Genomic DNA, 57,671 nt, shown 5'->3' on the forward strand with positions numbered 1-57,671 from the left:
CGCCGTTTTCCTATGATAATGGCTTCCGCAAGAAATGGGGGGTGTTTCATTACCTGGATTGGAATGTAAACACACGTTTCTCTGTAGGCTTTTTTGAATCAGTGATCTGGCAAAATGGTGATGATTTCGGAAAAAGAGGCTTTGATGTAAGTTACATCACACCAATAATCTTTCTGCGCACGGTTGAGGGATACAACGGATCGCCGGACAATGCCTTACTCGGATTTAATGGCAAGTATAAAATTGCAAAGAATCTAACCACTTATGGCCAGTTTATGCTTGATGAATTTACTGCTAAAGAGTTTTTTGGCGGAAAAGGCTATTGGGCCAATAAGTTTGGAGCTCAGTTGGGTGTGAGGGGCTTTAACGCCTTTAAGTTAAAGAACCTTAATTTTCTTGCGGAGTTTAATACGGCAAGGCCGTTTACCTATTCTCAGCGTTCGAGCTTGTTGAACTATGGCCACTATAATCAGCCGCTTGCGCATCCTTTTGGTGCGAATTTTAGAGAGTTTTTAAGTATCTGGGATTATTCTTTTAAACGCTGGCAGTTGAGAATCCAAGGTAATATAGCAACTTATGGTTTGGATAATAGCGAAAAAAGTTCAGGGAAAGATATTTTCAAGTCATATAACGATAGGACTGGCAACTATGGAAACACCACAGGCCAAGGTCTGAAAACATATTTCAGCTATCTTGATAGTCGCTTTTCTTACTTAATTAACTCAAAAACCAATCTGCGCATTGAAGCAGGGACTATTTACAGAAAGGAAAGTAATGTCCTTTCTGTCGACAAAACAACCTGGGTTACTTTTGGTCTGAGAAGTTCTTTTAGGAATATCTATTCGGATTTTTAAGTTTAAGCCATTAGCGAGTTGTACATTTGCCGTTCAGTTCGAAGTTTGTCGATTTTTTCAATATATTGATTGACCAATCAAGTTTTTGTGGTCGGAGTTACAAGTAAAGAATTGATGCCGAATATTAAACTGTCAGTAAGCCTGGTTATATATAATAGCAATCCTGTCCAGACTAGAAAGGCCATTGAAAGTGTTTTAAAGATAAAGACTTCAACCAAGTTTGACATAGTTGATAATTCGCCTCAGTCGCACTTTAATGTAAAAAAGGAACAAAGTCAGGTAACCTACCATAAGTCTCCAAATAATCCAGGATTCGGCACAAGCCATAACAAAATATTCAAGAAAATCTTTGGAAAATCCGAGTATCATCTTATTGTAAACCCGGACGTCTACTTTGAAGAAGGCGTAATTGAAGATATTTTAGGCTATATGGATGCGAACCCCGAAGTGGGAGTTGTGATGCCAAAAGTGTTATATCCCGACAGACGGCATCAATATCTAGCTAAGCTTTTACCCACTCCGTTTGATTTTGTTGTAAGACGTTTTATGCCTGTTGCTAAGGTTCAATCGTTTTTAAACAAAAATTTTGAATTAAGGGGTTGGAATATGAATAAAGCTCTCGATGTGCCGTTTTTATCTGGTTGCTGCCTGGTTTTCAGAACCAGTGTGTTACGGGAGGTTGAGGGATTTGACGAAAACATTTTTATGTATACAGAGGATATTGATATTTGCAGACGTATAATCGATGCTGGATATCGTTCAGTATTCTATCCTAAAGTATTTGTTTATCATGATCATGTCAGAAAGTCTTTTCGGGACTTTTCTGTTTTCCTTGTATACTTGAAATCGGGAATTTACTACTTCAACAAGTGGGGATGGCTTTTCGACGCACGGAGACATACTCTCAATAAAGAAACGCTTAAGCAGTTGAGCTCTGAGAGATAAGTTGGTGAAGGTAGCTAGCGAATGCTGTAATTCGAGATGATTATGATATCAGATTCGGATTTCTAATATGTTTTTAGGATATTTGGGTGAGGCTGATTTGTTTGATGATTTATATCCTGGCTCCTTATTCCTTAAAGCTTAATACTACATCCCGTAATCGTATTTTGTCCTTCTATCGTGCGTTCAAAAAGCGCGGGCTTAGTGTTGCCATTATTTCTCCCCCACTTCATGTCAATATTGATGAGTGGTATAGTCAAAAAGGCGAAGACAACTTGGGTCTTGATGTCGTTTATATGCCAGATGCCAAAACAGGCCTGCTGCGATTTTTAGCATCTAAATGCAATAGAAGATTCAAAGCATATTTTTTCGTATTAAAGAGCTTATTAAATCCCATACTAACGAGTAAGAGGTTTAATAAAAGCGGTAAAAAAGATGTTGCTCTTGAGAAACTAGCTTTATCTCCGCAAGATGTGATTATCAGTTCTCATCCTTCTCCATTTTCTTTAAATATAGCTAATCGTTTGGTGAATGATTATGGATGCAAGTTGATTGTTGACTACAGGGACCCCTGGACCTATGGTTATAACTCGGTGGATGTTCCGCAATTTGCCAGTGTCGTGAAAAAGAAGATGGAAAGGAAATTTGAGAATTCACTGTTGGAAAAGGCAAGCGCCGTAACAGTTATATCTGAGAAATTAAGAGCATATTTCCCGGAGGCTATCAGGCAAAAAACATATGTTGTAAAAAACGGCTCAAACGCTTTCCATATAGATCCTGATAAAATTCAAGATGGTTGTGATATGTTAAGGTTTGTTTACCTTGGCAGAATTTATAATCAACAGCTTCAAAATGACTCATTTTTCAAAGTGATACGGCAGTTTATTTTCGACAACAATGTAAATAGCCAAGAATTTGAGATGCTTTTTGTTGGAGCTAATAATAAAAAGTTAATAGAGGTTATTAGGAAAAATGGTTTGGAAGCTTATGTTAAAGTCTTGCCAACTGTAAAAATCGAATCGGCGATTGAAATAGGCTATACTGCTTCCGCATTTTTGCATTTAAGGTATGGCGATGCCAATGCGATCTACACATCTAAGCATGCTGATTATCTTGCGCTTCAGAAACCTATACTCTTGCCGGTTTCCGATGGCGGAGCTTTGGCAAGTAGTACTAAAAATAGTGGCGGTTTTGTATGTGATTCGATATCAGACTTCCGTCCGGTTCTTCAGGAGCTGTGGGGCAAGTATAAAGGGGGGAAAAGCTTTAAAATTGCCAGATCTAAAGCGTTTTTATTTGCTATCAGCAGAGAGGCGGAGGCTGAAAAAGTGGTTCAGATAGTGGGAGGCCTCGCTCGGCAAGATTCTGCAGTCCGGCAAGCCGGCGTTTTTACCAGCTTGCCCGTATTTGTATAGTTAACAGGTGTCCTCAGGTTGTTGTGTGTCTCAGCTCTTTGCCCTTTTTTTAAATTTGAAATATTCATAAAGTTACCGACTTTTGGCGCTTCGCTTTTCGAAGGATAGGTTTTCCAGGGTCGTTCGTAAATGACCCTGCAGTATGTTGGTTTATAAGAGATGTTTGCAATAAAATTTATCAGTTTTGATGAGGCGACGGGCTATGGGATATCATCGAAATCTCTAATATCTGCATTGATTTCGTCTGGAGTTGATGTTACCACCATTAAAATTACCGCGGGCAATCCGCGCAGCGGAGGACTCATTGGCGACCAGGATAGAGGTGATGGAAGGCATTATGACGCCGTAATAGTCCATACTGTACCAGAGTATTACCCCTTTTGGTATCAGAACGAAAAACGGAATAATCCGGATATTCGGGTATGGGGTTATACAGCCTGGGAAACTGATAAGATTCCAGAACATTGGCCAGAGCTTCTAAATTTAATGGATGGTATTTTTGTGCCTTGCAATTGGAACAAAGCAGTGTTTGAAAAATGTGGTGTTACTTCAAGAGTAGAAGTCCTTCCTCATGTATCGGAGTTTCATGGCGAAACAACTGGTGAAAAGGCCAGAACTACACCTTCGATCCTCAGACCTTTTAAAGATTCGTTTCTTTTTTATACTATATGTGTGTGGAACGAAAGGAAAAACGTTGAAACTTTAATAAAAGCCTTTGCTGAAGAGTTTTCCGACTCTGAAAAAGTATCCCTCGTTATTAAAACCGGTGAAAGGGATTGGTCGAAGTTAAAAAGAAACTGGAGAAAGTTTTTCCGATGGGATTTTGGAGAATCGTCGAGGGCGTTCTCCAAACTCAATGTTAAGAATAGAAGAAATTTGATCCATATAGCTAAGAACGTTTCTGCTGAAGATATCTCTTTTCTTCATAAAAGAGGGGATTGTTTCGTTTCTTTTACCCGCGGCGAGGGTTGGGGAATGGGCGCTTATGAAGCTGCATGGTGTGCTAAGCCCGTGATCATTACAGGGTTCGGCGGTTTTTTGGATTTTTTACCAAAAGCATACTCATACCACTTAAACTATGAAATGACTTCGGTGTCTACAGAGTTCGGCAAAAAATCCTATGATACTAGTCAACAATGGGCGGAGGTGAATATTGCTCACGCAAAGAAGACTATGCGAAGGGTTTTTGAAAATCAGCAAGAAGCCCTAGAAAAGGGATTTAAGCTGCAGAAGCATGTCAGGGAAGAATTCGCGTCAGCCGCAATCGCTGAAAAGTGTATAAGCATTCTAAATGGAAAGAAAGGATAGAATATTTCATTTTGTTTTCGGGTTAAAGGAGCAGACAGAACCGTTTCATCTGTCACACTATTTATGCCTTGCCTCCTGTATCGCCGTTAATAATCCTGATATCGTATATTTTCATTACCAGAATTTACCATATGGATATTGGTGGGATAAGATAAGGGATAGATTAACACTAAATAGAGTTCAACCACAAAGTTTTCTTGATTCTTATGTTTATTCCGACAAAAGCATTGAGAAGTTTAAGTACGCGCACCTGTCAGACATTATTCGACTGGAGGTTTTACTTGAATACGGAGGTATTTATGCAGATATTGATACTCTATTTGTATCGCCTATTCCCGATGAGTATTATAATAAGAAATTTATTCTTGGTCGGGAACGTGTCGACATGACTCAGCAAGCTGCCGTAGAAGCCGGCGGCTCCCTCTGCAATGCCTGGATAGCGTCCGAACAAGGGTCTGAATTCGCCCGGCTATGGCTGGATAGTATGGTAAAAGAATTTAATGGAACCTGGAGTGCGCATTCAACTTTTTTACCGTTTAAGTTAAGCGAGCAATATCCTCAGCTGATCCATGTCGAGCCGGAACGTTCATTTTATCATTTTGACTGGACAGCTGAAGGTATCAAAAGAATTTTTATTGATCCGCTTCAAGACATCAACGGCGTTTATAGTATTCACCTTTGGAGTCATTTGTGGTGGGACCCAGGGCGTAAGGACTTTACAAAGTTTTGTAATAAGGATCTTACTGTTAATTATTTAAGGTACTCACAAAGTACTTATGCAAGGCTTGCCCTCAGGTTCTTGCCGGAAGATACCCAGTTCAGCTCCCTGAAATATCTTTCAGAAAAAATCAAACGTTTTTTTGTGATTTAGAAATTTATGTCCGTATTAAATGCTATAAATTCTTTAAAGGATAAAATCAGGGTTTTAAATGATCTCTTGCCAGCTGATTTATCTTCAAAATGGCGCTTGTCTGTAGTTTTCAGTCTTTTGCTTCCAGTTGTCGACCTGGTTTTCGCCTATTGGATGTACGTGCTTATTATGGTGCTTCAACAGGAAAGTGTTTCAATTGGTTTCTACAAGTTAGATGGCAATGATTTGGCTTTATGTGCTTTGATTCTTGTGATCATAACCCTGGCCCGGCAAGCTGTTGATCTGCTTTCTATAACGTACTCCCGGAAACTGACTCAGACAATATATCGAAGGTTATCTGAGAAACTGATCAGGAAATATCTCTCTATGCCATGGATCGAATTCCTGAATGACAACCGTTCTTCAAAAATTAAGCACAGTACGATCACCGCTCTGGATGCGGCCTATTCTTATCAGGTAGTACTAAATATTCTTGGATCCTTGTCGACGGTTATTTTACTGGGAGCTGCTACTTTTCTAAAAATGCCTGGACTAGCCTTAGCAGTGCTGCTCTCTATTGCAATAATGCTAGTTTTCACCCGTCATTTTATTGCCAGCAAAATAGAGAGTGGCGCTACGGATCATGAATCATACCAAAAAGAGTATCATCAGAAATTGCACGAGGTATTTGATCTTCCGAGAGAGATCAATCTTTTCGGGGTAAATCAATATTTTCTGGAGGCAATTGATGTCCGGCTCCGGAAGTTGAGTAAAATTAAATCTGACTTGTCTATCTATCCGCATGTCCCTCGAATTTTGGTGGAGCTGATCTTGACGGCCACTCTGGCCGGGGGCCTCTTAACTATATCCTCGAATAATTTGCAATCGTCAAAAGAATTGATAGCAAGCTTTGCCACGGCCGCTCTATTGGCTCGTAGAATATTTCCATCTATATCTCAATTATTAGCTTCTTATAGTGATTTGTATGGCAGTACCCATAATGCTGCAATAATTCAAAAAGAGTTGAGCGCTGGTGTAAAAAGCCGACCGTATTTAGAGAGGTCTGAACTGGGGAACAATGCTTTAATTAGGCTCAAAGATGTAAGTTATCATTACAATGGTAGTGCACCACTTTTTAATAATATAAACCTGGAAATTTCAAAAGGTGACCGGATTGCTACTTTTGGGCCAACTGGTAAGGGGAAGAGTACTTTGATGATGATTGCCGCCGGGATACTTAAACCTGTTCATGGCGGTGTTAGTGTAAGTTCTTCTCTCGGTTCTCAGGTATCAATGGCCTATGTGGCGCAAGATATTAAGCTTCTTGATGGTACTATACTGGATAACATTGTATTTGGGCACAGGGATGTGGATGAAAAAAAGATTTGGGATGTTTTAAGGATGGTTTTTTTATATGACCACGTTAAACAAATGCCTTTAGGACTTCATTCTCCTGTCGGAGATAATGGTGCAAAATTTTCGGGCGGGCAAAGACAGCGTATCGGAATTGCACGAGCGTTGTATTTTCAACCTGATGTCCTTTTCCTGGATGAAGCAACTTCTGCAATTGATGAGCACACCGAATCTATGGTTATGGAAAATATTAGCCGGGTTATGGTTGAGGGGGCTTTAATGTTTATAACCCACAGAAAGTCAAACGCTGAAAAGTTTGCCAATAAATTTTGTTATTTATAAGATGAAAGTTCTATTCGATCCTGAGATATTTACATACGGCAGATGCGGAATGGTGAGATATTATGGCAGGTTAATAGAAGAATTAACCATGCGGGGCGTGAAGGTTGAGCTTCCTTTGATGATTTCTGGCAATGATGTTATCTCTGGAAGGATTCAGGCAGCAGCCAAACTGGAGAAGATCCCTTTTCTCGGACGAAGAATTACTCCTCGTTTACAAGCTTTATCCAAAAAATACTATTGGAAGAAAATTGCCCAAGGCGATTACGATATGGTGGTCACTACATCTCCGGTGTTTGAAGATACTTTCTTGAACTATTTGCCTCCGGGAAAACGTTTTTTGATGGTAGTACATGATACCATGCGATGTGTTTTGGGTCCTGAAGGGTTGTTTGATACTAGTAGTGATAGTGCAGATAAGCTGGCATACCTGTCTCGGCGCGCATCTAAAGTAATTTGTATTTCGAAAAAGGTGCAGAATGATATCATAGAACTAGCAGACGTTGATAGAACGGTTACACGTGTAATATACACAGGTAATCTGCTGGACATTAATAGGATAAGTCCTCCCGCCGGATGGTTGCCTGATTCTTATTTGTTGTTTGTGGGACTTCGTGCGGGGCGTAAAAATTTTAGATTTTTTCTTCAGTCAATTGCTGCGCTACTCAATGAAGAAGGCCGTTATCTGGTTTGTACAGGTAAATGCACGCGCTGGGAAGCGGATCTTTTAGATAGCCTAAGTGTAAAGGATAAGGTGATATTTCTTGATGCATCAGATGCTGTGTTAGTTCACCTGTATAAGCATGCCGCTTGTTTGATTTATCCATCACTGTATGAGGGCTACGGCCTGCCTGCCCTGGAAGCAATGTCGTTAGGATGTCCGGTTATTACGTCTGAGTATGGCGGGCTTAAAGAAATTGGAGGAGAAGCGGTTATTTATATAGACCCCTACAGTAAAGAGTCTATGTTGAAGGCGGTAAAAGATGTTTTACAAAGCGAAGCGAAACGAGGCTTGCTAAGGGAAAGAGGATTAAGAAGAGCTAATGGTTTCACCACAGAATCTATGGTCAGCCAGTTCATCATTGAAATGGAAGAGTTATGCGAAAAATAAGTCGATTGAGATCACAAAGGGGGATTGCATTATGGAGACTTGCTGTTAAAAAGGATAGGTTTATAATTCCCGAAAAAATTGGAGGCGCCAGATTACAATTATGAGCAAAGTCTTATTTATCACACCGGTGCATCCTGATGCCAACGGAAGTGGAAGACAAAAGAGAGCTCATTTATGGCTGTCCAATCTTCAGATGGCGGGCCATGAGGTGCACATACTTCATGTACAATGGGATCTCGCTGAAGGTATGACAAGCGTATCAGAAAGGAAACATGTGCTGAACGTCAGGTTTACTTTTACTGAAAAGTTAAATCAGGTCCTGCAATTTTTTACAGCTTTTTTTACTTCCGAAATGGCTGGTATTTCACGGTTTTTTTGGACACCTCTGGCGACTTCACAAAAGGCCCATTTAAAAAGTGTTTATCAAAATAATGATTTTGATAAAATAATATGTTTCAGATTATACTTATCTGAATATGCTGTCTACTTAAAATCTTTAACCGGATGCCCTTTGATGGAGTTAGACATGGATGATATTGAATCCAGTACCTGGAACAGTATTTCCCGGTTGCTCTGGAAAGATAAAGTCTTTAAACGAGCTGTCATTCATAAGCTCACTTCTTTTCATAGCCTTCTTAACGAAAGGAGGGCATTGAAGTTATTTGATTCTGTGTATGTTTGTTCGACAGATGATAAGGGAAGATTAGATAAAGGTTCAGGAAATGCGGAAGTAAAGGTTTTGCCGAACAAGATCCACGGTAATCCGCCCGAAATTCCTATACTCGGGAAACCGTCTCGATTGCTTTTTATAGGATCCTTCGGTTATTATCCTAATGAGGAGGCAATTTTATGGTTTACTAAGAACGTTTTTCCTGAATTAAGAAGACTTAACCCTTCGATCACGCTGAATATCGCAGGTTTTGGTTGCCCTGAAAGATTAGTCAAGTACTTTTCGAGTTTAGAGGGTGTGTTTTTCTTCGAAGGCGTTTCTATAATAGACGAAATGTATGAACAATCTAATATCGTAATATCTCCCCTGCATGCGGGTGGGGGCACCAAGCTAAAAGTGTTGGAAGCTATGTGGTTTGGCTTGCCAGTAGTTGGAACTAAAGAATCTGTAAGAGGGTTAGCTGTTACAGCAAACGACCACTACCTCGCAGCGGACACAAAGGAAGAATTCATTGAACAGTGTTTATTACTATTACAAGATGAACAGATCTACAAACACCTATCCATTGAGGCAAGGAAGTTAGTGGCTGAGAAGTATTGTTATTAGGAAGGGGCATCGGAGTATAACAGGTGCCCCTTCAATAAATTAATCGTCTACCTCCAGCTCTTATACCTGTTTATCAAGCCATTCGTAGAAGCATCATGCGTACGCACCTCTTCCTCACTCTGCAGCTCCGGTAGGATCTTTCCAGCCAGTTGCTTGCCTAACTCAACACCCCACTGATCAAAGCTGAAAACATTCCAGATCACACCCTGCACAAATATCTTATGCTCATACATCGCGATAAGCGCTCCTAAAGTCTCAGGGGTAACCTGTTTCACCATGATAGAATTAGTCGGGCGATTTCCTTCAAACACTTTGAATGGTGCCAGTTTCTCAATCTCTGCTTCTGATTTACCGGAAGCTTTCAACTCAGCCACCACCTCTTCATAAGTTTTGCCGTTCATCAGGGCTTCGGTCTGGGCGAAGAAGTTCGACAACAAAAGCGTATGGTGGTTCCCAATCTTGTTATGTGATTGTGCCGGGGCAATAAAGTCGCATGGGATCAGTTTTGTACCCTGGTGAATTAGCTGGTAGAAGGCGTGTTGTCCGTTAGTTCCAGGCTCGCCCCAAATGATTGGGCCGGTTTGATATTCGATAGCATCTCCGTTACGGTCAACACATTTACCGTTGCTTTCCATATCGCCTTGCTGGAAATAAGCTGCAAAGCGATGAAGGTATTGGTCGTAAGGTAGGATGGCATGGCTTTCTGCTTCGAAAAAGTTATTGTACCAGATACCTAACAAAGCTAAAATTACAGGGATGTTCTGCTCGAACTCGCTTTCACGGAAGTGTTTATCCATAGAATGTGCTCCGCCTAATAATGCTTTGAAGTTATCGAACCCGATGCCTAGTGCAATCGAGGTTCCGATGGCGCTCCAAAGGGAATAACGGCCGCCTACCCAGTCCCAGAACTCGAACATGTTTTGAGTGTCGATCCCAAAGGAAGAAACTGCCTGCGAATTGGTCGAAAGTGCAGCAAAGTGCTTAGCAACGTCACCATCGCTAGCGCCTGAGCTTAAAAACCAGTCTCTTGCGCTGTGTGCATTAGCCATAGTTTCCTGGGTGGTGAAGGTTTTGGAAGCGATCAGGAAAAGTGTAGTTTCCGGATCAACTTTTTTCAGGGTTTCCGCAATATGTGTTCCGTCAACATTGGATACAAAATGAAGGCTAAGATGGGTTTTGTAAGGCTTTAAAGCCTCGGTAACCATCACCGGACCAAGATCCGAGCCGCCAATACCGATGTTTACCACATCGGTAATTGCTTTTCCGGTATAGCCTTTCCATTCGCCTGAAAGAATGGAGTTGGTGAATTTCTCTATTTTTTCAAGAACAGCATTGATATCAGGCATCACATCAGCACCATCCACCAAAACGGGAATATTGCCCTGGTTACGCAAAGCGACATGCAAAACGGAGCGGCCTTCGGTTTCATTGATCTTCTCGCCAGAAAACATCGCCTCTATGGCTTCTTTTAAGCCAGTTTCTTTTGCTAACTGGATTAATAGAGCTATTGTTTTATCGTTGATGCGGTTTTTGGAATAGTCTACGAGGATATCTTTAAATTCAATCGAGAACTTTTCGAAACGTTGCGGATCCTCAGCAAAAAGATCACGCAGGTGCTTGTCGCTTATCTCTACTAAATGATCTGATAAATATTGATAAGATTGTGTTTGAGTAAAGTTTATTGTAGGGAGCATGGTATTATTTTTTAGCGAATATAAAATTCCTTGCTGGAAGACCGATAGGTTTGTTATAATTTGTCACCTTTCCTGATCGCACAGCCGCTCAAATGTTTGCCGTTAAGCTCTGCCTGTGCTGAATAAAAGTAGTTTCGGTCTGACATGCCGTCATTGCAGTTTTCTTTGGTAATCACAAGTTTTAAAGATTCACCTTTGTCATTTTTCACTGCGTAGCTTGTCTTACTACCTGCTACAACCGGTTTAGCATAGGGAAAAGTATAAGATTTTTCGGTAGCTACGTCTTTAAAAGCAATGATGTTTTCGTTGGGAATGATCTCTGCATTCCAGAAGGGCTCATTGCCGAGTGCAATGAATTGAAAATCATAACATTCGGTCATGAAGGATTTTTGTTTAACTTCCCTGATTCTCGTAACAACTATAGTGTTTTGGAACTCCGATGCATAGCCCTGTTCTGTTTTTCCTTTAAGAAAACCCCTGACTTCTGCATAAGCACTTTCGTATGGATACCATAGATTGCTTCTGGATTTGTGATAGGCATTCAGGAGCTGACCACTTTGATCCTCCACCCAATAGGTCTGACCGGTACTGCAGTCCCGGAAGGTGTTTACCTCATTTCCGTTGATGTAAAAGCCGGAGAATTCTCTTTCGGGGATACTGGACTTGCTGGAATCGACCAGCACGTAAGTGGAATCTGCTGGGAGGTTTTGTGCTGCTACCGGTCCATCAGGCGATTGGTTTTTAGTTGCGGAGGTGCATCCGGCACAAAGTAAAAATATTAAAAGGTATCTCGTCATCGGTTTTTTTAAACAAGGTGATTAGCTCTTGGTTTTAGCAGCAGGGACTTTTAAGTTTAGTCTGGGTTCCACGTGGAAGAAAAAATAATGCTATTTTTGCCGCTATGACCAAAGAACAATTGCAGGATTTAAGGGACAGAGTAACGTCCCTGAGGAGGCATCTTTGACGTCGAACGGAAGCTCGATGAATTACGCCTTGAACAAGAATTTACTACAACGCCCGGCTTTTGGGATAAACCCAAAGAGGCAGAAAAAGTGCTTCATGCCATAAAAACCAAAAAGGTCTGGACCGACGGTTATGCTGATGTTAGTGCGGCTGTGGAAGACGCGGCTGTGATGTTTGAGTTTTATCAGTCGGGTGATGCCAGTGCTGAAGATCTCAAAGAACAATATACTGCTGCTTTAAGCAAGCTTGAAGAATTGGAATTCAAGAATATGCTGAGTTCTGAGGAAGACCAGTTAAATGCGGTGATGCAGATCACCGCAGGTGCAGGCGGTACTGAAAGCTGCGACTGGGCACAGATGCTGATGCGGATGTACATCATGTGGGGGGAGAAGAATGGCTATAAGGTAACGGAGCAGGATTTCCAGGAAGGTGATGTGGCCGGGATTAAGTCGGTTACCATTCAGTTTGAAGGGGAGTTTGCCTATGGGTACCTGAAAGGGGAAAACGGGGTGCATCGCCTGGTGCGTATTTCACCGTTTGATGCTAATGCTAAACGTCATACTTCTTTTGCATCGGTATATGTTTATCCGCTGGTAGATGATACGATTGAAATTGAGGTTAACCCTGCGGATATTGAGTTTGAAACATTCCGCTCGGGAGGAGCAGGGGGGCAGAATGTGAACAAGGTTGAAACAGCTGTCCGTTTGTATCACAAGCCTTCGGGAATTATTATCAAAAACCAGGAGTCGCGCTCACAGTTGCAGAACAAGGAGAATGCGATTCGCTTGCTGAAATCTCAGTTATATGAGATTGAAATGCGGAAGAAAAGGGAGACTACCGCTGCTATTGAGGGATCTAAGAAAAAGATTGAGTGGGGCTCGCAGATCAGGAATTATGTTTTACATCCATATAAGTTGGTGAAAGATCTGAGGACTAACTATGAGACTTCAAATGCACAGGGGGTGTTGGATGGGGATTTGAATGATTTTCTGAAGGCGTATTTGATGGAGTTTTAATTTATTATAATAAATTATTTTCCTAGATGGGGATTTGAATGATTTTTTGAAGGCTTATTTGATGGAGTTTTAGGATTTGGCACACGCGGCACGCGTGCGTCAGCAGGAGCTTTTGTTAGATCGTCATGCCGAATTTATTTCGGCACCTCTTGAGTTTATTTTAGATCAAGAGGTCCTGAAACAAGTTCAGGATGACGAAGAATAGAAATAGCTTGTTTGGGAATTCAAGCACCTTTCTAATTCAAATCATTGATTTGGTTTGGGATTTTCCATCACCTCAAGTAATTCTTCAATTTCCCTCACTTTATCCTCATAGCCAAGTTTGGTATAGGCTGCTATCAGGTTCCTTAAGATCCGGCGGATGATGTTTTCATTACTGCAGGGCTCGTAAAAAGATCTGTCTGGCTTAAGGTTTAGCTGTTTTAGGAACGAATCGACATCTCTCCTTCCAAAGATAAAACCTTTGTTAAATGCATTGATATAAAACAAAACGCTTTCTTCCTGGGAGAAATCTTTGGTTTCATCCACAAACCCAAGTATGAAATGCTGGGGAAGGTTTACTCCGTAAACCGGAATATCCAGTTTCTGAGCGATCACTGAATAGATCACCGCCAGGGAGATCTGGTTGCCTTTTTTGCTTTCTAGAACCTGGCTGATGTAAGAGTTTTGTGGGTCCTGGTGATTGGTGGTATTCCCTGAAAATCCATGAATTCCATAAAGCACGTGGTTGATCAGTTTTACTTTTTCAACTGCGCTCATGTCGTACATCATCTGAGTCCATATTTCCCGCTTGATATCCTCGATCTGATTCACAATCTTTTGCGGATCCATGTCGGGATATTGGTATTTATTGATGATGATGACGCCTTGTAACAGATCAAAAGCACCTCCGTGGTACCAAAGCTCCAGTTCGCGTTTTACATCGAGATATTGTATCTTGTGTACAAGGTCTTCGATACGCTGTTGCAGTACTGCATCAAACGACTGTTCCCAGGCGGATTCTAAATACTCAACAACCTCACTGCCATATGATAGCAACTTATCCTCTACATGATCCGCAATCTCCTGATCCGGATCGTCCAGTAGTTTGATTAAGGATTCTATTTCTTTCTGATTAAGCATTTATACTAAAATAGTAAATTTCTATAAAATTTAGGACAAGCCTGATATCCTTTACCTAATTTTGACGCTTTATGATTAACGTACAACTGCTTAATTCTTACATTAAACATTGGTTAACTGCTAAAACCCGTCACGGGACTCATTCTCCTTTCGTTTATAAGTTAGTAGATGAAGTGATCTACGATTACTCACCCAGGGATGACTTCCACGAAATTGAGCAATTAAGAAAGCATCTTCTTTCTGATGAAAGATACATTACCATCACAGACCTTGGAGCTGGTTCACACGTCAATAATAATAAAAGGAAGCAGGTAAAACAACTGGCAAAGAATGCCTTAAAGCCTTCTAGACTTGCACAGCTGATATACAGGTTATCTAACGACCTGAATCCGCAAAATATTATCGAGCTTGGGACCTGCCTGGGCTTAACTACGTCTTATCTTGCCAGATCTGCTCCGAAGGGAAAGATCATCAGTATTGAGGGATGTCCTCAAACGGCCGCTATAGCAAGGGAGAACCTGAATAAGTTGAGGGTTTCAAATAGTACTATACTTACGGGGGATTTTGATACGGTGTTACCTGAAGTCTTGTCTGGTATCAATGAACTCGATTTTGTTTTTATTGACGGTAATCATCGTAAACAGGCAACCCTCGATTATTTTAACCTGTGTCTTCCTAAAGTTCATGAGGGCTCTTTATTGATTTTCGATGATATTTACTGGAGTAAGGGAATGCAGGAGGCCTGGGATGAGATTAAGGCGCATCCTCAAGTGACTGTGACGGTTGATCTGTTTTGGATTGGGTTGGTTTATTTTAGAGGAGGGCAGGTTAAAGAGGATTTTAAGATAAAGTTTTAGATAGTTGATAGGGTGAATCGATAGAGACCCTTAGGAACTCTATCGGCAGAATAGGGGCTTGATGGAGAGAAGTTTAGTCAAGAGGTCCTGAAACAAGTTCAGGATGACGAAGAAACAGAGCTTGCTGGATTTATAAACACCTTCCCTTAAAACGCTTCCGAGAGCGATAGATAAAAGCCTTGCTGACGTTTCTCGTTTGAACGTTTTTCTCCAAAGGCATAGTCGAGTCGGACACTTAGACCTCTTATTGGCGCTACGAAATATCTTAATCCAGCTCCGTAACTTGGCTTTAAGTTGTTTAAGCTAAATAGGCCGTTTTCGTATACTGACCCAAGTCCGGCGAAACCGGCTATGCCGAATCTGGGGATGAGGCGGTAGCGCAGTTCGGCCTGTGTAGCCAGCAGGTTGCGGTCGCGGTAGCGGCCGGTATAATATCCGCGCATCACCTGGTCGTTGCCCAATTGCGGTAGCAGATAGAAGGGGGCGTTGGATCCCTGTAACGACTGGTAGTTCAATTGAACGCCCAGGACGGTTTTAGAATTTAAGCTGTTGAACGTTCTAAAGTCCAGCTTAAATAAGCTACCAGTAAAGTTTTCTCCGCCGAAAATATCCGGAGCAAAAGAGTAATTGAATCTTATGTACGTGCCTCTAGTTGTATAGGTATTGGTGTTCCGGCTGTCGATTATTTGAGTGAGCCCGATAAATGCCGCGCGGCCACCATCTTTATCCCTGATAAATCTGCCTGTTTCATAGATGCCTCCCGGCTCTTTATCAGTGTATTTATAGTCTTCATAACTGGCAGTCGCACCAAGGTAAATACCTCTTTTCAGCAACTTCTCAACCTCGGCACTGAATCTGAAAAGTTTTTGGGTAATAATCTCTTTATCCGCTTCCCGGGTTTTATCTCCAACACCGTAGAAGTTGAAAGGAAAGTTTTTATAGCGAAGTTCTCCCGAATAATGATATCGGTTGCCTGCCGACCAGACATCCGGTTTTATGCTGAAATTGCTTTGTTTTTTGGTGGTGAACGCCGCTACAGCGGAAATGTTCGAGCTTCGTGTAAGGGTGTCTTTAGTATTTGTGTAAAATGAGGAGAGCGAAGCCAGGCCAAATTGCCAGCCTGTTTCCTGGGCATAGCCCACCGCGGGTAGCACCATGAAGGAGCCTTTTTTTGTACTATCGCCCTGGCTCGAAAGCAATTTTTCGGTGAGCCTCCTCTGCCCGGATGCAGAATTAAGCAAGTAAAGAGAAATTATAAACAGGATGCAAAACTTCTTCATCGGATGCGAAGATAAGGATTCGGAAGCTTTGATTTGAGAAAGACATTAATAGGCGATATTGTCCATTTAAAAAATGCTATTTTTGCCAAAATTTTAACGATATGAACAGAGGTCCGATTTCACAGTTTATAGAACATAATTATCGCCATTTCAATGCCGCTGCTCTTCTTGATGCTGCAAAAGGATATGAAACTCATCTTGAAGAAGGTGGTAAAATGATGATCACGCTTGCCGGTGCTATGAGTACTGCAGAGCTTGGCATCTCTTTGGCTGAAATGATTCGCCAGGGGAAAGTCGATATTATTTCGTGTACAGGGGCTAACCTCGAAGAGGATGTGATGAACCTTGTGGCTCACTCTCACTACAAGCGTGTTCCTAACTACCGTGATTTAAGTCCGCAGGAAGAATGGGATCTTCTGGAAAACGGCTACAACCGGGTAACCGATACCTGTATTCCCGAAGAAGAGGCCTTCCGCCGGATCCAGAAACATATTTACAAGATATGGAAAGACGCAGAAGAAAAAGGTGAGCGCTATTTTCCGCATGAGTTTATGTACAAATTGCTTCTTAGTGGAGTAATGAAAGAAAACTACGAAATACCTGTCGAGAACAGCTGGATGATCGCTGCGGCGGAACGTAATCTGCCTATAATTGTGCCGGGATGGGAAGACAGTACCATGGGTAATATTTTTGCATCCTACGTGATAAAAGGCGAGTTAAAAGCAAGTACCATGAAAAGCGGTATCGAATATATGGCCTGGTTGGCCGACTGGTACCGCGCTAATTCGGATGGCAAAGGGATAGGTTTCTTCCAAATCGGCGGCGGTATTGCCGGAGATTTTCCTATTTGTGTAGTGCCTATGCTTTATCAGGATCTGGAAATGCATGAAATCCCGTTCTGGAGCTATTTCTGCCAGATATCCGACTCAACTACTTCTTACGGTTCGTATTCCGGAGCAGTGCCTAATGAGAAAATTACCTGGGGAAAGCTTGATATAACTACTCCTAAATTTATAGTTGAATCAGACGCAACCATTGTTGCTCCCCTGATTTTCGCATGGGTGTTGAAACAATAATAAATGTTCTAACATCTGCAAAAGCTTTTTAAAGAAGCTGCAAGATCATTAAAACAAAAAACGCTTTAGTAGTATCACTGGGGCGTTTTTTCAATTATTTAGAATGGTTATAAATTGATATTACAGGTCATCATAGTGTCATCCATAGCTGAATTAATTATACTTTTGTCATCCGAAAATGTGACTTAAAACACATTTTCGGTTTACATTCAATTTTTTTATCGTAAAATATAAATATGAGAAGCATCTCATTGGTTTTTAGAAGAATTGCAAAATCTTTACTATTTGTTTCAGCCTTAAGTTTCGGGGTCAATGCTAACGCTCAGGATGCAGCAGCACCGGCAGGCGATGCAGCAGCAGGAGCAGCCATTTTTAAGCAAAAATGTACATCCTGCCACGCAATCAGTCGTCAGGTTGTTGGTCCTGCATTGAAGGGTATCAATGAAAAGTACGACGAGGCATGGTTGATCAAATGGATTAAGAATTCGCAGGCGTTAGTTGCCGCTGGAGATCCGGCAGCAGTAAAAGTTTTTAACGAATATAATAAAACTGTAATGACTCCATTCCCGGAGTTGTCAGATGACGATGTTCGTAATATCCTTGCTTATGTGGCGAAGGAAGAGTCTGCACCAGCAGCTGCCCCAGGTGCTGCAGGAGCAACAGGCGAGGAGGGTGGCACTGCTGCTAAGGGCGACGAGGTAAGCAATTTCATGCTTGGCGGATTAATCCTGGTAGTGATCATCGCTCTACTGGTTATTCTGGTACTTAACAGGGTTGTTAAGACCTTAGATCGTATAATCCTGCAAAAACAGGGTTTACTGGTTGAAGGTGAGGATCAGGAAGAGAGCGCTGCTGTTCGTTTCAGAAGGCTTGCTAAAAATAAAAAGTTTGTATTCTTCGTGATCATCCTTTTGGTAGCCTTGTTTGGCTCTTTGGGATGGAAGGCCATGTGGAACACAGGTGTTCATCAGGGATATCAGCCTGAGCAGCCTATCAAATACTCTCACCAGTTACACGCTGGTACTCTTAAGATCGATTGCCAATACTGCCACTTCAATGCATACAAGTCAAAGAATGCGGCTATCCCTTCGTTGAACGTGTGTATGAACTGCCATAGCTACGTTACTGCAAGTGATAAATATAACGGTGAAACTTCACCTGAAATTGCAAAGATCTATAAGGCTTTGGATTACGATCCGGCTACTAAGCAATACGGTGATAATCCAAAACCTATTCAGTGGGTTCGTATTCACAACCTGCCTGACCTGGCCTACTTCAACCACTCTCAGCACGTAACTGTTGCGGGTATTGCATGCCAGGAATGTCACGGACCTATCCAAACAATGCCTGAAGTATATCAATACTCTCCTCTTACTATGAAATGGTGTATCAATTGCCACCGTACAAGAGAAGTGAACTCTAAGGGCAATGCTTATTATGACAAAGTACTTGCAGTGCACGATCAGTTGAAGAAAGGTGAAAAAGTTACGCCAGCGGTTTTAGGCGGACTTGAGTGCGGTAAATGTCATTATTAATAAATTAAAGAACTTACGAATACAGTTTATATAGCTTAAATGGAAAGCAATAAAAAATACTGGAAAGGTATAGAAGAGCTGCAAAAAACTCCTGAGTTTGTAGAAAGTAATAAAGGCGAATTCTCAGAGTCATTACCAATTGAGGAAGTGTTGAGCGAGGCTGGCTTAAAAACAGTTACTCCGCGACGCGACTTCTTGAAAGCGCTTGGTTTTGGTGTTGGTGCAGTATCTTTAGCAGCCTGCCAAACAGCTCCGGTACAAAAATCAATTCCTTATCTTGTTAAACCTGAAGAGGTTACTCCTGGTGTAGCAAACTACTATGCATCAAGTTATAACGGATATGGCGTTCTTGTAAAGACAAGAGAAGGCCGTCCGATTAAAATTGAAGGTAATCCTGCCTGTTTATTAAGCGGCGGTCGCTTAGACGCTGTTGGTCAGGCTTCAATTCTTGATCTTTACGATGTATCTAAATTAAAGAAGCCAGTTCTCAATGGTGATGAAAATGCAACATGGGAAAAGGTTGATGCTTTTGTGCGTGGCGAATTAGCTAAGGCACAAGCATCAGGCAAAAAAATAAGAATAGTTTCATCAACAATAAACAGCCCCTCTGCAAAAGGGGTGATCGCTGAATTTATTGCTAAGTATCCTAACGCTAAACATGTTCAGGTTGATGCGGTATCTTACAGCGGCATCATCCAGGCAAATCAGGCTAGTTTCGGTTCTGCGGTTGTGCCACACTATCAGTTTGATAAAGCTGATGTGATTGTAAGTTTCGGCGCTGATTTCCTTGGTACCTGGATCTCTCCTTTAGAGTTCAACCGTCAGTACGTGACTAAAAGGAACATGGCATCTTTAAAAGACAAAAAGATGTCACGTCATATCCAGGTTGAATCAGGAATGAGCTTAACAGGTACTAATGCGGATGCCCGGATTGCTGTTAAGCCTTCAGAAGAGAATCTGGCATTGTTAAATCTTTATGCCGCTCTTGGTGGAAGCGTTCCTGCGCAGAAATTAAGCAGTCCTGCTGCAGAGAAAGGTATCGCTATTGCTGCAAAGGAATTGGCGGCTGCTAAAGGCAGAGCGCTTGTAGTAAGTGGATCGAACGATGTAGCGGTTCAAACTGTAGTTAATGCTATCAACTCCCTTTTAGGAAGTTATGGAACTACTATCGATCTTACTAATCCATCTTATCAATACACTGGAAACGATGCTGACTTTGTTGCATTCGTTAAGGAGTTAAGTGCAGGTGAAGTGGATGCGGTGTTCTTCCTTAATTCAAACCCTGTTTATAGCGTTGCAAATTCTCAGCAATTTGCAGAAGCATTGAACAAAGCTAAATTAAGGGTATCGTTCTCTGATCGTGCTGACGAAACAGCATCTCTATGTAATGTAATTGCTCCGGTTCCTAACTATCTTGAAACCTGGAACGATTCAAATCCAATTGGTGGTTACTATACCATAGTACAACCTACCATCAATCCGGTATATAACACTCGCCAGGCTGAGCAAAGCTTATTGGTATGGTCTGACAATCCGGTTAAGAATTACTATCAGTACCTTAAGAATAACTGGGAGAAAAATATTCTTCCTCAGGCAGGCTTAACCTGGAAGGCTTTGTTACAAAAAGGTGTGGTGTCCTCTACAGCTGTAGCTGCTGCGGGATCTGCAAGTTTTGCAGGTAATGCTGCCGGGGCTGCGCAAACTATTGTAAACGCAAGCAAGGCTCTTGTGAAGGAGGGTAAAGGTGCGGTTCAATTGAGCTTATATGAGTCTGTTGCTATCCGCGACGGTAAATATGCAAACAACGCCTGGTTACAGGAATTGCCTGATCCGGTTTCTAAAGTAACATGGGACAACTATGTTGCCATTAACCCTAAATACGCTGAAGAGTTAGGAATATCTGAATTCGACAATGTACTGGTAAAATCAGGCGACAGACAGATTGAGTTACCGGCTCTTTATCAGCCAGGACAAGCAAAAGGAACAATATCCATTGCTTTAGGTTACGGACGGTTAAAAGTAGGAAATGCTGGTAATGAAGTCGGTAAGAATGCTTATCCTTTTGTAACTCTTGTCAACGGAACATTCCAGAGAGTTACTTCAGCTACTATTGAAAGAGGTAGCGGTAAATATGAGCTTGCTCAAACTCAGACACACCATTCATTTGAAGGCAGGAATATCATTCGGGAAACAACCTTCAAGGAATATGTGAACGATCATCATGCAGGTTCTGGAAAACACGGTGGGCATAAAGATTACGATCTATGGCCAGAGCATAAGCAAATAGGACATAGCTGGGTAATGGCTATCGACCTTAACGCTTGTACCGGTTGTGGCGCTTGTGTGGTTGCCTGTAATGTAGAGAACAACATCCCGGTTGTTGGTCGTGATGAAGTTCGTCGTCGCCGTGAAATGCACTGGTTACGTATCGACCGTTATTACAGCATACAGGAAGGTGGAAAATCCGTAACTGAAGAGAAAGAGATCGAGGACCTGGAAGGCGATTTTGAAAACGTAACCGTGGTAAATCAGCCGATGCTTTGTCAGCATTGCGATCACGCTCCTTGCGAAACGGTTTGTCCGGTTATCGCAACCATGCACTCGTCTGATGGCTTGAACCATATGGCTTACAACCGTTGCGTTGGTACACGTTACTGCGCTAACAACTGTCCATATAAAGTTCGTCGCTTCAACTGGTTCAACTATTGGAACGATTCCCGTTTCGATAATTATATGAATAACGAGTTTACACAATTAGTACTTAATCCTGATGTTACTACACGTTTCCGTGGAGTTATGGAAAAATGTACTATGTGTCTGCAACGTATTCAAGCTGGAAGGCTGCAGGCTAAGATTGAAAAACGCCCGTTACGCGATTTGGAAATCCAAACTGCTTGTCAGCAAACCTGCCCTACTAATGCAATTATATTTGGTGATGCTAATGATCCTGATTCAGCAGTTCGTAAAGCTTTAGGTAATGAGCGCACGTACTATGTATTAGAGGAGATTAATACCAAACCAGGTGTTGGTTATCAAACAAAAGTTAGAAATTCAGTAGAAGCTTAATTAAATCAAAGTAAGATTTATAAAGATTATGGCAGGTCATAACGAATCAATATTAAGGGAACCACTAATCACCGGTGAGAATATAACCTATTCAAAGATCACCGAAGATATCCTGGTTCCTGTAGAAAATAAACCCAACAAAGCCTGGTGGATCGGCTTTAGTGTTGCAGTATTCTTTGCGCTGGTTTGGGTTGTATCTATCAGCTACACATTTTATGTAGGTTTAGGTACCTGGGGTTTAAATAAAACAGTAGGATGGGCCTGGGATATTACAGGTTTCGTATGGTGGGTAGGTATCGGTCACGCCGGAACCCTGATCTCGGCGGTATTATTACTTTTCCGTCAGAACTGGCGTAACTCCATTAACCGTTCAGCAGAGGCGATGACCATCTTCGCGGTAATTTGTGCGGCGACTTATATCATCGCTCACATGGGCCGTCCATGGCTGGCGTATATGGTGTTCCCGCTTCCAAACCAGTTTGGTTCACTTTGGGTGAACTTTAACTCTCCGCTTATCTGGGACGTATTCGCAATTTCGACCTATTTCTCTGTATCTTTAGTATTCTGGTATACTGGTTTATTACCGGATATCGCTACTATCCGCGACAGGGCTACAGGTCTTCGCCGCCGGATATATTCCATTTTATCTTTCGGATGGGCGGGATCAGTTAAAAACTGGCAGCGCTTTGAGTCTGTATCACTTATCCTGGCTGGTGTTTCCACTCCACTGGTACTTTCGGTACACACTATCGTATCCTTCGACTTTGCAACGTCTTTAGAGCCGGGATGGCACACTACTATCTTCCCTCCATATTTCGTTGCAGGTGCGATCTTCTCAGGTTTTGCCATGGTGCAAACACTGTTACTGATTGCCCGGAAGGTGATGAATTTTGAAAACTACATCACGATGTTCCACATCGAATCGATGAACAAGATCATCATCGTTACCGGATCTATCGTGGGTGTGGCTTATTTAACAGAGCTTTTCATTGCCTGGTATTCGGGGGTTGAATACGAACAATATGCTTTCTTAAACCGTGTAAGCGGTCCTTACTGGTGGGCATACTGGAGTATGATGACCTGTAACGTGATCTCTCCGCAGTTATTCTGGTTTAAAAAGATCCGTACCAGCATTTGGGCTTCCTGGTTACTATCTATCGTAGTGAATATAGGTATGTGGTTTGAACGTTTCGTGATCATCGTAACCTCATTACACCGTGATTATTTGCCATCAAGCTGGGTAATGTTCTATCCGTCATTGATAGATGTTACTTTATTCGTTGGCTCGATCGGTGTATTCTTTACCTTGTTCCTGTTGTTCCTGCGTGTGCTTCCTGCTATTGCTATGGCAGAGGTGAAATTGATCTTAAAAACTTCGAGTGATCAGGTTAAGCAGAAACAGATCCGCGATGGTAAGATCAAGCCTGAGCAGGCAGAGCTTTATCAGGAGTCTTTAGAAAAATTTGATAGTGTAGATTACCTAAAAGTTTAACAATGAGCAACACAAAATATATTTTAGGTCATTTTGAAGATCCTGATGTCATGATGCATGGGATTGAAAAGTTACAGGAAAATAATATCAAGATTTATGATGTTTATACTCCAATGCCAATACACGGTATAGAGGATAAATTGGGGATAAAGCGTTCCCGTTTACCGATAGCGGCATTCTGCTTCGGTACTACAGGGCTTTTGCTGGGATTCTCTATGATTTATTATATGCTGGTTTACGACTGGCCGATGAATATAGGTGGTAAACCACCCTTTGCTATGCCAGACTTTGTTCCGGTGTGCTTTGAGCTTACCATTCTATTTGCTTCGTACGGAATGATGTTTACATTTTTTTATGCAAACCACTTTTTTCCGGGCCGGGCGCCGCGGGTGATGGATCTTCGGGCTACTAACGACCGTTTTGTGATAGCTATAGATGCTAAGACAAATCCGTATCCCGACAAAATTAATAGTTTATTAAATGAAGCAGGTGCTATTGAAATATTGCACAACGAAAGGAAATATGTTAGTTATGAATAAGCTCAGGATATTAGGTGTTGCCTTTGTAGCAGTTGCGGCGTCGGCTGTTATTTCTTCCTGCGGGGGTAAGCAAACTCCGGGTTTAGAGTTTGCACGTAACATGTACGATCCGATCGCGCCTAATTACGATACTCCTAATAAAAACTTTGCGAACGGCCAGACGGCACAGCTTCCTCCGGCTAATACCACGCCTATAGGATATGACAAGCATGAAGAGTATCCAAACACCATTGAAGGATATCTTGCGGCTAGTGCGGGAATGAAGAATCCATTAGTACGCGATATTTCAAATCTTGAACAGGGGAAGACATTGTATCTGCATATGTGCGGTCACTGCCATGGTCCTCAGGGTAAAGGAGACGGAGAGATTGTTAAGCAGGAAAAATTCCCTCCGCCGCCATCATACTCAACTGGTAATTCGTCCAGGGGAGGAGCCATGAAGGATCTTACTGATGGGAAAATTTTCCATACAATTACTTACGGTTTGAACCTGATGGGGCCTCACCGCAGTCAGCTTTCTCCTGATGAAAGATGGAAAATAGTAATGTACGTTCATGAATTGCAAAAAATTCAATAGTTAATTGTATTAGCCAAATGGGAACTCACAATCATACACATAATTTTAACCAACAATTTGAATTTACAGGTAAAGCAAAAACCTGGAGTTTAATTGCTATCATCATTGGCGTTGTTGCAATTGCTTACGGATTTTTATTCGATCACTCAGAGCATCATGCGGAACGTACATTTGCTAACCTGTTATTAATGGGTTACTATTTTACCTGCGTTTGTGCAGCCGGTGCGTTCTTTTTAGCGCTTCAGTTTGTTGCTCAGGCGGGATGGTCTGCAGGACTTCTACGTATTCCTCAGGCTTTTGCCAGGGTTTTACCAATCGCCTCAGTAGTTTTGATCGTCATTATTATTGCTGGTTTGTATTCACATAATCTGTATCATCACTGGAACCAGGAAGGGATTGCGCAGGAAGGTCATCCAAATTATGACTATCTTATTGCTCAAAAAGCGTCATTCCTTAATGCGCCTTTCTTTATCGGACGTCAGATCATCTTTTTAGGTGTATACAGTATTTTCGCCTTATTACTTGCGAAATATTCTTACAACGAAGATACTGTTGGAGGACTAAGCAACTACCACAAAAGCTTTAAGATCTCTGCGATCTTTTTAGTGATCTTCGGTTTTACCACTCCGATCTGGTCGTTTGATACGATCATGTCTTTAGAGGCACACTGGTTCTCAACCATGTTTGGCTGGTATAACTTTGCTGCAATGTGGGTAAGTGGTCTATGCGCCATTACTTTAACTGTAATTCTTTTAAAGAAAGCCGGTTATTTAAGCTGGGTTAATTCTAACCACCTGCATGATCTTGGTAAGTTTATCTTCGCTTTCTCTATTTTCTGGACCTATGTCTGGTTTGCACAGTTCCTTTTGATCTGGTATGCTAACATGCCCGAGGAAACCGTTTATTTCTATTTAAGATGGGAGCCTGAATACAAACCATGGTTCTGGCTGAATATCATTATGAACTTTTTGGCCCCTGTGCTGATCTTGATGACCAGGGATTCAAAGCGCCAGATGAGTGTGATGACTTTCGTTTGTATCTTCTTATTATGTGGTCATTGGCTTGATTACTATATGATGGTTATGCCTGGTACCGTTGAATCACACCGGACTTTTGGAATAACGGAAATAGGAATTGCCTTAGGATTCGCTGGATTATTTACATTCCTGATGTTAAGTAAGCTTGCTCAAAAGCCTTTGGTTGCCAAAAATCACCCTTTCTTAGACGAAAGCTTACATCACCATATATAGTGGAAAAAAAAGAAAGATTTACTAATTACATATTTGTAGATAAAAACATGGGGTTTAACAAATTTTTGAAGATCAGGATTCTCTTATCACTGCTGGTAATTTGTATGATGGCAGTAAGTTTCCCTGTATCTGCTCAGCAAGATCCGGCAGTTACTAATGCTCAGGCAGATGTTGCCGCTACAGATACTGCACAGAGCGCTGCTGCTTCATCGGGTTCGATAGGAGAAACAACTTCATCCGTAACTGTTTCAACCGACGTTCCGGCCGAGGATCCAAGCACTCTGGCTGCGGCTGATGAAACCGTTGACCGCTCAGCGGTTTATAAATCGGCTTATTATTATTTATTGCTGTTTGTACTACTTTGTATATTCATTGGTATCATTGGTAAGGTACTTAAGGTTTATGAACTAAGCCGCGAAGTGCAGGGAAAAAAGGGTGGAATTAACTGGAACTATGTTCAGGCGGTTTTATTCATGGTGTTCCTTGTAGTTGGCTTGTACGGTTCTTACTGGTCATATGATTATTGGGGATATGTTGTAACTACTGAGTCTGCATCTGAACATGGAGAACGTATTGATATGATGATGTATATCACCATTGCTATCACTACTGTCGTTTTTGTTTTAACGCAGATCCTGTTATTCGGGTTCGCCTTTAAATATTCTGGTTCTGATAAACGCAAAGCTTACTACTATCCTCATAATAATGCTATTGAGAGATTATGGACAATCATTCCGGCCTTGGTTCTTACTGCGCTGGTAGTGTTCGGATTCTTTACCTGGAGAAGCATTACCAATCCACCGGAGGACGAAAGAAACAATGCGCTTAGTTTGGAAGTGACAGGTGAGCAGTTTAAATGGAATGTACGTTACGCTGGTGCTGACAATAAATTGGGTGTACGTAATTATAAACTTACAACTCCAACCAACTCATTAGGTATTGATTTTACAGATCAAAAGAGCTGGGATGATAAATTAGGCTCTGAAGTAGTATTACCTGTTGGAAGGCCTGTGAGAGTTACCATTAACTCTAAAGATATCCTTCACAGTTTTTATATGCCTCAGTTCAGGGTTCAGATGAACGCTGTTCCGGGTATGGCTACTTACTTCCAGTTTACTCCGAAAGTGACCACAGCAGAGATGCGTGAGCGCCTGGCTGAGCCTAACTTCAATTATACGTTGTTATGCGCTAAAATTTGCGGTACGGGACACTATAACATGCAATATACTGTTAAGGTGGTTAGTGAGAAAGAATACGAAGAGTGGATTGCAAAACAATCATTATTCTTCAATGACGATATGAAAAAAGAGTTACAGTCAGCTGATGCACAAAAAGCGCCTGTAAACAATAATTTAGCTATTAACAATTAGAATTACAGATAGAGCGATATGTCAAGCACAGCTATTCATCATACTTTAGAGCATTCTGGGCATGGTCATGATGACCACGGACATCATCATGAGACGTTTCTGACAAAATACGTTTTTAGTCAGGATCATAAAATGATTGCCAAGCAGTTCCTTATCACCGGTATTATAATGGGTGTTATCGGAATGATGCTTTCCATTATTTTCCGTATACAATTAGGTTGGCCTGATCAGAGCTTCCCTTTATTAGAAACATTTCTAGGTAAATGGGCTGAAGGTGGTCGTATTAAACCTGATTTCTATCTGGCTTTAGTAACTATTCACGGTACCATCATGGTATTCTTCGTGCTAACTGCCGGACTAAGCGGTACTTTCAGTAACCTTTTAATTCCGTTGCAGCTGGGAGCACGTGATATGGCTTCGCCTTTCCTTAACATGTTATCATACTGGTTCTTTTTAACCGCTTGTGTGATCATGATGGCCTCTTTCTTTGTTCAGAGTGGTCCGGCGAGTGCGGGATGGACCATCTATCCTCCGCTTTCTGCTGTTCCTCAGGCAATACCCGGTTCGGGTACAGGTATGACCTTATGGTTGATCAGTATGGTGTTTTTCATTGCCTCTTCATTGATGGGAGCTTTGAACTATATCAGTACTATATTGAATATGCGTACTAAAGGAATGGATATGTGGAAGATGCCTTTAACTATCTGGGCATTGTTCTTAACGGCCATCTTAGGGGTGCTTTCTTTCCCTGTTCTCGTTGCCGGTGTGGTATTATTGATATTTGACCGTAGCTTTGGAACAAGTTTTTATCTGTCTGATCTTGTAATACAAGGACAGATCATGCCACAGCAAGGTGGTAGCCCAATCTTGTTTCAGCACTTGTTCTGGTTCCTTGGACACCCTGAGGTATATATCGTGATCATGCCTGCGATGGGTATTGCGTCAGAAGTAATGGCTACCAATTCACGTAAGCCGATCTTCGGATACCATGCGATGGTTTACTCCCTAATTGGTATTACTGTCCTTTCCTTCATTGTTTGGGGACACCACATGTTTGTTACTGGCATGAATCCGTTCTTAGGAGGGGTGTTTATGATCACTACCCTGATCATTGCGGTGCCTTCTGCGGTGAAGTCATTTAACTGGCTTGCTACAATCTGGCGTGGTAATATCCGCTTCACTCCGGCAATGATGTTTGCTATCGGATTGGTGTCATTCTTTATTTCAGGTGGTTTGACCGGTATTTTCCTTGGTAACGCTGCATTGGATATTAACCTTCACGATACTTATTTTGTGGTAGCTCACTTCCACCTGGTAATGGGTTCTGCTGCGATCTGTGGAATGCTTTGCGGTGTGTATCACTGGTTCCCTAAGATGTTCGGCAGATTGATGGACGAGAAATTAGGTTATCTGCATTTCTGGTTGACTTTCATCGGTGCGTATCTTGTATTCTTCCCGATGCACTTCATGGGTCTTGATGGTGTTCCTCGCCGTTACTATGCTTTCACCGAATTTGAATTCATGAAAGAATGGTTAACTGTAAATACATTTGTTTCATGGGCTGCTATTATTGCTGCTCTGGGGCAGGTTGCTTTCCTTTGGAATTTCTTCAATTCTATTTTTAACGGGAAAAAAGCAACTCAGAATCCATGGGAGTCTAATACACTGGAATGGACTACTCCTGTAGAGCGTTTACATGGTAACTGGCCGGGCGAAATTCCAACGGTTTACCGTTGGCCTTATGATTACAGTAAGCCAGGCCACGAAACTGACTTTATTCCTCAAACTACTCCTTTCTCTGAAACGATGAGTTCTAATTTGCCACATGACTTTGAGGGCAATCCGGAAGCTGAACGTATTCAGTTAGAGTGGAACAGGAAAAACGAAGCCGAGAAGGTTTAAGATATAATGAAAATGGGGTATCTGCTCATAAGTTTCTGACTTATAGATACCCCAATTTTATACAGCGATATGTATAGATCAAGCGAGAGGAGATTTTTATTAATCAATTATTTGACGATAATTGCTCTTTTTGTTTTGATCCTGGCGGGAGGAGTAGTGCGAAGTACCGGTTCAGGAATGGGTTGTCCGGATTGGCCGAAATGTTTTGACCGCTTGGTGCCTCCAACTCATGTTTCGGAGCTGCCTGCTGATTACAAGGATAAGTACGTAGCACAGAGGGTTAAAAAGAATCAGCGCTTTGCGAAATCACTGGACTTTTTTGGTTTTTCCGATCTTGCCGATCGCCTGAGACACGACAAAAGCGTACTCGAACCAGAGTCGTTCAACGCTTCTAAGACCTGGACGGAATATATTAACAGGTTAATAGGTGCTCTTACAGGTTTGTTTCTTTTAGCCTGTGCGTTTTTATCGGTTACCTACCTGAAGTCGAAGAAGAGGATATTTTTCCTAAGCTTACTTAACCTGTTTCTTGTTGGCTTTCAAGCCTGGCTGGGTTCGATCGTTGTATCATCCAACCTGGTTGCATGGATAGTAACCGTTCATATGTTGCTTGCTCTTGGTATCCTGGCTATAAGTATTTATACCTACTTCTATGCACGAGTATTGAGAGACAGACAGCTGCTTGCTAATAAAGCACCTGGTAATATAAAACCACTTAGTGTTGCTGCACTGGTTCTTACCACCATTCAGATAGCACTTGGTACGGAGGTAAGGGAAATGATCGACGAGATCTCATCGTCTATGAATCACCTGAACCGCTCCGAATGGGTATCGAATGTTGGCTTGGGCTATCTGTTACATAGTAATTTGTCTGTTATAATTTTTATCATTGCCATAATTTTGCTGATAATGATGAGGCGGAAATACCTCGGAAACAGTTATCAGTTTAAATTTATTGTTTATGTGTTCTTCCTGATGTTGGCGCAATTAGTAACCGGCCTTACCTTGGCTTACCTGGCTTTGCCGCCGGTTGCACAGGCAGTGCATATCTTGCTGGCAAGCCTTATATTTGGCGCCCAGGTGTATTTATTGTTATTATTAAAGCAAAATAAATTGTACAAGTCCAGATCATTTTAACCAGGTGTCAGAGGGGAATTTTATATCGGATTTTAAAAAGCTTATTAAGCTTAGGCTCACCTTTCTGGTGGTTTTTTCAGCTTCTGTTTCCTTCTTAATAGGCAGCAAAGAACAAGGCGCTATCAATTGGATCAATTGGCTGATATTGACATTGGGTGGCTTTTTAGTGACCGGTGCTGCCAATGGTTTTAATGAGATTATTGAAAAAGACCTTGACAAGCTGATGAAGCGAACCAGCGACCGCCCCATCCCGGCCGGAAGGATGACTACCGGGCAAGCTTTGGTGCTTAGCCTATTTATGGGGATTGCAGGTACACTTATATTGGTGAGGCTTAATTTTCTGACCGGTGTATTATCTGTATTCTCCATTTTTCTGTATGCATTTTTATACACGCCTGCAAAGAGAAAATCTCCAATAGCAGTGTTTATAGGCGCCTTTCCTGGTGCTCTGCCTCCTTTGATCGGTTATTTTGCTGCCTTCGACAACCCAAAGATCTCCTGGATCCCGGTAATTTTATTCCTGATCCAGTTTGTATGGCAGTTCCCTCACTTTTGGGCCATTGCATGGGTGCTTGACGATGATTATAAAAAAGCAGGATTCAGGTTGTTACCAACCACGCATAGGGACAGGATCAGTGCTTTGTTTACCTGGGTATCTACCATAGTATTAATTCCGGTAAGTTTATTGCCTACTATCATGGGATTTGGGGGATGGATCATTGGAGCTGTTTCATTGGTGCTTGGTCTGGTATTTTGCTGGTTTGGATATAACCTTTATAACAAGCTCGACATTGCTTCCGCACAAAAAGTAATGTTCGGCTCATTTTTTTATCTTCCGGTTGTGCAGTTGGTGTTGTTGTTTGATTTTATTGGATAGTTTATGATGGCTGTTATGTTAGAAAATTCAGTGGAACAGGATAGGTTGAATTTAAAACCTAAAAAGTTTTTAATGTGGTTGTTTGTGATCACATCGTTTATGCTCTTCGCCGCTTTAACAAGTGGTTTCATAGTTTATACTGCCGGAGATCCGTCTCGTGGCATCAAAATGATCTTGCCTAAGCTGTTTATGTATAGCACTTGTGCCATAATACTGAGCAGTGTGACGATGCATTTGGCTTACAAGTCAGCTAAAGCGCTAAAGTTTACGGCGCAGAAAATGTACCTTGCTTTGACCATACTCTTGGGCGTGCTCTTTTTTGTTCTTCAAATACAGGCATGGAAGGGATTTGTAGCAGACGGTGTTTTTTTTATAAACCCTAATGCTTCGCAATCGTTTATCTATGTGATAACCGGTACACATTTACTGCACATTTTCGCCGGTATCATTGTTTTAATCACTGCCCTTGGGGGTATTATGAAAAATATTCCACAGGTAAGGAATTTGTTCAGGATGGAGATGGCTTCTATTTTCTGGCATTTTCTGGATATACTATGGATTTATTTATATGTTTTCTTACTTTTGAACCAATAACTAAATATTAATGAGTACTACTACTGTATCGCAATTAGACGAAGTTAAAACCGGTCCCTGGGATGGTGGAACGTCGCCGGTAAATGTAGAATATGGGAAACTGATGATGTGGTTTTTCCTGTTATCGGATGCGTTTACTTTCTCTGCATTTTTGATTTATTACGGGGCACAACGTTTCAGCAAACTAAGCTGGCCCGACCCTGATGAAGTTTTCCAGTCAATTCCCGGAATAACTGACCATGGTGCGCCACTTGTGTTTGTGGGTATCATGACTTTCATTCTTATCATGAGTTCGGTAACTATGGTACTTGCTGTAGAAGCTGGTCACCGTAATTCAAAAAAAGAAGTAGTAGGCTGGATGATAGCTACTATTGTAGGTGGTTTTATGTTCCTGGGCTGCCAGGCATTGGAGTGGTCTCACCTTCATCATGAAGGCTTCTGGTTTGCCAGCATTCCTGAAACTTATAAAGGTATTGATCAAGTAGGCGCCTTACAGTTTGCCAATTTGTTCTTTACTATCACTGGATTCCACGGATTTCACGTTTTCACTGGTGTGTTGATCAACATTATTATTTTGTTTATGACATTAGCTAATGTGTTTGAAAAACGCGGAACATATCTTATGGTTGAAAAAGTAGGTCTTTACTGGCACTTTGTAGATCTTGTTTGGGTATTTGTGTTTACCTTCTTTTATCTGGTTTAATTTTTAAGGATTTATTATGGCTCACGAGCATTCACATACAACAGAACATGGGCATGGAGAACATGCTACTATGTCGAAAGGAAAAATCTGGCAGGTGTTTTTTTACCTGCTTGGTATTACCGTAATAGAGTTTATTATAGCATTGGTTCTTATTCCGAAAGGATTTATGAGTCAGGGAATAGGGAACTTTGTTTATATAGTGCTTACTTTGGTTAAGGCATTTTATATCATTGCCTATTTTATGCACTTGAAATTTGAGAAATATGCTTTAATTACAAGTCTTACTATTTCCCTGATCTTTATCGTTTACTTCATCGTGTTGTTGCTGACTGAAGGTTCCTACCTGAATGAGCACATGACTCATTTGAAGTAAAATGAAGAAAAGATCTCCAATAAAGAAAATATTAATCCTGGTAACCGTACTTGCGGTACCAGGATTTTTATATTATTTGCTAACCGAAAAAGGGAAGAACAGGTATCGTCCACTTGATATCTTCGGTCCGAAGCAGGTTGCAGCCACCTTTCACACCAAACGTGGTGTGAAAATCCCCGATACTATTTATCACCATGTACGGGATTTCAAATTAGTAGATCAGAATGGGGACAGTGTGGGCCTGCCGGCAGACACCACGCAGATAACTGTTGTTAATTTTTTCTTCAGCAGGTGTAGAACCGTTTGCCCGCAAATGAACAATGAATTGGCGCGGGTGGTTGATGCGTATAAAAAAAACCCGTTGGTTAAGTTCTATTCAATATCGGTTGATCCAGGATACGACTCGCCGCAAGTGTTAAAAAATTATGCGAACGGCTATAAAGCTGCTGCAGAAAAATGGAGCTTTTTGACAGGGGAGAAAGATCTGATATTTAATTTGGCAAAAAAAGATTTTTTAGTTGATGCTGTGGCGGATTCAAGGACAGAAGGTAACATAGTTCACAGTCCGTTGTTTATCCTGCTTGACCCTAAGAAAAGGATCAGGGGGTATTACGATTCGACTAATAAAGAGCAGGTGGATAAGCTTATTGATGAGATCAAAGTGCAGATAGTCGAAGAATTGAGATTGGTGACTGCCATTTAAATATTTAATAATAATATGAATGATATAGTAGTAAGGCGCCTGATCACAGGTCTGTCTGTATTTGTATTCCTCGTTGTATTGATTCTGCAGAGTAAAGTCATCACTATATTTCCTGCCGGGACGGAAGTGCCCTCATGGGTGTTTTTCCTTCCCAGGCTAAATGCGATTATCAATGGTACTTGCAGTATTTTGCTGGTTATTTCTCTTTACCAGATCAGGAATAAAAATATCCAGACGCACAAGGTGCTAAACCTTACTACATTTGTGTTGTCATCACTTTTCCTGGTTTCGTATATTATATTTCATGCCACTGGTATTAAGACTACTTATGGTGGTGAGGGAATGATCAGATATGTTTATTATTTTATCCTGATCACTCATATTATTCTGGCCGCGGTTGTTCTACCCCTGGTACTGTTAAGTTTTTACAGCGGTTTGATGATGAATGTAGAACGGCATCGTAAACTGGTACGCTGGAGTTTTCCGGTATGGCTGTATGTAACTGTAACCGGTGTTATTGTTTACATAATGATTTCCCCCTTTTATACGTTCTAAGTACAGATTGATTAATAGAAAGAAATGAAAGCGTTAAAAGTGTCTCTCCTGGTGTTGGTTTTTCTTGGAATGCTTGTATTTAGTCAGGATGTTTCGGCCCAGTGTTCAATGTGTACCATGAATGCCGAGAGCTCTGTTCAAAATGGAAATACCCAGGGAAACGGCTTAAATGATGGTATTCTTTATCTGTTAGCTGCTCCCTATCTGGCGGTGGCTGCCATTGGCTACCTTTGGTATAAAAAATACAGGAAAAAGAATGTGATTCTGGATATTAAGGATGAAAAGATCAATCTGAATTAGTGGTAAGTTTTAAGTACTAAGTTATTTAACACTAACATGGCCCGAACACCGAAGCTGAAGGCTTTAATAAATTCTAAATGCCCCCGTTGCCGCAGAGGCGATATATTTTTTAGCCCGGTATATTCTTACCGGCAAAAAATGAATGAGCTTTGTCCCAGCTGTGGCTTCAAGTTTGAAATTGAGCCAGGGTACTTTTATGCGGCGATGTATGTGAGTTATGCCCTCAGCGTGGGTGAAACCATCATTGCAGGGATGCTTACCTTTTGGCTAAGTGGTAAAAGTGAGTCGCCCTTGTTGTATTTAGGTGTTATATTTGGTTTGGTGCTTGTTCTTTCTCCCTTCAATTACAGATATTCGCGGGTAATATTACTTCATAAGTTAACCCCCAGGATAAAATATAACCCAGATCTTGATAAAGAATGATTAAATCAGCGACATTCAAATTTTTGAAAGAGGTATCTGAAAATAATGACCGCGATTGGTTTAAGCTCCACAAAAATGAGTATGATAATGCGCTGCAGAATGTATTGGATTTTACAGCTGCATTAATTACAGCCTTGTCAAAAACAGATCCAACGGTACCGGCAAATCTTGATCCCAAAGCTTGTGTAATGCGTATTTACCGAGATGTACGCTTTAGTAAAGATAAAGTCCCATACAAAACAAATTTTGGTATAGCTATCTCGGCAAACGGAAAGAATTTCAAAGGCCCCGGCTATTATATTCATCTGCAGCCAGGTGCCTCTTTCATCGCAGCGGGTTCCTGGTTCCCCGAAAAGGAAGAATTAAAATGCATACGTCAGGAAATTGATTACAATGCCAGCGACTGGCATGAGATCATTGATGATACTGATTTTAAAAAATTGTTCGGAGATCTGCATCAGGAAGGTAAGTTGCAAACTGCACCTAAGGGCTACGATGCTGACAATCCTGAGATTGAGTATCTGAAACTAAAAAGCTTCACGGTAGGAAAAAAACTAACAGATAAAGAGCTGACCGCTTCAGGTTCCGTCGAGTCAGTAGCCTCGTTATTTGAAAAATTATACCCTTTTATCATTTTTTTACGAAGTGCGATTTCTTAATATTGTAACATGATGAGATTTTTCTTTCTTGCTTTTGCCGTTCTGAGCTTAAGCTCCTGTGTTGTTTTATCAACTAAAAAATATCAAACTCTGGTTGGAGAACGTGATTCTTTAGCTAACGGTCTTAACTCTGCTAATATTCGTATTGAGAGTTTAAATGAAGAAATTAACCGTCTGAAGGCAGATACAGCTAAATTAAACAGCCGCATAGCAGAACTGGAAGGCAAGGTGTCAGGACTGGATGCTAATTACGCCTCTCTAAGGGCAAACAGTTCCTCCGAAATAAAAAAGCTTTCTGCCGACCTGCAAAGGCGCGAGGCACGTTTGAAAGAGGTGGAAGATATTCTCCGTAAACGTGACGCTGCTACGAACGCTCTTCGTGATAAACTGCAAAAAGCTTTGCTGGGGTTCCAGGAGAGTGGCTTAACTGTTGAGATCAAGAATGGTAAAGTATATGTTTCGCTAACGGATAAACTCTTGTTTAGCACTGGTAGCATAGTGATTGATGATAAGGGAAAGCTTGCGCTTACAGAATTAGCTAAAGTGTTAAAGACACAGCCTGAAATTAACATAGCTGTTGAAGGGCATACCGACAATCAGCGTGTGGCTAACCTGGGTCAGATCAAAGATAACTGGGATCTAAGTGTGCTTCGTGCCACGTCTGTGGTTCGTTACCTCACAGATACGGAGAAGATTGATAATAACAGGCTTACTGCGACAGGAAAAGGGCAATATCAACCTATTGCTACAGGTAATACACCTGAAGATAGAAGTCGAAACCGCCGTATAGAAATTGTTCTTTCTCCTAAACTCGATGAACTTTACGAATTGATTAAATAAAGTATGCTGACATAGGGTTGTCAGAACACCATGATAGTTTTGTTCAAATTTGAAGATAACTATCATGGTGTTTGTATTTAAAACCAACGTTAAGGAAGAGCAGGTGGATAAAGTGAATAGCCTCTTGTCACCTGTGAAATCAATAGAGGAATGGAATTTCGATCTAAGCGATTGCGACAGGATATTACGTGTAGTTGCTGACAAACTTCCTCCCGAACTTGTTGTTTATCTCTTGCAGGGATCAGGGTTGTATTGTACTGAATTGGAGGATTAGGAATCCAGTTTAAGAAAAAAGGGCCGGAATAATCCGACCCTACATCTACCTATGAAAAACTGCCTCTTGGGAAGGCTTAATTTCTATGTCAAACCTCATGCCATGCGGTTTTTGGCTTTAATTTTCGGATTCTCAGCTTTGAGGTGTAGAGTTGTTTTCGCATATGGGAAATTTATTCTACAGTTTCAGCGCCCCGGATCTTAATTGATTCCTATTGGGGATATCCTGTATTTTGATCGAAGCTTCCTTTTCCCTTCATGTTTTCTATCTCAGATGTCGGTATCGGCCAGCGTACGTGATAATCCTGGATTGAAGTCCTTGCCTGAATTGCATTGACAGCGGGGTCGCCCGCATGGGCTTTAATCTGATCCAACAGTTTCCCCAGGCGCTTCAACGTATACCATCTTTGTCCTTCAAAGGCCAGCTCACGGGCATCCTCATCTAAAAGTAGCTGCTCGGTAACGGGGCCGGTGAAAGTACCAAGGCCGGCTCTTTTACGGACTTCACTCATATATTTAACGGCAAGGGGATCTAAAGGTCCTCCCAGATGCATATGAGCCTCTGCTCCGATCAGATAAGTTTCTGCCAGCCGGTATATGATCACATCTTTAAAGCTTTGAGCCTCGGTAGGGGAAGTCCTTGTCCATTCATCCGCATATTTCAGACATGCAGGATAAAGTTGGTCGAAGTAGATCGACATGTTAGTGGTAGTAACTTTTTGTCCCAGAGTCTTACCTGCCGGCAATTTTGCCGGGTCATCATAAACCCAAAATAGTTTATAAAATGTATTCAAACGTTGGTCATTGTTCTCATACAAGCTTAAAAGGTAAGGATTTGGATAGGTCCTGCCCCATGCAGATCCTCCATTTGCATAGTTTACCAGGATGCCTGACTGTTTAAAGTAGTTGGGAATAAAATACATGTGAAGCCTGTGGCCTGTAGGGTTTCCGTTCGAAACCGGTGAGCCTCCAGAAGCTCTGTCCCACTGGCTGACAAAAATTGCTTCTTCATGGTTTAAGTTCGCCCCGTTGAAAATATCAGGCAAAGCAATTAAGCGATATGGACCGTTGTTGATGATCTCATCGGTCTGCAGGGCTGCTTCTTTATAATCTTTACGCCACAATGCTACCTGAGCCTTGATGTGCCTCGCAACACCTTCAGTAAATCGACCAGGATTTTTTGCTGTATAATCGAGTTTATCAATAGTATAGTCGAGATCACTATAAATGAGGTTATACACATCCTCAGGATTGGCGGGATTATATTCCCGCTCCAGGTTGTCTACGGTAGTAGGTTCTGTGTTTAGAATGATCCGGTCGAAGGTGCGGAGCAGATAAAAATAAGATCTGGCTCTGAAACCCTTAGCTTCGGCGATTGCCTGTTCTACTTCTGCATTGCCTTCGCCCATGGCGTCGCCTGATTTAATTATTTTATTTGCACGTTCTATTATCGAATAGTAGTGCGTCCAGAAAGGCCTCACCTGAGCAGTACCTCCATGAAGAGTATTGTCATATCTGGCAAAACCAATGCCGCTTCCGGCGCGCGTTACTGTAATATCTTCCGCCCGGATAAAGCTGGTCCAGATTGTAGATTCAGCATCTTTCCTGTAGATCTCCCGATCGAGGCTATAGAGGGCAATGACAGCCGTACTTAGGCCTTCTGGTGAGGAAAAAACTGCATCTGCAGTGATTTTATCTTTACTTGCCTCGTCAAGCACATCTTTGTTACATGCTACCGAAAGCAGTACTAGTAACATAACGGATAATATTTTTATTTTTTTCATAACTGATCGGTTATAATGAAAGGTTTAATCCAAAGAGAAACATACGGGGTTCAGGGTAGCCACTCGCTTCGACCTCGGGGCTATAAGACGCGAAGTCGGTTTTATTGAACAGATTGCTTCCGGTAACATACGCTCTTGCCCGACTGATTCCCGCCTTCTGCAATAAAGAGGCCGGCAGGGTGTACCCTATTGTAGCTCTTCTGAATTGGATATACGAATTGTTCTGATACCCTAGAGACGAGAAATACAAGATCTGCGAGCTATAGCGAGGCCTTGGAAATTCGTTCGAGGGGTTTTCCGGAGTCCAGTAGTTCACTTTCATCCCATTAGTTTTTCCGCTCAGAGAGCCCCCACTATTGAAATTATATAAGTAAGGATTCCTGCGTGTTGATCCCTGAACAGTATAGAAATCCAGCGCCATATCAAAAGCTCTATATTTTAGCGTTGTGCCTAAAGAGCCGTACCATTTCGGATTACGATAAATGATCTGCTGGTCATCGGCATCGATCTTATTGTCGCTATTAATATCTTTTACACGTATATCTCCCGGTTTGGCACCGGGCATATGCGAAGCCTGAATGTCATCGGAACTTTGCCAGATGCCATCGAAAATATAATCGCGATAGACACTGATAGGTTCTCCGATGATCCAGTTATTTATAAGATCATTTACTGGGTTTCCCTCAGTGTCTACATCACCACTAATCTTCACTATTTTGTTCTTATTAGCTGAAAATGTAAAATCCAGGCCCCAGCTTAGGTCTTTTGTCCTTAATGGAATGGTGTTCAGCATAAGCTCAAGCCCTTTGTTGTTTACTTTTCCCAAATTATCCAGCATTGAAGTGTAACCTAAAGAAGAATTGATCGACTTCCTGATAAGCAGGTCTTTTGTGTCAGTGTCGTATAGATCAAGTGCCCCCGATATCCTGCCCTTGAACAGGTCAAAGTCAAGTCCAACCGTTAATGATGTAGTAGCTTCCCATTTTAAATTCGGATTAGAAAGGTTTCCATCTGGTAAGTATCCTGTTAGAAAAGTGTCGCCGAATAAAAATGGATAAGCATTTACTTCTCCTAATGTAGTATAGGGCGCTACAGCCTGATTTCCAACCTGTCCGTAATTAACCCGCAGTTTAAGCTGGTTTATCCAGGCCAGTGATTTCATAAACTCTTCCTGTTCGATTTTCCAGGCAAAAGATGCGGAAGGAAAAATGCCGTATTTATTGTTATCACCAAATACGGTTGAGCCGTCGATACGGGATGTTAGTGTAAACAGATACTTATCCATCAACGTATAACGTAATCGTCCCATATAGGAGAGGAGGCTTCTTTCAGTAATGTTTCTGGAAGGCGTTCCAAGCACCTGAGCCGAAGGTAAGCCATTGTAGCTTAAGAGATCGGAAGGAAGCTGTGAACCCGAAAGGGAGGTTGTTTTATAACTCTCTTTAAAAATACTCTGCATAAATGTGGCGTCGAACCTGTTCTTCGAATTAAACTCCTTGTCGTACGAAAAGATATTTTCAACCAGGTAGTCACTATAGTCGCCAGTGGACAAGGAGGCCGCATTCCCTGAATTGCTGCCCTTTGAATAAGCTTTGTTACGATAGGTGCCGCCCTCGTGGTTACGAATGTTTACGGCGGTGTTTATGCGGTATTTAAATCCTTTGAACAGATCAAAGTTAGCAAAGGCATTTAGAAGTAACCGGTTGGACCTTGTTTCGTTCAAGGTTTGGTTATTCAAAAACTTAGGGTTGGTAGTCGCATTATCACCAATTACATAAAGTTGTAAATTCCCATTTGCATCATAGGGCTCTGCTAAGGGAGGAGTAAGAAGGTACTCCTCAAGAGTTCCATCTTCCTGGTTAAGCTTGTTACGGGTGTAGGAGAGATTTGCACCGACACTGACTTTTTTACTTACTGTTTGATCAACGTTGATCCTGGCTGTTCCGCGTGTAAATCCTGAATTCTCCACCATTCCTTTTTGATCAAAATAGCCAAGGGATGCCGATAACCTTGTTTTTTCATTGCCCCCGCGAATACTCACATCATGTTTATGCGACCATGCGTCTCTGATCATAAATTTCTGCCAATCTATCGAAGTGTTGTTTTTTAAGGCGTTCAGCATGATATCTCCCGAACTGCTGAATACCGACTCATCACTTTCGTAAACACCATTATTTTCGGTACGAAAAGCTTCGCGTCTTAAGTCGGCCCATTCGGCGCCGTTGTACAGGGAGAAGTTCTTTTTTAACTGCTGTACGCCGGAATATCCATTATAGTCTACAGTGACTTTGCCGCTAGTTCCTCTTTTGGTAGTAATTAAAATAACGCCATTTGCGGCCCTGGCACCATATATTGCCTGGGAGGAGGCGTCCTTTAAAATCTCCAGGGAGGCGATATCGGCAGCGTTGATATCATTTATGTTCGTCACAGGAACATTATCTACCACGTAAAGGGGGCCGTTTTCTGCCCCAAGTGAGCGACGCCCCCTAATCAGGATATTAGATGTACCACCGGGACGTGAACTTTCTTTTGTGATTTGTACGCCAGAGGCTTTGCCCCGAAGCATCTCAGAAATACTGATTGTCGGGATGGCGTTCAGAGCATCAGCTTTAATGGAAACAATAGAGCCTGAAACATCGCTTTTCCGTTGGGTACCGTATCCAACAACAACAACTTCTTCGAGATTAGAGGTTTGCTGATCCAGGCTAATATTCAGTACGTTGCTTTCAGCCGAAGATACCGGTACTTCCTTTACTGAAAATCCGATATAAGTAAACACTAATATATCAGTGTCGGATGCACTGATCCGATAATTGCCTTCAGCATCAGTACTAGTGCTTTGATTGGTGCCTTTTTTACTGATACTTACTCCGGGTAAAGATTCAAGGTTGTTAGCGGCTGTTACTTTTCCGGTAATGATACGGTCCTGGGCCAAAGACGGTACCTGCCTGAACATACATAAAATCAATACGGCAAGCCATGCCCTGATCATGTAATTTAACTTCATAATGAATTGTTTAATTAAGTTTATAAGTATTTGGTCGGTTGGTTAATTCATATTATCATGCCAAGAAGAAAGACTACTGTTATGCACAAAAGCGCTGTTACAAGTATTAACCCTATTCTATTCCTGTCCATAATTGTTCGTTGATAACCTGCGGTAAAGTTAAGATCACCAAAGCGTGAACCAGGGTTCAAATCTTACAGATATGCGCTATAAATCTATCGCTAGAATTTGTGTAATTGTAGTACAATGGGGAAAAAAGAGCGACTGATTTGCGTAGTCTTTCTGAATTATCTGTATAGGTAGTCAGGGTGATTTTTGTTCTAACTTGCCGCCTGAATTATACAACCAATCAACGCATAAGCAGCGTTACTATTTTCAAACATCACAAAATGAATCGAGTGAAAGGGCCCTATTTAATTTATTTTATCCTGTTACTTCAACTAACTCTTATCCGGACAAAGGGCGCAGCCCAGGGACGTATTGTTCAAACGATTAATTCAAACTGGGAATTCCAGCGAGGCGATATCCGGTTTGATACTGTCAAGCCGTTAGATGCAAACAGGCAAGCGGTGAATTTACCGCATAGCTGGAATAAAGAAGATGTAAACGATGAAATTCCAGGCTATTACCGTGGTATTGGCTGGTATTCAAAAAAGATCTTCATCCCTGAAGAGTGGAAAACAAAAGAGCTCTACCTGCAATTTAAAGCAGTTAATCAATTTGCGGAAGTATATGTCAATGGTAAAAAGGCCGGAAGCCATACCGGGGGGTATACTGCATTTAATGTGAATATTACGCCATTCTTAGATTTTGGTCCAGAAGCACAAAATGAGATCTCCATAAAAGCCGACAATAGTCATGATGAAAATATTCCTCCATTGTCTGCTGATTTCACTTTCTTCGGAGGGATCTACCGGGATGTTCAGCTTAGCGCTTTGAACAAGATTCATTTTAACATGATGGATCATGCGTCGTCGGGTGTTTTCATACACACCCCTATGGTCTCAGCTGAAAAGGCGCAGGTAAGGATCAGGGGTACTATGACAAACGCAACAGGTAAAATTCAAAAGCTTTTAATAATAAATACCATAAGGGACCAGCAGGGTACCCTACTCAGTGAAAAGAAGACGACACTGAGGGCTGCAGCCTTTAGCCGCTTTGAACATCACTTTTCCGATATTGTTAATCCAAAGCTATGGTCGCCAGAACACCCAAACCTTTATACTGTCACATCGGTGATCCAGGATATAAGTTCTGGCGAGATACTCGACCAGATAATTCAACCTCTGGCCTTTCGCTGGTTCAAATTTGATCCGGATAAAGGGTTCTTTTTAAATGGCCGGCCACTTAAGCTAGTGGGCGCGAGCAGACACCAGGACTTTAAGAATATGGCCAATGCGGTTCCAGCTGGTGTTCAGGTACGTGATGTTGAGTTATTGAAAGAGATGGGGGGTAACTTTCTCCGTATTGCTCACTATCCACAGGATGAGGCTGTACTTAATGCATGCGACCGCCTGGGGATATTGACATCAGTAGAAATTCCGATTGTAAATACCATTACGGAGAGTGAAGAGTTCAGGCGAAACTGCCTGGAAATGCAGACGGAAATGATTCGTCAAAACTTCAATCACCCCTCTGTTATTATCTGGGCCTACATGAATGAAGTGCTGCTTAGACCAAGATTTTTGAATGATTCTTTAAGAAAAGAGACTTATTTCAAAAGCGTTGCGGCCCTGGCCCGTGAGATCGAGAAGCTCACAAGGTCAGAAGATCCGCAGCGCTATACCATGATTCCAAATCACGGGAACTTCAATCTTTACCACCGTGTCGGCCTTACCACTATACCAATGCTGGTAGGCTGGAATCTTTACCAGGGCTGGTACAGCGGGAAACTGACAGAGTTTTCTCGTTTTCTGGATATGCATCACAAAGTGTTGCCGGATAAGCCTCTCCTGGTAACCGAATATGGGTCTGATGCGGATATAAGGATACACTCCGACTCTCCCGAGCGCTTCGATAAAAGCGTGGAATATACCCGTTTATATCACGAAGCTTATCTTAAAGCAATGTTGGAGCGACCGTTTGTTGCCGCCGCCATTGCGTGGAACCTTTCTGATTTCAATTCCGAGGAACGAAGAGAGACTGATCCACATATAAACAATAAGGGCTTGTTAACTATCGGCCGAAAGCCCAAGGATGCCTATTACTTTTACCAGGCGAATTTACTAGATCGACCTTTTATAAAGATTGGCTCATCTGATAAACCTGTTAGGAGCGGCATAGCAGGCCGGGAAAATACCCTGACCCAGGATTTTATCGTATACAGTAATCAGCCTTTTGTAGCATTACGGGTTAATGGAGTGAATGCCGGGGAGAAGCAGGTAAAAGGAGGAATGGTGCAGTACCGTATTGAATGTAAGCAAGGGTTGAATAGCCTGGAAGCTTACGCCCCCGCGGAAGGGAGGGTATATCGTGATCAGTATGTTTTTAACGCCTCGCTTGTTCCGCAGAATCTCAAGAGTCATGAGATCCCTTTTCAGGAAATCAATATAAGCCTTGGAGATAAACGCAAATTCTATGATGAACAGACACAGCAGGTATGGCTGCCTGAGCAAGAATATCGGTCAGGTTCCTGGGGGTATAAGGGAGGGCGTATTTATAAGATGCCAGATACGTCAAGGCAATCTTTTGGGTCTACTAAAGATATATTGGGGACAGATATTGATCCGGTTTACCAGACTCAGCGAGTGGGAATCAAAGAATTTACTCTCGATGTACCTGACGGAAGTTATGAGGTGACTTTGCATTTAGCAGAGCTTCACTCCGGAAAACAACAGGAAGCATTAGCTTATAACCTGGGTAAAGAGCCGGCCGGTAAGGAGCTCTTTGAAAGGCGTAGTTTCGACGTACAATTGAATGGTACTACCGTATTATCGACATTAGGGAATAACAATTATCTTCTTCCTGAGCAGGCTTGTGCATTTAAAATCCAAGCCATTGTTAACAAAAATGAAGGAATACATTTAAATTTTATTCCCCGGCAGGGAGAGGCCATATTAAATGGGATTCAAGTGAAACGAAAACTTTAACCATAAAATAGACATAGGATGAGAAGAAAGTTAATTGTAAACATCATGATGCTTGTTGTTTGCTCGGGGGGGCTTTGGCCTGCAATTGGCTGCAAGAAAGCAGAATCAGCAAAAACAGACGAACCTCAGAAAGCGGACACAAAACCAGTTACTTATTACGTTGACGGCGATAACGGGGATGACAATAATCCCGGGACAGGAAAGAACACTGCCTGGAGATCGCTCAATAAAATAAATGCTATGCAGTTTAATCCAGGCGATTCTATTTTACTTCAATCTGGTGATTCCTGGGAGGGCAAGTTAGTGTTGAAGGGTTCAGGTGTAGATGGCAAGCCGATAGTTCTTTCGACTTATGGTACAGGGAATAAACCTCACATTAGAGGGGAGGGTAAAGTAGATCATGTCATTTTGTTGGAAAATGTAGATCACTGGAATATTAACGATTTAGAAATTAGTAATCATGCAACCCAGGTTGGGAATCGCACGGCTATAATGATTCGATCTTTAAATGGTTCGAAAAAGCATTTTCATATTACCAATGTGTATATCCACGATGTTATGGGGGATTATTCTTTTGAAACGAAAGGGAAAAATACAGGAGGGATAGGTATAATTGGCGGCCCTTCTACCCGTTTTGATGATATCTTAATTGAAAACTGCGAAATAGGTCCGGTAAACCGGGTAGGTATATTCACTAACCTTACCGACGCAAAGAACGCTACGAGAGGCAATCGTCCAATTACAAATCTGGTTATCCGTAAAAATAAGATTCATCATTGTTCCGGAGATGGAGCTATTATAAGATATGCTTATAAACCCGTCATTTCTCACAATGTCGCATATGATAATCACAACGCTGACGAGAATTTGGTTAAACATGGAGTAGCATTATGGTGCAGAAGTACAGACGAAGCACTATTTGAATATAATGAGGTCTATAATACCAGGGGATCTATGGATGGGCAGGCTTTTGATGCCGATCTGGACAGCTATCGTACCATTGTGCAGTACAATTATAGTCACGACAATGAGGGTGGCTTTATGCTGGTTTATGGCACTTCCAGCGAGGCTATTGTTAGGTACAACATCAGTGTAAACGATGGCCTGAAAGGTAAACATATCTTTGATTTTCCGGTTTGGGAATCTCCCCGGGGTTCAGGTATTTTCCACAATAATACCATAGTCATCCCTGAAGGAGTAGAGGCTGTACTGGCCGACGAGGCGCTGGAAACTGCCCGCTTTTATAACAACATTTTCTACAACATGGGTACTGGTAAGACAGTGATCAGATCAGCTGGTAAAACTGCGTATTTCCAGAACAATAGCTTTACCGGATACCAAACGGTGGACATACCGGATAATACACCGCTTCTTTCGGATCCTCAATTAGTTTCGCCCAATATTGTCCAAACCGGCTATGCGAATACTAATGGCTTCAAACTTGGCGCAGATAGTCCTTATGGGGACAAGGGAATTGCTACAAAACCCCTGGAGAATAAGTACTGGTTGCCAAACGAAGGATTGAATGATTTTGGAAACAGGCCCTTAACTGTCAGGCCCATAGGAGCTTATTTAAAATAGTCATCTGTAATACAATTTTGAATAATTAATACGAAGCCCCGCGAATGTCAATTCGCGGGGCTTCGTATTAAAGGTGTTCTGCGTGTTCAGTGGGCATTCCACCTTCTGCTAAGAGACTTCCCCTTCCTGGTTTTGCTTTGAAGCTATATAATCTGAAGGAGTGCTCCCAAATTGTTCTTTAAAGCACTTTCTAAAGTAATTTTGATTGGTAAATCCTACCTGGTAAGCTATCTCACTAATATTAAATTTGTTTTGGCTGAGCAGTTGCGCAGCGCGGTTCAGTCGCACAGAGCGTATAAATTCATTTGTGTTTTGATTAGTCAGTGCCTTAATCTTTCTGTATAAGGTAGTTTTACTCATACCAACCACCCTGCTTAGTTCCTCCACTCCTAAAGATGGTTCAGAGATATTTTCTTCAATATGCTTCATCGCTTTCTCCAGAAACTTTTCATCGGGCGAGGTAATAGCCACATTTGTCGGCTGAAGTGTTATTTCACGGCTGTATTTCTCACGTAGCTTTATACGCGACTCAATAAGGTTCCATACTTTCAAATCCAGGTAGGGCAGATGAAAGGGCTTTGTTATGTAATCATCAGCTCCTGTTTCAAGTCCCTCTATTTTGAAAAGCATAGGTTCCCTTGCAGTTAATAAGATCACGGGAATGTGGCTTGTTCTTGGATCTACTTTCAGTTGTGAGCATAATTCAGTTCCCGTAAGGTTCGGCATCATCACATCGCTGATTATAATGTCGGGAATGGCCTTTATTGCCCGTTCCCATCCTTCAGCTCCGTCGGCAGCTGTAATCACCTCAAAATCTCTTTCAAAATGGGCAGCCATAAAGTCCATAACATCAGGGTTATCTTCCACCAGCAGCATTATAAAACGCCTTTCTCCTGCCATTGTTAGAATACTTTCTTTTTTTTCAGTTGTTTTTTCGAATACCGGGAGTTCGTGACTGAGGTATGCGTTTATATTCTCGCTGCCATTATAGTTTTGAATGACATCCGAATCATTAAGATGTTCCCTGCCGAGGGGAAGGGTAACCCTGAACACAGTAATGTTTTCATTGCCATTTTCTCCCAGGATACTCTGCGCTTCTATGGACCCGCCATGCAGTTCCACAAGTCCTTTTGAGAAGGAAAGGCCCAGGCCTGTTCCATTATTATTTACACCGGCGTGATTATAGTTTTGAAATTCCTTAAACAGAGAACCGAGGTTTTCCGGAGGAATGCCAACGCCGTTGTCTTGCACCTCTATTTTAAGGTATTTGTTGCTCTGTCCTTGCCCCGCTTGAACATTTAGTTTCACATGAATATATCCTCCGGCAGGAGTAAATTTTAAAGAGTTTGAAATTAAGTTAAAGATCACTTTTTCCATCTTATCCCGATCAAACCATAACTGGACACTTTTGGCCTCTGTAATTAGCTTAAGTTCGATGTCTTTACTTTTTGCATAGGTCTGAAAAGCAGTAAGCATCTCACGGGTAAACCTAATCATATCACCTTCGGCGGCCTCCAGCTTGATATTGCCCGTTTCTAATTTCCTGTAATCGAGCAATTGGTTAGTTAGTCGCATTAATCTTTCTCCATTTCGGTAGATAAGACGGAGCTGATGCTGAACTTTATTATCAAGGGAGCTAAGACTCATTAACTTTTCTATTGGTGAAAGGATAAGTGTTAGCGGCGTTTTAATCTCATGCGATATATGAGTGAAAAATTTCAGTTTTCTTTGTACCAGTTCCTGATCTTTTTCCCGGCTCATCTGCTCAAAGTCGAGGTCGCTTTTTAATTTGGCTGTTTTATAAGAAAAATAATAGAAAAAGTACAATAGGGTGCAAAAAACTGCAAGGTAGCAAGCATAAGCCCACCATGTTTTATACCAGGGAGGTAAGACCCGTATAAAAATACGTGCCGGAGCCTCATTCCACAGACCATCATTATTTGCTGATTTTACAAGGAATTCGTACGTACCTGCACTTAAGTTTGTGTAAGTAGCGGTTCGTTGATTACCCACATAGTGCCAGTCATCATTTAAGAAACCCTTCAGTTTATATGCATACTGGTTCTTCTCAGAATTTATATAGCTTAAGGCTGCAAATTTGAAAGTAATGTATGCCTGGTTATAGGCGAGGGTAATGTTCCGGCTTTCGTTAATGTGAATGTTTTGCGGAGAGTCTTTAGTGCCTATAGGTACTCTCTTGCTGTTAATGAGAAAGTCGGTGAATTGTACCGTGGGGACACGTTTATTTGAGCGTATTTTTTCTGGGAAGAAGGTTGTAATGCCGTTTATTCCTCCGAAGAGCAATTCTCCATTGTCCATTCTATAGCTTGCACCAGACAGAAACTGGTTGCTTTGTAAGCCGTCACTAATGCTGTAGTTTTTTATTATGGCAGCTCTTCTGCCTGCTGCAAGTTGTATTCTGCTAATCCCCCTGTTACTGCTTACCCAGATATTCCCCATCCGGTCTTCATTGATAGCCCGGATTACATTATTTGCCAGGCCTTCTTTTTCAGAAAATGGGATGAATTGCTTGGTTTCCGCATTTAGGAAATTAAGGCCGGCCCTTGTGCCTATCCAAAGGCGCTGGCTAGAGTCAATAAATAAGCTGGTTATACTATTATTAGTGATACTGTGCGGGTTACGCTGTTCGTGGACATATCTTAAGAACTTGTTTTGCTTTCTGTCCAAGTAACAAAGACCTTGTAACGTTCCAACCCAAAGATTGCCCAAACGGTCTTTTACCAGAGAAGTAATGTTATTGCCGCTGATGCTGTTTTGGTTGACAGGATCGTGAACGTAGCTTTTTAGACCTTTCACAGGATCGAAGTACAGAAGTCCCCCTCCGTTAGTACCGGCCCAAACGCCGGTGGATTCTGCCAGAACAGTATAAACCTGGCTTCTTCCACGAAAGTCGTTGTCTTTTTTTAAAGTATAATCGGTGAAAGTTTTTGTCTTCACATTAAAATAGTAGAGTCCGTCGAACGCGCCGACCCAAATATTCCCCTTTAGATCGCGGGCCAGCGACTTTACGATATTCTCCGAAGATTGAGGTCCGTTTTTTTTCAGGTTATAAAATTCATACTTTCCCGTGCTCCTGTTCAAGAAGTTTAATCCCCCACCTTCAGTACCTATCCATAGTGCACCATCGGCCTCGTGTAATATGGAGCTGACAACGGGATTGTTCAATCCCGGCCTGTTTCCGAGTTGCTCTCCGATATTTTGGAAGTTCAGGCTTACAGGATTGTATATATTCAAACCTCCGGCAAAAGTGCCTACCCAAATACTGCCATCCCTGTCGCGCATTATTTTTAAAACCGATCGATGAGACAAGCTTTCAGGATCATATTTTTCATGTGTATATGTTGTGAATTTGTGAATAGCGGGATCAAGAATACTTAATCCTTTTCGGGTGGCTAACCACACATGACCGTCGTCGTTAAAAAAGATATCCCGTACTACATTAACCGGAAGGCTTTGCATGTTCCCGGCTTCATAGCGGTAATTTATACATGAGTTGTTAGCGGCATTGTAATAAAATAGCCCCGACTGTTCTGATCCCAACCATATATTCCCTTTTTGGTCCTGTTTGATAACCCGTATAGTCCCTGGATTAGCCGAGATCGTTTTTTGAAGCAAAGAAGGTACTGGTACAAATTTGTCAGTCTTTAGGTTAATGCACTTCAGGTCATTTCTCAATCCAATCCACAAAACATCGGCATTGTCTTTATAAAGAACCTGAATATTGGATTTACTGAGAGTGTTGACCAAATTGTTGTTTAAGAGCTTTTTTTGAACAAGGTCATAGAGCTTAAGTCCGTCGTATGTGCCAATCCAGATGAGGTGGTCGTTTTCTGGCACTATTGCAGTGACAAAGTTTGCCGACTGAACATCTTTTCCTGAGGCCTGAATTGAAATATTGCTAAAATCTTCTGTTTGGGGATTATAGATGCTTATGCCCGCAGTAGTCCCTATGAGCAAGGTCCGGCCAGATGTTTCTGCAATGACGTTGACCTGATTGTTTGCCAGGCTTTTTTTATTGTTCAGCTCATTTTTAAATACCTTGAATTCATAACCATCGTAGCGGTTAAGACCATCTTCAGTACCAATCCAGATAAAGCCTTTCGTATCCTGGTGCATTGAAAAGATCGTATTCTGAGACAGGCCATCGTTAATAGACAAATGTTTGAATGGGATCTGCCGTTGCGCAATAAGAGAGAGGCTTAAGAAGAAAAAATAGAAGAATAGCGCAAGCCTGAACGATGTATGAAAGACACTATAAAAAAAACGGGGATATTTATTTTGATCAGGAAACTCGCACATCTCAATCAGCATTATCGGTAAATTGGTTATCAATTAATTTGATTAACTAATATACAGTATTGAGATGAAGTATGGTAAAAAAATCAGAGAGTTCATCCCTTTGCAGTTACCTGATTTTTGTTTTCTTACACTGTCTGCAAAGGGATGGGGCTATGTGTTGCTTAAATTGTTATTTCTTGATAAACTTAAAAGCAGAAAACGAATTTTCCTTTTGAAACACAAGCGAATAAAAACCCGGACTAAACGCTGTCAGATCTATCTGGGTACTGGTACTATTACTTACCGGAATTACGCTCGATACAATTGCTCCGTAGCTATTTACAATTTTAATCAGATCTTCTTTACCTGAAGGTACGTGCGTAACATTTAGAATATTGGCGACAGGGTTAGGGAACAGCTTTAAATGATCAATGTGATTTTCAACGCTTGCGATATCATTAAAAGTTTCCTTGCCGTCCTTGTCTCTTTGCCTTAACCGGTAATACGAGGTTCCGGCTAGTGGAGCAGTGTCTTTGAAAATATAATTGTTTGTGCCAGCAATGTTCTTTGCAGGCACCGACGTTATAAAACTAAACGATTTTCCATCAGAAGAGCGTTCAATTATAAATTCGTTTGTGTTAACTTCGTTTTGAGTGGTCCATTGCAGCACAGCCTGGGGACTCAGGGCCGCCCTTTCTACTTTGGCAGTAAAAGTAGTGACGTCCAGAGGCAAGGTACTTGAGTTCTGAATAGAAAAGGCTCCAAATGCACTTATTCCGGTAGCCCGTACAGTATATCGACTGGGAGTAACGGCGTCTAATTCGGCATGCTGTTCATCCCATGAGCTGCCATCGTAACGTATTATCGAAACGTCCTCTGTTGTATTGAAATCTGCAGAATGGTCGGCGCTTCCAAAGTTCAAAGAGATGTCTAATATAGCTCCTGCGGCGTCCTCAGGATTGATTTTCCATTCTCTGTTAATAATTTTTAAGCTAGCAGGAGGTGTCTGGAATGATGAAGTCAGTCCCACTGCAAAGGTTGCTTCTGCACCAGAATTCTTTAAGGTTACAAAATTTGGGCCTGTGCCAGAGGCAAGTCCTATAGGAAAATCGACATCAGAATTGCTTACCTTTCTTTTTAGAACACCGGTTCCTGTCAACTTTAAGTAATTCTCACCAAGAGTTAATACACTTGTATTAACGGCATCTACTATAGCTCCATTATTTACATAGAGAAGGACCTTGCCATTATTGTTCGAGCTAGGGCTAGAGTTAACTGTGTTAAGCCCCTGACCTAATTTCAGCAATCCCGTGATATTAAGAGTTACTGTGGATGCGGAATTGCTGGAAACAGGAATTATGTTTGAAGAAACAGCAGTATTGCTTAAATCTAAAGTTCCGTTAATGTTGTAAATATAATTTCCACCCGCGTTTGAAGTTGATGTGCTACTCATATGAAAGTAAGCATTTGGGTGGAGTAGTTTTACAGTCTTTCCGGCGTTTATAGTAAAAGTATAATTATCATTAGATGAACTGCTAGCGTTGTTATAATAGGCAGTGAAAGCTGGATTATCAGCAACAGTAAGGTTGATATCCTGGTCGATTTCCATACTGAAGTTGCTGGCATTTCCAGATACGGCTCTCAAACGAGCGACCTGGCAAATACCCGAACCCCTAATGATAACGCTTGCGGCATTTGCTGCTGCCTCCAGGATAATGCCATCACCGGTAGTAGTTGTTGATCCCAGCAAGCCATCGTTTTGAACCACAGCATTGCTGCCCGCAACGCCACCGACACGGAGATAGTAGGCACTTGACGAACCTACAACTGAATTGAGCGTGGCCCCTTTTTCAATAGTAAGGTTATTGCAGCTGTTACTTCCATCTAATGTAATAGTATGCCCATTCTGAATGGTTACATTTCTTGAGCTCCCGGGCTTAGTTGTGGTCGTTGACCATCCCAGGCTGTTTGAATAGATCTGCCAGTTTCCTGGAGTGTTCCAGTTTCCTGATTGTATTGACCGGTAGTCGCCCTGACTTTGAGCATGAACTTTATTCTGATAAAGGATACAGGAGAGGAAGATCAAAATGAGTCGAATTTTATTCATATTATTTGTGTTATTGTTTTATAAAACGTGTCGTTAGCTTTCCGGATAAGTTTCTGAACTCAACTATGTATATACCTGAAGGATAGTCAGCGATAGTTATTGTTGATTGCTGAGCATCTTTTTGCACCGGGATGCGACTCAGTTTGCGGCCCTCTGCATTGTAAATAGTTATTGAAGCATCAGGTTCAGCTTTAGAGTGCCTGATGTTTACCTGCTGCTCTGCAGGATTAGGATAAATAAGTAAGCCCTCCCGTTTGGGTCTATCGGGCTGTTGCGATAGTGCAGTACGCTGGAAGTTCGATGCCATCACGACATCACTAAAGCAAGTGTCCCCTGTTCCATCTTTTCTTTTACTTCCCACCTTATAGTAATATACAGAGGCCGAAGCATTAAAATCAGCAATAGAAAACGCTGTGCTATTTATTTCCGAACTTATTTCAGCGATTTTGATAAAACTTGTATTGTCTGCTGAGCGGTAAAGGCCAAAATTAAACTGGTCTTTTGCCCAGTTCGTTTTGAAATCCACAAGAACTGTATCGCCTGATCTATTGGCAGATACCTGGCTAAAGATCACTTGCTGATCGGGCGAAGGGATAGCGTTTATATAGCTTTCCAAGAGAGTATAACCATCCTCCGCATAATCATTCCGGTTCAATGAAGTGGAATCGGAACCGACACTGCTCATCCTAGCTTCCCACCAATTTGGTAGTCCGTCGTTATCACTATCATTAGGATAATCACTACCGTTTAAAATTGGCCAGCCGCCCACAGTAGTTTGACTGTTAATAATACCAGAAGGGGTTTGCATACCCGGTACGTTAAAACTATTGTCTGCATATGTTGCTGTGCCGGTATTGGTCTCTCTGATGATCCTGCGGTCAACGGTGTCGCGCCTTGGTAGAATCGCCCCGGCACTGTCCAGTACGGATGTATATGCATCAGTTGCAATTTGAGTTCTTACTGGTGCATAGCTGAAAGGGGTGTTCACTTTAATAGAGTCGACGGTCAAACCCGTACCCAGTGTTACGCCCAGCCAATTGTCCGCTGTAACATCACTAAATCCGTTTACATAATTCCCATGTAAGTAAAATTTTCCATTTTGAATCGAAGTGCTGTTACTGTAATCTAAAATCCTCTTTTTTCTGGCCGTTCCAGCGGTGGCAGGTCCGCTTTTATAATAATTGTTGACCATATTCTGGTGCCCGCCTATTCCGCCATAAGTTCCACCGTACCAGTTAAATATTACGTTATTCCGGAAATCCACCCATTCAAATTCTGGCTGTTCCGTATTCTCACTTCCCGAAAAACGAGGATTTCTATTATAATGGCTAGCGAGCAGATTGTGATGAAAAGAAGCGTTTTGACCGCCCCAGATACCGCCGTAACCGTGGGGAGTAGGCTTGGGGTGGGAAGCAAGGTACAAGCTTTCACTCAGGATGCTCCATTGCAAAGTGAAGTCGGAAACCGCATAAAATGAACCGGTTTCATCGGTCGACCAGCTTAATGAGCAATGATCAATGATTATATTTTTATAGCGATTGGTTACCGGATTTCCAAGACTTGTGTACATGGCATCAACCATTTTTGTTGAATCGCCGACAACTGTTATCGAATCTCCAGGCCTGGATCTTAGATATCTTACTATAACATCATTTGCACGAATACCCATCCCATAATTTGCCAGACAGATACCGTCACCCGGAGCGGTCTGACCTGCGATGGTTATATTGTCATGCAGCAGCATAATAGTGCTTTGAAGAGCTATTGTCCCTGAAACTTTAAAGAGGACCGTCCGGTTTCCGGCACTGACGGCATCTCTTAAACTTCCAGGTCCTGAATTATTAAGATTGGTAACGTAATACATATCACCGCCTCTCCCGCCCCGGGTGTTACGACCGCCACCTTCGGCACCAGGGAAAGCTATTTGCGGAGCCACCTCCGTATTCATCTTCACGGTCACATTCTTTGAAACCAGGTACTTACTGCTAATAGCTTCAACGGTCCAGGGATAAACCCGGATGTATAACGATTGACCAGGAGCGACGGTTATATTAAGGTTACTGAATGTATATGAATACGGCAGGGAACCGGAAACCAGAGTCATGTTGTCAACAAGTGTAATAAAATGGTTGGAATCAATGCCATAAGCAATCCGGGCTTTTCCAAAAGATGACGAATTGAAGCTTAGCGGAGCAATGATCTCTTTCACCTGCATCTGGTAAAACGCTGCGGGGGAAACCTTGTACTGGATATAACGATTATTGTTGTAGCCGGATTCTTCAGGCCAGTTATTACTATTGACAACAAGTCGCTGGCCTCCATTTCCGGGGATGTAGTTGTTAACGCTAAGGTTTTTTAAAGTCTGTGCACTAGCATAAACGTTCCCCGTAGTACTGGCATTTTGATCGGAGGTTAAGGGCCAAATTACACCAGGCGCCTGAGTCGTTGTCCCCATAATCCGGACGTTTTTGCTTACCAGGTATTTTCCCGTGACCAGGCTGGTGGTCCAGGGCGAGATCCTCAAATAGAGCGTATCACCTTCGTTTACATTGATGTTGAGGTTATCGAAAGTATATTCTGTTGGACTTGATGCAGAATTTAAGCTGATAAGACCGCTAAGATCAGTGTATGTGATTTTATCCGTGGTCCAGGAAAGCATCACCCGGCCCGCTCCTGACCCGTTGAAACTTAAAGAAGCCTTTATCTTCGAAATATTGAGTACTTTTCCAGGAGCCGGAGATACGGAGTATTCAAAATACCGGTTTGGGTCAGCTGAACTCTGAGCAGGCCATGCATCCCCGGATGGTATAGTCCGCTCTCCTCCACTGATATAATCGTGATGAACCAAACCGGCCAAATTTTGAGCTGCTGCAGTTATACTGCCAGTAGTAGAAGCATTCTGACCGGATGTAAGGGCCCATAACGCTTCAGCAGGCTGTGCAAACATATGCCCAGCTAGCAGGAAGCAAATAGAAATAATTAAAAAGCCAGTTTTTTTGATCATACGATTTAAATTTTAAACAAAATATTCCCATGATTAAAGCTTCAGTTGGCTTTAATTGATTGATTTTCTACTGGTTGTGCTTAATTAGTATCCATAGTCCTGCTTGAGTTTTGTATTGGATTCTGTTGCTGATTGAGGTAGCGGAAGCAGCTCACTATGGTTTGACCTGAACATTTGCGCTACGTTATTGATCCAAGTATCAGTCAAGGAAACCAGCCAGTTAACCCTCGTAAACCCGGCAGGCGCTGGCGTTGGAGTAGGTTTATAAAGTGAACTGGCCCAGATTACAGTAGCCGAAGCCGGTTTGTAATACATATGCTGGGGCAATTTATCGTAAGGAGCTTGTCTTAATCTCATCTTTGTAAGATTGGCCCTTGTTTCAAGGATCTTTTCATAGATCAGGTTCCATCGGATAAGATCGTATTTTCGAATACCCTCGCCGCCGAACTCGAAAGAGCGTTCATTCACTATAGCAGTGAAGAAATCTTCTTTATTGTCCGGAGTAGTTCCAATCAATGCAGCGTCCCCGCCAAATCCTCTTAATCTGACTTCCTCAAAAGCGCTGACGGCAGCAGGGGTGGGGCCGTTGTTCAGTTCATTCTCTGCTTCTGCAAACATCAGCAGCACATCCGAGAACCGGATTAATGGCCAGTTTATCCCGGTAGCCTGGGTTGAGGTATTTAAGAGAGGGCTAATCCAGTCCGAACGGAATTTACCACTGGTCATGTTCACCATGGTCTGAACGGTTTTGTTATATTCGGGGCTGTTATAATATGGTGCAGTGGTAACATCTCTGCGCGTGTCAAGAGAATCGAATGAATAAAAATACGCAGGAACAATCCTGATCTGGCCGTTACCAAGCATGGCGGTATTTCCGGGAATATAAAAGCGGGGACCGTCGTAATACCCGAGATTACTATCGACGTCTCGCGCCATAGATACTTCAAACAAAACTTCACCATAAGGATCAATTTTGTATGAGGCAATACCGTCTTTAAAAACAGCTTGGAAACTAGGATTAAGGGTATGCTGATCCCGGTGCTGCATAAGCTCGCTGCACTCGTCTCTGGCTATTCTGTAGTATTCAAGATAATCGTCACGACGTTCCATGATTCCTGATCGTCTAAGGGAATAGCCCCCCCGGTGAAGCGCCAGTCTTGCCCGAAGTGCTTTTGCGGCGCCCTTGGTGATCCTTTCGTCCAGAGCCACCTCGGTTCTCCAGGGTAAAAGTTCGGCAGCCAATGCCAGATCTTCAATCAGCTTGTCATAAATAATATCGCGATCTGTTTTCTCGAGTTTATGATATGTTTGATCGATAGATGGAACAAAAGGAGCTGGAATATCACCCCAATTTCTCATCAGCTCAAAATAGAATTGCGCTCTTAAGGTCAGCGCTTCGCCGTGCAGTCGCTTCAGGCTGGCTTTTTGAGCATCTGTACCATTCTGATACATGGCCATTTCCGGAATGTTCTTAATACATATATTTGCTCTTTCTACACCGGAATACAGTTGCTCAAAGGGTAGCTTGAGCTGTGCATTCGATGGCTGAAGATTGTACCGTGAAAGATCACGTGAACTGTTGTCTGGTGCTGTAGTATTAAGTATACCCACCATCTCGTCCGTATCATACGGATACATTAAACTCAGTCTGCTGCCGTATGCATCCCGCCCCCCCAGTCGATCGTAAACCCCGAAAACCGCACTGGTTGCATTTTCTACATTGGAGAAAACGTAAGCTTCGTCAAACGCTGAAGGCGGTTCCAGATCAAGATAATTTTTACATGAACTTAAAGTGCTCAGTGTTAAAGCAACAAGATAAAAGAATGTGATTTTTTTCATGATCCTGGATGGTTATAATGACAGATTAATTCCGGCAATGAATGTTTTATTTCTTGGATAAGCTGAATAATCAACGTTTGGCGTAACAGGTACACGCCGGCGGGTATTCACCTCCGGATCATATCCGCTGTAACCTGTGATCACTGCCAGGTTATTTACAGTGCCGTATACCCGCAATCGTTTTATCCCTATTTTATTTGATGATTTTATCGGCATGGTATATCCCATGGTGATATTATTAATCCGAAGGAAAGAGCCGTCTTCTATCGCCCAGGAGGTAGGATACCAGGCACCCGCGCCACTAATCGGGATCCATAGAGATGCATCCTTGTTTATC

Annotated in this window: 44 protein-coding genes (2 of these 44 running past the window's edge); 33 read left to right on the forward strand and 11 right to left on the reverse strand. The window is 42.0% G+C overall.

The window, feature by feature from the left end; genetic code table 11:
• The 8 genes from J3P37_RS11135 to J3P37_RS11170 form a co-directional block, all read left to right on the forward strand.
• Nucleotides 1–854 carry the 3' portion of a gliding motility protein RemB gene (locus tag J3P37_RS11135; RefSeq protein ID WP_256011196.1) on the forward strand. It extends 736 nt beyond the left edge of the window, so the window shows 854 of its 1,590 coding nt (coding positions 737–1,590); its start codon lies off the left edge, out of view; the stop codon is at nucleotides 852–854.
• 114 nt (nucleotides 855–968) lie between these two features.
• On the forward strand, nucleotides 969–1,799 hold the full coding sequence (locus tag J3P37_RS11140) for a glycosyltransferase family 2 protein (protein ID WP_256011197.1): 831 nt from the start codon (nucleotides 969–971) through the stop codon (nucleotides 1,797–1,799).
• A gap of 104 nt (nucleotides 1,800–1,903) precedes the next feature.
• Nucleotides 1,904–3,211, forward strand: a complete 1,308-nt coding sequence (locus tag J3P37_RS11145) for a glycosyltransferase family protein (RefSeq protein ID WP_256011198.1) — start codon at nucleotides 1,904–1,906, stop codon at nucleotides 3,209–3,211.
• A gap of 159 nt (nucleotides 3,212–3,370) precedes the next feature.
• Entirely contained in the window at nucleotides 3,371–4,519 is a 1,149-nt protein-coding gene (locus J3P37_RS11150) for a glycosyltransferase (protein WP_256011199.1), read from the forward strand.
• The gene (locus J3P37_RS11155; protein WP_256011200.1) at nucleotides 4,503–5,390 is read left to right on the forward strand and encodes a capsular polysaccharide synthesis protein; all 888 of its coding nucleotides are present in this window, start codon (nucleotides 4,503–4,505) and stop codon (nucleotides 5,388–5,390) included. Before J3P37_RS11150 ends, J3P37_RS11155 begins: the two co-directional genes overlap by 17 nt.
• A gap of 6 nt (nucleotides 5,391–5,396) precedes the next feature.
• Entirely contained in the window at nucleotides 5,397–7,064 is a 1,668-nt protein-coding gene (locus tag J3P37_RS11160; protein WP_256011201.1) for an ATP-binding cassette domain-containing protein, read from the forward strand.
• Nucleotide 7,065: 1 nt separating this feature from the next.
• Complete coding sequence (locus J3P37_RS11165) at nucleotides 7,066–8,172, forward strand: glycosyltransferase family 4 protein (RefSeq protein ID WP_256011202.1); 1,107 nt, start codon at nucleotides 7,066–7,068, stop codon at nucleotides 8,170–8,172.
• A 100-nt stretch (nucleotides 8,173–8,272) separates the two neighbouring features.
• Complete coding sequence (locus J3P37_RS11170) at nucleotides 8,273–9,448, forward strand: glycosyltransferase (protein ID WP_256011203.1); 1,176 nt, start codon at nucleotides 8,273–8,275, stop codon at nucleotides 9,446–9,448.
• A 47-nt stretch (nucleotides 9,449–9,495) separates the two neighbouring features.
• Here the strand turns inward: J3P37_RS11170 and pgi are convergent, their stop codons facing one another.
• Both pgi and J3P37_RS11180 read right to left on the reverse strand, forming a co-directional pair.
• Nucleotides 9,496–11,142: a glucose-6-phosphate isomerase gene (pgi, locus tag J3P37_RS11175; protein ID WP_256011204.1), complete on the reverse strand. Its 1,647-nt coding sequence runs from the start codon at nucleotides 11,140–11,142 to the stop codon at nucleotides 9,496–9,498.
• A gap of 53 nt (nucleotides 11,143–11,195) precedes the next feature.
• On the reverse strand, nucleotides 11,196–11,939 hold the full coding sequence (locus tag J3P37_RS11180; RefSeq protein WP_256011205.1) for a COG3650 family protein: 744 nt from the start codon (nucleotides 11,937–11,939) through the stop codon (nucleotides 11,196–11,198).
• A 104-nt stretch (nucleotides 11,940–12,043) separates the two neighbouring features.
• Here J3P37_RS11180 and prfB point away from each other — a divergent pair.
• Nucleotides 12,044–13,121, forward strand: a protein-coding gene (gene prfB / locus J3P37_RS11185) for a peptide chain release factor 2 (protein ID WP_256011206.1) whose coding sequence is annotated in 2 segments (ribosomal slippage) — nucleotides 12,044–12,103 and nucleotides 12,105–13,121 — 1,077 coding nt in all. Because the reading frame shifts where the segments join, the coding sequence is not laid out codon by codon here.
• 246 nt (nucleotides 13,122–13,367) lie between these two features.
• On the opposite strand, the gene J3P37_RS11190 is transcribed toward prfB, so the two are convergent.
• Nucleotides 13,368–14,243: a transglutaminase-like domain-containing protein gene (locus tag J3P37_RS11190; RefSeq protein ID WP_256011207.1), complete on the reverse strand. Its 876-nt coding sequence runs from the start codon at nucleotides 14,241–14,243 to the stop codon at nucleotides 13,368–13,370.
• 71 nt (nucleotides 14,244–14,314) lie between these two features.
• Between J3P37_RS11190 and J3P37_RS11195 the strand changes: the two genes are divergently transcribed.
• Nucleotides 14,315–15,100: an O-methyltransferase gene (locus J3P37_RS11195; protein ID WP_256011208.1), complete on the forward strand. Its 786-nt coding sequence runs from the start codon at nucleotides 14,315–14,317 to the stop codon at nucleotides 15,098–15,100.
• Between the two features lie 146 nt (nucleotides 15,101–15,246).
• On the opposite strand, the gene J3P37_RS11200 is transcribed toward J3P37_RS11195, so the two are convergent.
• Nucleotides 15,247–16,380, reverse strand: a complete 1,134-nt coding sequence (locus J3P37_RS11200) for a BamA/TamA family outer membrane protein (RefSeq protein ID WP_256011210.1) — start codon at nucleotides 16,378–16,380, stop codon at nucleotides 15,247–15,249.
• 101 nt (nucleotides 16,381–16,481) lie between these two features.
• On the opposite strand from J3P37_RS11200, the gene J3P37_RS11205 reads away from it, so the two are divergent.
• From J3P37_RS11205 to J3P37_RS11305, 21 genes are all read left to right on the forward strand, one after another.
• Nucleotides 16,482–17,456, forward strand: a complete 975-nt coding sequence (locus J3P37_RS11205; protein WP_256011211.1) for a deoxyhypusine synthase family protein — start codon at nucleotides 16,482–16,484, stop codon at nucleotides 17,454–17,456.
• A 236-nt stretch (nucleotides 17,457–17,692) separates the two neighbouring features.
• On the forward strand, nucleotides 17,693–18,991 hold the full coding sequence (locus tag J3P37_RS11210) for a c-type cytochrome (protein ID WP_256011212.1): 1,299 nt from the start codon (nucleotides 17,693–17,695) through the stop codon (nucleotides 18,989–18,991).
• A 39-nt stretch (nucleotides 18,992–19,030) separates the two neighbouring features.
• Nucleotides 19,031–22,057, forward strand: a complete 3,027-nt coding sequence (locus tag J3P37_RS11215) for a TAT-variant-translocated molybdopterin oxidoreductase (RefSeq protein WP_256011213.1) — start codon at nucleotides 19,031–19,033, stop codon at nucleotides 22,055–22,057.
• A gap of 28 nt (nucleotides 22,058–22,085) precedes the next feature.
• Entirely contained in the window at nucleotides 22,086–23,549 is a 1,464-nt protein-coding gene (gene nrfD, locus J3P37_RS11220) for an NrfD/PsrC family molybdoenzyme membrane anchor subunit (protein ID WP_256011215.1), read from the forward strand.
• Nucleotides 23,550–23,551: 2 nt separating this feature from the next.
• The gene (locus tag J3P37_RS11225; RefSeq protein ID WP_256011217.1) at nucleotides 23,552–24,088 is read left to right on the forward strand and encodes a DUF3341 domain-containing protein; all 537 of its coding nucleotides are present in this window, start codon (nucleotides 23,552–23,554) and stop codon (nucleotides 24,086–24,088) included.
• Complete coding sequence (locus tag J3P37_RS11230) at nucleotides 24,081–24,665, forward strand: c-type cytochrome (protein WP_369414070.1); 585 nt, start codon at nucleotides 24,081–24,083, stop codon at nucleotides 24,663–24,665. The genes J3P37_RS11225 and J3P37_RS11230 overlap by 8 nt, the downstream gene beginning before the upstream one ends.
• A gap of 17 nt (nucleotides 24,666–24,682) precedes the next feature.
• Nucleotides 24,683–25,915, forward strand: coding sequence for a quinol:cytochrome C oxidoreductase (locus J3P37_RS11235; protein ID WP_256011219.1), 1,233 nt, complete (start codon nucleotides 24,683–24,685; stop codon nucleotides 25,913–25,915).
• 47 nt (nucleotides 25,916–25,962) lie between these two features.
• Complete coding sequence (locus J3P37_RS11240; protein ID WP_256011220.1) at nucleotides 25,963–27,285, forward strand: cytochrome c oxidase subunit II; 1,323 nt, start codon at nucleotides 25,963–25,965, stop codon at nucleotides 27,283–27,285.
• An 18-nt stretch (nucleotides 27,286–27,303) separates the two neighbouring features.
• The gene (locus tag J3P37_RS11245) at nucleotides 27,304–29,187 is read left to right on the forward strand and encodes a cytochrome c oxidase subunit I (protein ID WP_256011221.1); all 1,884 of its coding nucleotides are present in this window, start codon (nucleotides 27,304–27,306) and stop codon (nucleotides 29,185–29,187) included.
• Between the two features lie 69 nt (nucleotides 29,188–29,256).
• Nucleotides 29,257–30,324, forward strand: a complete 1,068-nt coding sequence (locus J3P37_RS11250) for a COX15/CtaA family protein (protein WP_256011222.1) — start codon at nucleotides 29,257–29,259, stop codon at nucleotides 30,322–30,324.
• Nucleotides 30,325–30,328: 4 nt separating this feature from the next.
• Nucleotides 30,329–31,201 carry a heme o synthase gene (gene cyoE / locus J3P37_RS11255; protein ID WP_256011223.1) on the forward strand — a complete coding sequence of 291 codons (873 nt, stop codon included), beginning with the start codon at nucleotides 30,329–30,331 and terminating at the stop codon, nucleotides 31,199–31,201.
• A 15-nt stretch (nucleotides 31,202–31,216) separates the two neighbouring features.
• On the forward strand, nucleotides 31,217–31,795 hold the full coding sequence (locus tag J3P37_RS11260) for a cytochrome c oxidase subunit 3 (RefSeq protein ID WP_256011224.1): 579 nt from the start codon (nucleotides 31,217–31,219) through the stop codon (nucleotides 31,793–31,795).
• Nucleotides 31,796–31,805: 10 nt separating this feature from the next.
• Nucleotides 31,806–32,498, forward strand: coding sequence for a cytochrome c oxidase subunit 3 (locus J3P37_RS11265; RefSeq protein ID WP_256011225.1), 693 nt, complete (start codon nucleotides 31,806–31,808; stop codon nucleotides 32,496–32,498).
• A 16-nt stretch (nucleotides 32,499–32,514) separates the two neighbouring features.
• A complete protein-coding gene (locus J3P37_RS11270; protein ID WP_256011226.1) occupies nucleotides 32,515–32,871 on the forward strand; it encodes a cytochrome C oxidase subunit IV family protein in 357 nt (118 codons plus the stop codon).
• A 1-nt stretch (nucleotide 32,872) separates the two neighbouring features.
• Nucleotides 32,873–33,574: an SCO family protein gene (locus J3P37_RS11275; protein ID WP_256011227.1), complete on the forward strand. Its 702-nt coding sequence runs from the start codon at nucleotides 32,873–32,875 to the stop codon at nucleotides 33,572–33,574.
• A gap of 15 nt (nucleotides 33,575–33,589) precedes the next feature.
• Nucleotides 33,590–34,129, forward strand: a complete 540-nt coding sequence (locus tag J3P37_RS11280) for a DUF420 domain-containing protein (RefSeq protein WP_256011228.1) — start codon at nucleotides 33,590–33,592, stop codon at nucleotides 34,127–34,129.
• 24 nt (nucleotides 34,130–34,153) lie between these two features.
• Complete coding sequence (locus tag J3P37_RS11285) at nucleotides 34,154–34,429, forward strand: hypothetical protein (protein WP_256011229.1); 276 nt, start codon at nucleotides 34,154–34,156, stop codon at nucleotides 34,427–34,429.
• Nucleotides 34,430–34,567: 138 nt separating this feature from the next.
• Entirely contained in the window at nucleotides 34,568–34,852 is a 285-nt protein-coding gene (locus J3P37_RS11290) for a DUF983 domain-containing protein (protein ID WP_369414071.1), read from the forward strand.
• Nucleotides 34,849–35,511, forward strand: coding sequence for a DUF2461 domain-containing protein (locus tag J3P37_RS11295; protein ID WP_256011232.1), 663 nt, complete (start codon nucleotides 34,849–34,851; stop codon nucleotides 35,509–35,511). The genes J3P37_RS11290 and J3P37_RS11295 overlap by 4 nt, the downstream gene beginning before the upstream one ends.
• A gap of 9 nt (nucleotides 35,512–35,520) precedes the next feature.
• Nucleotides 35,521–36,351: an OmpA family protein gene (locus J3P37_RS11300; RefSeq protein ID WP_256011234.1), complete on the forward strand. Its 831-nt coding sequence runs from the start codon at nucleotides 35,521–35,523 to the stop codon at nucleotides 36,349–36,351.
• Between the two features lie 49 nt (nucleotides 36,352–36,400).
• Nucleotides 36,401–36,625: a hypothetical protein gene (locus J3P37_RS11305; RefSeq protein ID WP_256011235.1), complete on the forward strand. Its 225-nt coding sequence runs from the start codon at nucleotides 36,401–36,403 to the stop codon at nucleotides 36,623–36,625.
• 211 nt (nucleotides 36,626–36,836) lie between these two features.
• Here J3P37_RS11305 and J3P37_RS11310 read toward each other — a convergent pair whose 3' ends face one another.
• A complete protein-coding gene (locus tag J3P37_RS11310) occupies nucleotides 36,837–38,381 on the reverse strand; it encodes a RagB/SusD family nutrient uptake outer membrane protein (RefSeq protein WP_256011236.1) in 1,545 nt (514 codons plus the stop codon).
• 37 nt (nucleotides 38,382–38,418) lie between these two features.
• Nucleotides 38,419–41,415: a SusC/RagA family TonB-linked outer membrane protein gene (locus J3P37_RS11315; protein WP_256011237.1), complete on the reverse strand. Its 2,997-nt coding sequence runs from the start codon at nucleotides 41,413–41,415 to the stop codon at nucleotides 38,419–38,421.
• A 389-nt stretch (nucleotides 41,416–41,804) separates the two neighbouring features.
• On the opposite strand from J3P37_RS11315, the gene J3P37_RS11320 reads away from it, so the two are divergent.
• Together J3P37_RS11320 and J3P37_RS11325 are read left to right on the forward strand one after the other, a co-directional pair.
• Nucleotides 41,805–44,504 carry a glycoside hydrolase family 2 TIM barrel-domain containing protein gene (locus J3P37_RS11320; RefSeq protein ID WP_256011239.1) on the forward strand — a complete coding sequence of 900 codons (2,700 nt, stop codon included), beginning with the start codon at nucleotides 41,805–41,807 and terminating at the stop codon, nucleotides 44,502–44,504.
• Between the two features lie 18 nt (nucleotides 44,505–44,522).
• Nucleotides 44,523–46,085, forward strand: a complete 1,563-nt coding sequence (locus J3P37_RS11325; RefSeq protein ID WP_256011240.1) for a right-handed parallel beta-helix repeat-containing protein — start codon at nucleotides 44,523–44,525, stop codon at nucleotides 46,083–46,085.
• Nucleotides 46,086–46,193: 108 nt separating this feature from the next.
• Here the strand turns inward: J3P37_RS11325 and J3P37_RS11330 are convergent, their stop codons facing one another.
• The 5 genes from J3P37_RS11330 to J3P37_RS11350 all read right to left on the reverse strand — a co-directional run.
• The gene (locus J3P37_RS11330; protein WP_256011241.1) at nucleotides 46,194–50,264 is read right to left on the reverse strand and encodes a hybrid sensor histidine kinase/response regulator transcription factor; all 4,071 of its coding nucleotides are present in this window, start codon (nucleotides 50,262–50,264) and stop codon (nucleotides 46,194–46,196) included.
• A gap of 310 nt (nucleotides 50,265–50,574) precedes the next feature.
• On the reverse strand, nucleotides 50,575–52,491 hold the full coding sequence (locus J3P37_RS11335; RefSeq protein ID WP_256011242.1) for a T9SS type A sorting domain-containing protein: 1,917 nt from the start codon (nucleotides 52,489–52,491) through the stop codon (nucleotides 50,575–50,577).
• A gap of 10 nt (nucleotides 52,492–52,501) precedes the next feature.
• Complete coding sequence (locus J3P37_RS11340) at nucleotides 52,502–55,495, reverse strand: T9SS type A sorting domain-containing protein (protein WP_256011243.1); 2,994 nt, start codon at nucleotides 55,493–55,495, stop codon at nucleotides 52,502–52,504.
• 84 nt (nucleotides 55,496–55,579) lie between these two features.
• Nucleotides 55,580–57,334, reverse strand: a complete 1,755-nt coding sequence (locus J3P37_RS11345) for a RagB/SusD family nutrient uptake outer membrane protein (RefSeq protein WP_256011244.1) — start codon at nucleotides 57,332–57,334, stop codon at nucleotides 55,580–55,582.
• A gap of 12 nt (nucleotides 57,335–57,346) precedes the next feature.
• Nucleotides 57,347–57,671: the final stretch of a SusC/RagA family TonB-linked outer membrane protein gene (locus tag J3P37_RS11350; RefSeq protein ID WP_256011246.1), read on the reverse strand. It continues 2,912 nt past the right edge of the window; only the last 325 of its 3,237 coding nucleotides appear in the window; its start codon lies off the right edge, out of view; its stop codon occupies nucleotides 57,347–57,349.

Source organism: Desertivirga xinjiangensis, assembly GCF_024436435.1.
Taxonomy (GTDB): Bacteria; Bacteroidota; Bacteroidia; order Sphingobacteriales; family Sphingobacteriaceae; genus Desertivirga; species Desertivirga xinjiangensis.

Bases quoted from the DNA above. Each gene is read 5' to 3' on its own strand.
- J3P37_RS11230 (WP_369414070.1), top strand. From the start codon at position 24,081: ATGAATAAGCTCAGGATATTAGGTGTTGCCTTTGTAGCAGTTGCGGCG.
- J3P37_RS11260 (WP_256011224.1), top strand. From the start codon at position 31,217: ATGTTAGAAAATTCAGTGGAACAGGATAGGTTGAATTTAAAACCTAAA.
- J3P37_RS11320 (WP_256011239.1), top strand. From the start codon at position 41,805: ATGAATCGAGTGAAAGGGCCCTATTTAATTTATTTTATCCTGTTACTT.
- J3P37_RS11300 (WP_256011234.1), top strand. From the start codon at position 35,521: ATGATGAGATTTTTCTTTCTTGCTTTTGCCGTTCTGAGCTTAAGCTCC.
- J3P37_RS11310 (WP_256011236.1), bottom strand. From the start codon at position 38,381: ATGTTACTAGTACTGCTTTCGGTAGCATGTAACAAAGATGTGCTTGAC.
- J3P37_RS11210 (WP_256011212.1), top strand. From the start codon at position 17,693: ATGAGAAGCATCTCATTGGTTTTTAGAAGAATTGCAAAATCTTTACTA.
- J3P37_RS11155 (WP_256011200.1), top strand. From the start codon at position 4,503: ATGGAAAGAAAGGATAGAATATTTCATTTTGTTTTCGGGTTAAAGGAG.
- J3P37_RS11195 (WP_256011208.1), top strand. From the start codon at position 14,315: ATGATTAACGTACAACTGCTTAATTCTTACATTAAACATTGGTTAACT.
- J3P37_RS11180 (WP_256011205.1), bottom strand. From the start codon at position 11,939: ATGACGAGATACCTTTTAATATTTTTACTTTGTGCCGGATGCACCTCC.
- J3P37_RS11265 (WP_256011225.1), top strand. From the start codon at position 31,806: ATGAGTACTACTACTGTATCGCAATTAGACGAAGTTAAAACCGGTCCC.
- nrfD (WP_256011215.1), top strand. From the start codon at position 22,086: ATGGCAGGTCATAACGAATCAATATTAAGGGAACCACTAATCACCGGT.
- J3P37_RS11190 (WP_256011207.1), bottom strand. From the start codon at position 14,243: ATGCTTAATCAGAAAGAAATAGAATCCTTAATCAAACTACTGGACGAT.
- J3P37_RS11285 (WP_256011229.1), top strand. From the start codon at position 34,154: ATGAAAGCGTTAAAAGTGTCTCTCCTGGTGTTGGTTTTTCTTGGAATG.
- J3P37_RS11245 (WP_256011221.1), top strand. From the start codon at position 27,304: ATGTCAAGCACAGCTATTCATCATACTTTAGAGCATTCTGGGCATGGT.
- J3P37_RS11235 (WP_256011219.1), top strand. From the start codon at position 24,683: ATGGGAACTCACAATCATACACATAATTTTAACCAACAATTTGAATTT.
- J3P37_RS11345 (WP_256011244.1), bottom strand. From the start codon at position 57,334: ATGAAAAAAATCACATTCTTTTATCTTGTTGCTTTAACACTGAGCACT.
- J3P37_RS11315 (WP_256011237.1), bottom strand. From the start codon at position 41,415: ATGAAGTTAAATTACATGATCAGGGCATGGCTTGCCGTATTGATTTTA.
- J3P37_RS11225 (WP_256011217.1), top strand. From the start codon at position 23,552: ATGAGCAACACAAAATATATTTTAGGTCATTTTGAAGATCCTGATGTC.
- J3P37_RS11150 (WP_256011199.1), top strand. From the start codon at position 3,371: ATGTTTGCAATAAAATTTATCAGTTTTGATGAGGCGACGGGCTATGGG.
- J3P37_RS11140 (WP_256011197.1), top strand. From the start codon at position 969: ATGCCGAATATTAAACTGTCAGTAAGCCTGGTTATATATAATAGCAAT.
- J3P37_RS11340 (WP_256011243.1), bottom strand. From the start codon at position 55,495: ATGATCAAAAAAACTGGCTTTTTAATTATTTCTATTTGCTTCCTGCTA.
- J3P37_RS11165 (WP_256011202.1), top strand. From the start codon at position 7,066: ATGAAAGTTCTATTCGATCCTGAGATATTTACATACGGCAGATGCGGA.
- J3P37_RS11275 (WP_256011227.1), top strand. From the start codon at position 32,873: ATGAAGAAAAGATCTCCAATAAAGAAAATATTAATCCTGGTAACCGTA.
- J3P37_RS11290 (WP_369414071.1), top strand. From the start codon at position 34,568: ATGAATGAGCTTTGTCCCAGCTGTGGCTTCAAGTTTGAAATTGAGCCA.
- J3P37_RS11215 (WP_256011213.1), top strand. From the start codon at position 19,031: ATGGAAAGCAATAAAAAATACTGGAAAGGTATAGAAGAGCTGCAAAAA.
- J3P37_RS11325 (WP_256011240.1), top strand. From the start codon at position 44,523: ATGAGAAGAAAGTTAATTGTAAACATCATGATGCTTGTTGTTTGCTCG.
- J3P37_RS11240 (WP_256011220.1), top strand. From the start codon at position 25,963: ATGGGGTTTAACAAATTTTTGAAGATCAGGATTCTCTTATCACTGCTG.
- J3P37_RS11170 (WP_256011203.1), top strand. From the start codon at position 8,273: ATGAGCAAAGTCTTATTTATCACACCGGTGCATCCTGATGCCAACGGA.
- J3P37_RS11250 (WP_256011222.1), top strand. From the start codon at position 29,257: ATGTATAGATCAAGCGAGAGGAGATTTTTATTAATCAATTATTTGACG.
- J3P37_RS11280 (WP_256011228.1), top strand. From the start codon at position 33,590: ATGAATGATATAGTAGTAAGGCGCCTGATCACAGGTCTGTCTGTATTT.
- J3P37_RS11335 (WP_256011242.1), bottom strand. From the start codon at position 52,491: ATGAATAAAATTCGACTCATTTTGATCTTCCTCTCCTGTATCCTTTAT.
- J3P37_RS11200 (WP_256011210.1), bottom strand. From the start codon at position 16,380: ATGAAGAAGTTTTGCATCCTGTTTATAATTTCTCTTTACTTGCTTAAT.
- pgi (WP_256011204.1), bottom strand. From the start codon at position 11,142: ATGCTCCCTACAATAAACTTTACTCAAACACAATCTTATCAATATTTA.
- J3P37_RS11205 (WP_256011211.1), top strand. From the start codon at position 16,482: ATGAACAGAGGTCCGATTTCACAGTTTATAGAACATAATTATCGCCAT.
- J3P37_RS11295 (WP_256011232.1), top strand. From the start codon at position 34,849: ATGATTAAATCAGCGACATTCAAATTTTTGAAAGAGGTATCTGAAAAT.
- J3P37_RS11145 (WP_256011198.1), top strand. From the start codon at position 1,904: ATGATTTATATCCTGGCTCCTTATTCCTTAAAGCTTAATACTACATCC.
- J3P37_RS11160 (WP_256011201.1), top strand. From the start codon at position 5,397: ATGTCCGTATTAAATGCTATAAATTCTTTAAAGGATAAAATCAGGGTT.
- J3P37_RS11270 (WP_256011226.1), top strand. From the start codon at position 32,515: ATGGCTCACGAGCATTCACATACAACAGAACATGGGCATGGAGAACAT.